We start from the raw sequence: 56,510 nt of genomic DNA on the forward strand, positions 1-56,510 counted from the left end.
GCGCGAGCACAAGAAGCTCGCTCTACGCCAAGCCGCATGACCAGCTTCATGATCGCCCATTTTGCAGAACTTGACGCACACAACCACGGAAGTCTCCCTCCCCCTTGTGGGGAGGGGTTAGGGGTGGGGGTCGGTGCCGGGCAGACATCTCAGGAATTCCATATGCGATTACCCTTCCCACAAGGGGCAGAGCAGGCTCAAGCCGCCAGCAGCGACTTCAGCTTCACATCCTGCGATCCCAGCGCTTCCGGCGCCGGCTTCGCCCGTTTGCCGATCAGCATTTCGGCCAGCCTGATGTCGCGGGCGACCGCATTGCCGGGGCCGACGCCGCTGGCCGCCACCAGCCTGCCGTCTTCAGCCAGATGGAAGAGGATGAAGGCGCCATCGCCGAGGTCGCGGCGCACGGTGCTGCGGCCTTCGTCGGACAGCCCGGCGATCTGCAGGCTCAGGCCGTATTGATCCGACCAGAACCACGGCACCGCCGTATGTGCCTCGCCGGCGCCGAGCATGTTCCTGGCCGCCAGCGCGCCCTGCTCCTGGGCGTTGCGCCAGGCTTCCAGCCGTACGCGGCGGCCGCCATAGACGGCGAGCGGAAACGAGCAGCAATCGCCGGCGGCAAAGATGTCGGGATCGTTGCTGCGCAGCTCGGCATCGACGGCAATGCCGTTGTCGATCGCCAGCCCAGCTTCGGCCGCAAGCCCGGTCACCGGCACGGCGCCGATGCCGATGATCGCGAGGTCGGCGACGATTTCCCGGCCGCCGGCAAGCGCTATGCGCACCTTGTTGCCGTCGTCGGCGATGGACGCGATGCCATCCCCGCACAGGATATCCACACCCTCGGCGACGTGCGCATCATGGATGATTTCTGCGATCTCCGCCGGCACGCCGCGCATCAGGATGCGCGGCTGCGCCTCGATGACGGTGACATCAGTGCCGAGCTTGCGGGCCGCGGCCGCGAGTTCGAGACCGATGAAACCGCCGCCGATGATGGCGATGCGGTTGCCGGCGGTGAGATGCGCACGAATGGCGAGCGCATCGGCAAAGGTGCGGAGATAGACGCAGCGCGGACCCAACCCCGGCATCGGCAGCTTGCGCGGCGTCGAACCGGTTGCCAGCAGGAGCTTGTCGTAGGGCAGGACCGATCCGTCCGACAGGCGCACCGCATGCGCCGCGCGATCGATCGCCACGGCCTGGACGGAATGTATATGCCGGATCGATTTCTCGGCCAGAATTGCGTCGCTGGCGATCGCCTTGATCTCGGGCGCATCGCTGGCCATCGCCTCCTTGGACAGAGGCGGGCGCTCGTAGGGCAGATGCGGCTCGTCGCCGACCAGCGTCACCGGCCCCCGATAATCGAGGTCGCGCAGCGCCAATGCCGCCCGCCCGCCGCATTCGCCGGCGCCGATGATGAGCATCCCCCCCGCCATGTCAGTCATCCGATCTGGATCAGGACTTTGCCGGCATCGACCTTGACCGGATAGGTCTTGAGATTGACGCAGACCGGGGCGCCGCGGGCGTCACCCGTCTTGTAGTTGAAGCGGCCATTGTGCTTGGGGCATTCGATGATGTCGTCCATCACCAGCCCATCGGCCAGGTGCACCTTTTCATGCGTGCAGAGGCCGTCGGTGGCGAAGAACTCGTCGTCGGGGCTGCGATAGATGGCGAAGGAGCGGCCGCCATGATCGAAGCGCATCACATCCTCCTCGTCTATGTCGCCGGTGGCGCAGGCCTCGACCCAGTCGCTCATTCAAGTCCTCCCAAAGCAAATCCAGGAAAAGTGCGCAGCGGCTTTCCGTCCGGAATTGCGTTAAATAAATATTCCAGATCGGATGGAAGCACGATCATTCCGCCGCGGCGGCGACAGTGTCGTTGTGGAATTCTTCGCGATATGGCCGTGCGGTCGGCGGCAGCTTGCGCTTGAGGAAATAGTCCTCATTGCGCAGCTGGCGCAGGAAGACCGGTATCATCTCGCGATAGCCGGCCAAGATCGACGGTGTCGGTTCCGGCAGATCGTGCTTGATCAGTTCGTGCAGCCTCGGCAGCGCATGGTACGGCACCATCGGGAACATGTGATGCTCGACATGGTAGTTCATGTTCCAGTAGATGAAGCGGCTGATCGGGTTCATGTAGACGGTGCGGCTGTTCAGCCTGTGGTCGGTGACGTTATCGGCCAGGCCGCCATGCTGCAGCAGCCCGACCATGACATGGTGCCAGGCGCCGTAGAGCCTGGGCAGGCCGACCAGCATCAGCGGCAGGAACGAACCGGTGTAGAGCGCCAGCCCGACGATGGCGGCATAGACCGCCGTCCAGATGCGGGCGACGCGGATCGCCTTGGGCTGTTCCTGTTCGGGAATGAAGGTCTTTTCGGCGGCGCTGATGTTGCCGGCGGCGTTGCGCAGCATGTCTGACATCGCACGCCAGGCGTCGAGCACGCCAACGAAGCCCAGCATGGCGCGAACCAGATCAGGCGGCCGCATGACCGAGATTTCCGGGTCGCGGCCGACGATGACGGTGTCGGTGTGGTGGCGCGTGTGGCTCCAGCGCCAGGTCACCGGATTGCGCATGATCATGAAGCAGGCGATCTGATAGACCGCATCGTTCATCCACTGCGTCCGGAAGGCGGTGCCATGACCGCATTCGTGCCAGCGCGAATCCGTCGAGGAGCCGTAGAGGACGCCATAGACGAAGAAGAACGGCACGCACCACCAACTGCCCCAGAACCAGGCGCCGCCGGCGCTGCTGACGATCAGGGCGGCGAACCAGATTGCGGTATCGCGGATCGCCGGCCCGTCGGAGCGCTGCATCAGCTCCTTCATCTGCTTGCGCGGTACGTCGGTGTGATACCACTCGGCCGCCGACAGGCCGGTCTCGACGGCGAGCCTGGCGTCGCGGCCGATCAGGCTGTAGTCACGCCGGGACGGCGCAGTGGACATGATTGCCTCCCTCGGCAAAGGCATCCGCCAGAGCGATGCCGTGAAATCCCTTGGTTTCGAGCATCAAAGTAACGCCGACCGATGATGGACTCAACATCACAAAGATAGTTTCTATCATTTCCCATCAGGATGATATACGAAGGCTCAAGCAAACCCGACGAGGCGAGCATGGTGAAGCGGCCGACAATATCAGATCTGGCGCGCATCTCGGGCGTCAGTGTCGCCACCGTCGACCGCGTGCTGAACAACCGGCTGCCGGTGCGCGAAGAGACAGCGCGCCGCGTCTACGAGACCGCTACCGATATCGGCTACCACGCCGCCGGCCTTATCAAGCAGCGCATGCGCCAGGAATTGCCGGAGTACCGGCTGGGCTTCCTGCTGCTGCGGGGCAATGATGCCTTTTACGGCGACTTCGCGCGGGAACTTGAACTGGCCATCTCGCAATCGCAGCGCTTCCGCGGCGTTGCGACCATCGATTTCGCCAGTTCCCTGGCTCCCGACGAGATCGCCTCCCAGATGCGCAGGCTGGCGGCGAAATCGAGGGCCATCGCCGTTGTCGGTCCGGACCATCCGACCCTGACAGCGGTCGTGGAAACCTTGAAGGCGAGAGGGCAGCCGGTTTTTTCGGTGCTGTCCGACTTTGCCGCCGGCATCCGGGAGGGCTATATCGGCCTCGACAACCGCAAGGTCGGGCGCACCGCCGCATGGATGATCTCCAAAGCAGCCAAGCGGCCCGGCAAGGTCGCCCTCTTCGTCGGCAGCCACCGCTTCCACGGCCATGAGCTGCGTGAGATCGGCTTTCGCTCCTTCTTCCGCGAGCACGCGCCGGAGTTCAGCGTGCTTGAGACGCTGGTCAATCTGGAAGCCAACCAGGTGACCCATGACGCGATGATCGATCTTCTGGCACGTTATCCGGATCTTGCCGGCTGCTACGTCGCGGGCGGCGGCATGGAAGGCGCAGTCTCGGCGCTGCGGGCAGCGAAGCCCGCGACCATGCCGGTGGTCGTCTGCAACGAGATCAACGCCGAGTCGCGCGCGGCACTCGCCGACAACATCCTCACCATGGTGATCTCGACCCCGCTCGCCGCTTTGTGCCGTGAGCTTGTCGACCTGATGGCGCATGCCATCGAAACCGGCGCCGCCAACGCTCCGGGCCAGACCTTCCTGCCCTTTGACATCTACCTGCCGGAAAACATCTAGCCCGCCGCCGCGCAAGGCCGCCGAGGCAAATGATAGAATCCATCAGAGCGATGCGTAAATCGGCCGGCAGGCCGCGGAATCGCCCTTGACGCCCCGATGTGAAATGGAATAAATATTTCATCATCTGTGTATTTTGGTTCTTTCGTTCCGGAACATCTGTTTCAAACAGAGGGTTTGACGTTCCAGCCAGGAGGCAAGCGTCATCCGGAATAGAAAAGATATCAGGGAGAGATTCCCCGGGGAGATCGGGGATTCCGGATAAATCGGTGAAACCGGACACCAATATGTGGAGGAGAAACACAATGAAGAAATTGATTTTGGGCGTCGCCTTCGCGGCGCTGATGAGCTCATCCGCCCTGGCCGCCAAGGTTGGCGTGTCGATGGCCAAGTTCGACGACAACTTCCTGACCGTGCTGCGCAACGGCATGATCGAGCAGGCCAAGGGCATGAGCGGCGTGGAGCTGCAGGTCGAGGACGCGCAGAACGACGTTGCCAAGCAGCTCGACCAGATCAAGAACTTCGCCGCCTCCGGCGTCGATGCCATCATCGTCAACCCGGTCGACACTTCGGCCACCCAGGCGATGTCGGACGCAGCCGCGGCAGCCAAGATCCCGCTGGTCTATGTCAACCGCGAGCCGGTCAATGTCGATACGCTGCCCGACAACCAGGCCTTCGTCGCCTCGAACGAAGCCGATTCCGGCACGCTCGAGACCAAGGAAGTCTGCCGCCTGTTCAAGGAAGCCGGCAAGAAGGAAGCCAATGTCTATGTGATCATGGGCGAGCTTTCCAACCAGGCCGCCGTGCAGCGCACCAAGGACATCGACGATGTGATCGCGACGCCGGATTGCAGCTTCATCAAGATCATCGACAAGCAGACGTCGAACTGGAACCGCGACGAGGCGCAGAACCTGATGACCAACTGGCTGTCGACCGGCAAGCCGTTCGACGGCGTCATCGCCAACAATGACGAAAGCGCCATCGGCGCCATCCAGGCGATGAAGGCCGGCAGCATCGACATGAAGGCGGTTGTCGTCGGCGGCGTCGATGCCACCCAGGACGCGCTGGCGGCAATGCAGGCGGGCGACCTCGACGTAACCGTGTTCCAGGACGCGGCCGGCCAGGGCGCCGGCGCTCTCGATGCGGCGCTCAAGCTCTCCAAGGGCGAGAAGATCGAGCACAAGGTCTACGTGCCCTTCCAGCTGGTGACGCCGGCCAACATCGACAAGTTCCTGAAGAAGAACTGAGCCGCCAACGGTTCGATACGGAGCGGCGCTCGACCAAGACAGCGCCGCTCCCCTCTCTCCCTCGGCGCCGGCACGGCGCGAGGGCGACCGCGGCTGATGGAGGACAGGATACGTGGCACAGACATCTCATGGCGTCGGCGGCGTCGGTTATGATGCGAGGAAGCGCACATGGCCGGCCGAGTTCAATGTTTTCCTGGCGCTGGTCATTCTCGTCGTCATCTTCGAACTGATCGGCCGCGTCTTTCTCGGCGACAGCTTCCTGTTCAACACCCGCAGCGACGTCGGCGGCATCTTCAACGAAGCGCGCCTGCAGATCATCATCCTGCAGGTGTCGATCGTCGGCATCATCGCCATCGGCGTGACGCAAGTGATCATCACCGGCGGCATCGACCTGTCCTCGGGCTCGATCGTCGGCGCGACCGCCATGATCGCCATGAGCTTCGCCCAGGTGGCGACGGTCAACGGCAACCCCAATCCCAAGGCGATGTTTTTGGCGCAAGGCTGGACGGACCTGCCTGTCATCGTGCCGCTGCTGGTGGCGATCGCCTGCGGCCTGTTTGCCGGCCTGGTCAATGGCGCGCTGATCGCCTACACGCGCATTCCGCCGTTCATCGCCACGCTCGGCATGATGGTGACCGCGCGCGGCATCGCCAAATGGTGGTCCAAGGGCCAGCCGATCTCGTTTCCCACCGAGAGTTTCGCCGGCATCGGCAAAGGCCTGATGCCCGTCGTCATCTTCCTGTCGCTGGCCATCCTGTTCCAGCTGATCATGACCTACACCAGGTACGGCAAGCACTGTTATGCGATCGGCTCCAACGAAGATGCCGCGCGCATGTCCGGCATCAAGATCGCCAACCACAAGATCCTGGTCTACGTCATCGCCGGCATTCTCGCCGCGCTCGCCGCCGTGGTGCTGAGCTCCAAGAACCTGACCGCGCAGTCCGGCATGGGCGTGATGTACGAGCTCGACGCCATCGCCATGGCGGTCATCGGCGGCGTCTCCCTGTCGGGCGGCCGCGGCTCGATCATCGGCACGGTGATCGGCTCGCTGATCTTCGGCGTCATCATCTCCGGCTTCACCTTCCTGCGCCTCGACGCCTACTACCAGGAGATGGTCAAGGGCGTGATCATCGTCGGTGCGGTGGTTCTCGACCAGTGGCGCCAACGCCTGCGGGCAATGAGGGCATGACCATGTCAGACATCGTCCTGAAGACCGAAAACCTGACCAAGCGCTATGGCGGCGTGCACGCGCTGGAAGGCGCGAATTTCGAGCTGCGCAAGGGCGAGCATGTCGCCATCATGGGCGACAACGGCGCCGGCAAGTCGACCTTCGTGCGCCAGATCACCGGCGTCGAGCAGCGCACCAGCGGCCAGATCTGGTTCGACGGCAAGGAAGTGAATTTTGCCGGGCCGATCGAGGCTCGCACGGCGGGCATCGAGACCGTGTTCCAGAACCTGGCGCTGGCCGACGATCTCGACGTGCCGTCGAACCTGTTCCTCGGCCGCGAGAAGGTGCTGTTCAACCTCGGCCCGTTCTCGATCCTCGACCGCAAATACATGCGCAAGGCGACCGAGGCGGCGCTCGTCCGCACGGCGGTGAAGATCCCCAATCTGTCCAACACCATCCGCCACATGTCGGGCGGCCAGCGCCAGTGCGTGGCGATCGCCCGGACGGCGACGTTCGCCTCCAAGCTGATCATCATGGACGAGCCTACCGCCGCCCTTGGCGTACAGGAGACCGCGCAGGTCGAAAACATCGTCCGCACGCTCAAGGACAATGGCGAGCCGCTGATCCTGATCAGCCACAATATGCGCCAGGTGTTCGATCTCTGCGACCGCATCGTCGTGTTCCGGCGCGGCCGCATCGTCGCCAATCTGCGCAAGGAGAACACCGACGGAAACGACATCGTCTCCTACATCACCGGCGCCAAGACCGGGGAGGCGGAACTCGCGGCCTAAACAGGATGGTCATCCTGTTTTGAGGACGATATGCGTGCTTGAAGCAATCTTGCCCCTTCCTCAGGGAAGGTGTGGACACAACTCTCTCTAACCCATCCCCCCAGAGGAAATATCATGACTGTTCGCTTCGCCCTCCTCGGTGCCGGCCGCATCGGCAAGGTCCATGCCCGCGCCGTCGGCTCCAATCCGCAGGCCAAACTGGTTGCTGTCGCCGATGCGTTCGAGAAGGCGGCAACTGAACTGGCGAGCGCCTATGGCGCCGAGGTGCGGACCATCGACGCCATCGAGAAATCCGGGGATATCGACGCCGTCGTCATCTGCACGCCTACCGACACCCATGCCGATCTGATCGAGCGCTTCGCCAGGGCCGGCAAGGCGATCTTCTGCGAGAAGCCGATCGACCTCAACGTCAAGCGCGTCGAGAAGTGCCTGGCCGTGGTCGAGAAGACCAAGGCGACGCTGATGGTCGGCTTCAACAGGCGCTTCGATCCGCATTTCGCCGCCGTGCGCAAGGCGATCGACGACGGCGCCATCGGCACCGTCGAGATGGTCACCATCACCTCGCGCGATCCCGGCGCGCCGCCGATCGACTACATCAAGCGCTCGGGCGGCATTTTTCGCGACATGACCATCCATGATTTCGACATGGCGCGCTTCCTGCTCGGCGAAGAGGTCGTGGCGGTCAGCGCCCATGCCTCGGTGCTGGTCGACAAGAAGATCGGTGCTGCCGGCGATTTCGATAGCGTCAGCGTCATCCTGGAAACCGCTTCCGGCAAGCAGGCCGTCATCTCCAACTCGCGCCGCGCCACCTATGGCTACGACCAGCGCATCGAGGTGCATGGTTCGAAGGGTATGATCGCGGCCGAGAACCAGCGGCCGGTGTCGATCGAACTGGCCAACGAGAAGGGCTATACGCGCCCGCCGCTGCACGACTTCTTCATGACCCGCTACCTCGACGCCTACGCCATTGAGATCGCCGCGTTCATCACAGCCGCGACCTCGGGCAAGAAAGCGTCGCCGAGCGGCGCGGATGGGCTGGTGGCGCTGAAGCTGGCCGATGCGGCGCTGAAATCAGCAACGACCGGCAAGACCGTCCGTCTCGACAAGTAAGAACCCTTGGAAAGAAACCACAGGAGCACAGCGATGAGCGTATCAGCCGATCGCAATTCACAGACGCGCGCCATCGTCACCGGTGGCGCCCAGGGCATCGGCTTTGCCGTCGCCGAGGCGCTGGCCGACGAGGGCTGCCGGGCGCTGGCGCTCATCGGCCGCTCGCAGGAAAAGGGCGACAAGGCAGTCGCCCATTTCAAGAAAGCGGGCGTCGACGCGATCTTCATCAGCGCCGACGTCTCTAAAGTGGCCGACTGCAAGCGCGCCGTTGCCAGCGCGATCTCGCATTTCGGCGCCATCAACGCGCTGGTCAACGCCGCCGCGACATCGGCGCGCGGTTCGCTGGTCGAAACCAGCGAAGAGCTGTTCGACACCATCTTCGACACCAATGTGCGCGGGCCGTTTTTCCTGATGCAAGGCGTGGTGGGGCATCTCCTGGAAAAGAAGGCACCAGGCTCGATCGTCAACGTGCTGTCGATGTCGGCGCATACCGGCCAGTCGTTCCTGACGCCCTATTCGACCAGCAAGGGGGCGCTGATGACGCTGACCAAGAACGTCGCCAATGCCTATCGCCACAACCGCATCCGCTGCAACGCGGTGCTGCCCGGCTGGATGGACACAGAGGGCGAGGACATCGTGCAGAAGAAATGGCACGATGCGCCGGACGACTGGCTGGCAAAGGCCGAAGCGGCGCAGCCGATGGGCCAGTTGGTGAAGCCGGACCAGCTAGCACGGTTGATCAGCTACATGGTCAGCCCGCAGTCGGGCGTCATGACCGGATCGCTGGTCGACTATGACCAGAGCATTGCGGGGGCTTCGCCGGAATAGGATCGGCGAGTCTAGCGGGAACGCCCATCACTTCGTCATCCACGGGCGGAGCAAGGAGCGTAGCGACGCGGCGCAGACCCGAGGATCCATGCCGCGACTCCAATGCGCCGCGACGGTGCAGAATTCTGTTCCGCTGCACTCTTGGTTGACGTCCCGGCATGGATCCCAGGGTCTCCGCGACGGAGCTTCGCTCCTGCTTTGCCCTGGGATGACGAAATCGCGAAGGTTCGGCCATCCTGAATTTGGCTGCCACCACCCACGTGACAAGCACCTCCGCTTCGACTATATGAGCCTCATGATCAACCTGACCGCCACATATTGGTACTTTAGGAGCTCGCTGGCGGCGGGAGGATTGCGCTCGATCTGAAGATTGCAGCAACAAGATCCGAACAGCCGCCATACCTGGCGGCTTTTTTGTTTTCAGCCGGCAGGTTCCCTCTAAATCAAAGAGGAGCATGATGTCGTCCGAAAACCGCTTCACACTTTTCGGCATCATGCTCTCGACAGGAGCAGAAAGCCGTGTTGACCACCACAGACGACCTTCGGGTCAAGGAAATCCGAGAACTGAGCACACCGGACGAGGTGATGCGGGAGATCCCGCGCACTTTGACCGCGACGCGCACCGTCAGCGCATCGCGCAACGCAACCCATGCCATCTTGAACGGCACCGACGACCGGCTGCTCGTCATTGTCGGCCCGTGTTCGATCCACGATCCGGTCGCGGCCGTCGACTATGCCAGCCGCCTGGCAGCGCTGCGCGAGAGCCTGTCGGACCGGCTGGAGATCGTGATGCGGGTCTATTTCGAGAAACCGCGCACGACGGTCGGCTGGAAAGGCCTGATCAACGATCCCGACCTCGACGGCAGCTTCAACATCGACAAGGGGCTGCGGATGGCACGCAACGTGCTGTCGGCCGTCAACAATCTCGGCCTGCCGGCGGCGACCGAATTCCTCGACATGACCACGCCGCAATACATTGCCGACCTGGTTGCCTGGGGCGCGATCGGCGCGCGCACGACCGAGAGCCAGATCCACCGCGAACTCGCCTCGGGCCTCTCCTGCCCGGTCGGCTTCAAGAACGGCACCGACGGCAATCTTCGCATAGCCGCCGAGGCGGTGAAATCGGCCGCCCAGCCGCATCATTTCATGGCGGTGACCAAGGGCGGGCGCAGCGGCATCGCCACGACCACGGGCAATGAGGACTGCCACGTCATCCTGCGCGGCGGCGTTCAGCCCAACCATGACGCGGCGAGCGTCGAAGCCGCCGCTGTGGAACTCGCCCGGATCGGCGTCGCGCCCAGGCTGATGATCGATGTCAGCCACGCCAATTCGGCCAAGAAGCCCGAGAACCAGCCCAAGGTCGCGGCCGATGTCGCCGGCCAGGTCGCGGCAGGCGACGAGCGCATCATCGGCCTCATGATCGAGAGCAACCTCGTCGCCGGCCGGCAGGAGGTGGTAGCAGGCAAGCCCTTGGTCTACGGCCAGAGCATCACCGATGGCTGCATCGACTGGGCGACCACCGAGACGGTGCTGCACGGCCTTGCGGGTGCTGTCGAATGGCGCCGCTCGACACGCCGCGCCATGATCGACAACCGGCAGGGAGCCGCTTGAGCCACTGATGCCGGCCTTTGCCCGGCACGACCCCCACCCTAACCCCTGCCCAAAAGAGGGAGGGCAATCGCATATGGATTCTTGCGAAGAAGGACCCCCACCCTAACCCTCCCCACAAGGGGGAGGGAACGCTGCCGCGCACTCCTACTCGAACCTTTGACGCCTGAAAAACGTCGGCAGTTTGCCGTTGTCAGCGCCGACTGGAGTCCCCCTCCCCCTTGTGGGGAGGGGTTAGGGGTGGGTGGGGGTCCTCTTCGCAAGAAATCCCTACGCCGCCCTTAACCCCTCCCATGCCGTGAACACCGACACGGCAAAGAGCAGCAGTCCGGCCGCCCGGCCGGCAAAAATCGTCGCCCGCGGATTGGCGATCAGAAGATTGCGGCTGCGGCCGGCCGTGATCGCCAGTCCGCCATAGATCGCAGCCTGGGTCGCCACGGTCAGCAGTCCCATGATCGTCGCCTGCATCCAGATCGGACCGTAGTCCGGTTTCAGGAACTGCGGATAGACGGCAAGCACGAACAGGTATGCCTTCGGGTTGATCAGGCAGGTCACAAAACCCTGGCGAAAGGCCTTCCATGCGGAACGGCTGCCGGCAGGCCCCTCCTGACCGACAGTGATGGAACTGCGCATCAGCGTGATGCCGATAAAGGCCATGTAGGCGGCGCCGGCAAGCAGAAGCGGCTTGAACAGGATCGGAACGAAATGCATCAGCAGGCCCACACCGCTCGCGCCATTCAGCGTGTGCACCATGCCGCCGACCATGATGCCGCCGGTCGCGGCGAGGCCCCGGTCGCGGCCGCCGGTCAACGCATTGGCAAGCACGAAGAGCATGTCCATGCCTGGAACGGCGATGATGCCGAACAGCAGGATAAAGAAAAGCCAGAGATTTTCCGCATAATCCATGTCAGTTGCCTGCCGCCTCGCTCCGCCAAACCGCAGCGGAACCTGTTGATTTTCAATTCGATAGGCGCTCCTATAGATCAGCCCAACTGACAATGCTGTGTCAGTTGGGCTCGCAGCCCGGGGGAAAAAATGCGCAAGGCGTCACGCCTGTTCGAGATCATCCAGATCGTGCGGCTGGCGCGGCAGCCGGTGACGGCGGCGACGATTGCCGAGCGGCTGGAAGTGACGGTGCGCTCGATCTATCGCGACATCGCAGCGCTGCAGGCGATGCGCGTGCCGATCGAGGGCGGACGCGGCATCGGCTACATCCTGCGCCCCGGCTTCGACCTGCCGCCGCTGATGTTCTCGATCGAGGAGATGGAGGCGATCGTCTTGTCGCTGGCGCTGTTGGAGCGCACGGGCGACAGCGAGCTCAAGCAAGCGGCCAAGCGCGTCAGCGCCAAGATCGCCGGCGCGGTGCCATCACCCTTGCGCCAGGTATTCGACGCCAATGCGCTGCATGCCTGGGGTTTCGCCGCGCCTTCTACCGGCGCGATCGACCTGGCGCTGGTGCGACGCGCCATCCGTGACGAGGAGAAGCTCTACCTCTCCTATCGAGACGAAATGGGCCGCGCCTCCGAGCGCCTCATCCGCCCGATCGCGCTCATCTACTACGCCGAAACCGCCAACATCGTCGCCTGGTGCGAGCTGCGCCAGGCGATCCGCAATTTCCGCAGCGACCGGATCGAGGATTGCCAGGCGACGGGGCTGCGGTTCAAGGGCGAAGGCGACCGCTTGCGGCAGGTCTGGGTCAACGGCTGGGAGACGAACGCTGCGGCCGTCTGAGGTGGCCGCAGATACTTGGCGTGGTGCTTACCTTGGCAGGTCGCACGCCTTGGGGATTGGTCGAAACGCCCGTTGCTTCGTCATCCTGGGGCGAAGCAAGGAGCGAAGCGACGCGGCGCAGACCCCGGGATCCATGCCGCGACCTTTGTCGAGGAATGCAGCGGAGCAGAATTCTGCACCGTTGTGATGCGTTGGAGTCGCGGCATGGATCCTATGGTCTGCGCCGCGTCGCTTCGCTCCTTGCTCCGCCATAGGATGACGAAGCGTCAGGGAGGCGTCGGCCAATCGCGAATGTCTGCGACGGGTCACCAAATGAATGGTGAAATCTTGTCTGCCGAGAGTCGGTAACCTTCCCCGTCTCGACGAACTACATGGCTCTATCGCACATCGACCCAGCGCTTCTCCTCGAACGAACGCGCCATCGCGTGAACCGTGCGCTCGATCTCCAGCCCTTCGGCAAACTCGATGAGCCGCGCCGGCCTGCCTTCAAGCCGCGTCAGCAATTCGTGGCATTCGATGATCTTGAGATCGTTGAAGCCGAGGCCATGGCCCGGCGCCGGCACGAAGAGGTCATAGGGCTTGTGGTGGGGCGCCACCAGGATGGTGCGGTAGCCCTGCTCGGTCGGTCGATCGGCGGTGACATAGAGCTGGATTTCATTCATCCGCTCCTGGTCGAACAAGATCGACCCCTTCGAGCCGAAGATCTGGATGGCGATGCGGCCCTTGCGGCCCCAGGCCGAGCGGTTGACCAGCAGCGTGCCGGCAATGCCATTTTCCAGATGCATCAGCACGCTGGCGATGTCGTAGGTTTCGACCACGCGACGGCCGCCGCTGGCCAGCTTGCGATCGGCATAGGGTTTGGCCATGTCGCAGATGACGCTGGCGACGCGGCCGAACAGGGCTGAGACCAGCGACAGCGGATGCACGGCGAAATCGTCGAGCGCGCCATAACCGGAGGCCGCCTCGTGCTTCCAGAAGAACAGCGCCTCGGGATCGGCCATGAAGTCCTCGTCCATCTCGATGCGCAGATGGTTGACCTCGCCGATGATCTTCTCTTCCAGCAAAGCGCCGATGTGGCGGATGGCCGGGCTCTGGATGTAGTTGTAGCCGAGCGCCGCGACCTTGCCGGACTTGCTCGCCGCCGCAGCCATCGCCTCGGCCTCGGCAAAGCTCGGCGCCATCGGCTTTTCGCACCACAGATGCTTGCCTGCTTCGAGGATGGCGATGGCCATTTCCGGATGGAACTGGTTGGGCGTGGTCAGCGAGACGATATCGACTTCGGGATCGTTGACTACGGCACGCCAGTCGCCGGACGCCTTGGCGAAACCGAACTCGCCCGCCTTGCGCCGGGCGAGCTCTTCATTGACCTCGCCGAGATGGACCAGCCGTGGCTTGGCAACGTCGGGAAAGACGGCGCTGACGGCACTCCATGCTATGGCGTGACACTTGCCCATGAAACCCGTACCGATGAGACCGACGCCGACCATTTTCCGTTTCTCCTCTGCTTGAAGCGTTGTGTGGATGAATTAGTCCATTTTCATCCGAAATGGAATGTCTGCCTCATTTTTTATGGCGTTCTTGCGCAGGCTCGCTATGATGATGCAGAGAGGGACGCTTCACGCATGAGCTTGGACACAGCGACGATGGACGAACGGGTACCTCGCGATTTCGAGACGCTGCGCACCACCATCCTGGAGCGGCGCGAAAGCCTGCCGAAGCGCATCGCCCAGATCGCCGCCCATGCGCTCGACAATCCCGACGATATCGCCTTCGGCACGGCCGCCAGCATCGCCGCTTCGGCCGGCGTGCAGCCTTCAACCCTGATCCGATTTGCCCAGCAGCTTGGCTTCGATGGTTTCACCAGCCTGCAGCAGGTGTTTCGCGAACGGCTGCGCGAGCGCAACTCATCCTATGACGAAAGGCTGCAGGCGTTGCGCGCCAAGGCAGAGGGCGGCGCCGGCCATCGGGCGATCTTCGACGGCTTCGTCGCCGCGGCCAGCACCTCGCTCAACGACATTTCGCGCACGCTGGACGAAGCGCATCTGGAAGATGCTATTTCCCTGCTGGCAAAGGCGGAAACCATCTACGTGCTGGCCAAGCGCCGCTCCTATCCGGTGGCGTCCTACATCGCCTATGCGCTGGGCAAGCTGAAGATCCGCAACCAGTTGATCGAATCGGCGGCCGGGCTGAATGCCGAGATGATCGGCTTCGCAACGCCGGCGGATGCCGTCATCGCCATCTCCTTCTCGCCCTATGCGCCTGCCACCATCGAGGAGGCGCGCAGTATTTCGGAACAGGGCGTGCCGATCGTCGCCATCACCGACAGCTCGTTTTCCCCGCTCGCCCAGTTCGCCAAGGTCTGGTTCGAGGTTGCCGAGGCCGATTTCGCCGGCTTCCGCTCGCTGTCGGCGACAATGGCGCTGGCCATGGCGCTGACCGTCGGCGTCGGCGAGAAGCGACGCGACACGGGTCGGAAGCGCAAGGCCTGATCCACCGCCGAAAGGTACTTTTCCCCGAAGGAACGCTCATTCCATATTGACTATGGATTGGAATTATTATTTCATATTCCCGGCGCCACGCTGCCGCTCGCGCGTGTACCCCAACACAACAAGGCCGACGGGAGGTTCCAATGAGCGAAGCCGTGGACGCTGAATACGCGCCGCTCGACGTCATCACCATCGGTCGCGCTTCCGTAGACCTTTATGGGCAGCAGATCGGCTCGCGGCTGGAGGACATCACCTCCTTCGCCAAGTCGGTCGGCGGTTGCCCGGCCAATATCTCTGTCGGCACCGCCAGGCTCGGCCTGCGCTCGGCGCTGCTCACCCGCGTCGGCGACGAGCAGATGGGCCGCTTCATCCGCGAGCAGCTGACGCGTGAAGGCGTCAATGTCGACGGCCTGAAGACCGACAAGGAGCGGCTGACCGCTTTGGTGCTGCTGTCGGTCGAGGACGAAGGCGTTTCGCCGATGATCTTCTACCGCTCCGATTGCGCCGACATGGCGCTGGCGCCGGAAGACATCGACGAGGCCTTCATCGCCTCGGCGCGCTCGATCGTCGTCACCGGCACGCATTTTTCCAGGCCCAACAGCGATGCCGCGCAGCGCAAGGCGATCCGCATCATGAAGGCCAAGGGCGGCAAGGTGGTGTTCGACATCGACTACCGGCCGAACCTGTGGGGCCTTGCCGGCCATGCCGAAGGGTTCGAGCGCTATGTGAAATCGGACCGAGTCTCGGCACAGTTGAAGACGGTGCTGCCCGACTGCGACCTCATCGTCGGTACCGAGGAAGAGATCATGATCGCGTCGGGCGCCGACGATTGCCTGAGCGCCCTGAAGACGATCCGCTCGCTGTCGTCCGCCACTATCGTCCTGAAGCGCGGCGCCATGGGCTGCATCGTCTATGACGGACCGATCAGCGACGATCTCGAGGACGGTGTCGTCGGCAAGGGATTTGCGATCGAGATATACAATGTGCTCGGCGCCGGCGACGCCTTCATGTCCGGTTTCCTGCGCGGCTGGCTGGGTGGCGAAGATCATGCGACAGCGGCGACCTGGGCCAACGCCTGCGGCGCTTTCGCCGTGTCGCGGCTGCTCTGCGCGCCGGAATATCCGACCTTCGAGGAACTGCGGTTCTTCCTCAAGAACGGCAGCAAGCATCTGGCGTTGCGCAAGGACGAGGCGATCAACCACATCCATTGGGCGACGACGCGCCGGCGCGACGTCGCCTCGCTGATGGCGCTCGCCTGCGACCATCGCGTGCAGCTGGAGGATGTGGCGGCGAAGGCCGGCGCCGATCCGGCGCGGATCGAAGAATTCAAGGTGCTGGCGGTCAAGGCCGCGGCGAAGGTCGCTGCCGGCCGCGACGGCTACGGCATGCTGATCGACGAGAAACATGGCCGCAAGGCGATGTTCGAATTCGCCAGGCATTCCTTCGCCTGGCTCGGGCGGCCGGTGGAGTTGCCGGGTTCGCGGCCGCTGCGCTTCGAATTCTCGCAGGACATCGGCTCGCAGCTGGTGGAGTGGCCGGTCGATCACTGCATCAAGTGCCTGTGCTTCTACCATCCCGACGATCCGGCGGCGCTGAAGGACGAACAGCAGCAGAAGCTGCGCGCGCTGTTCGAAGCCGCGCGCAAGGTCGGCCGCGAATTGCTGGTCGAGATCATTGCCGGCAAGCATGGCAAGCTCGACGACACGACGATCCCGCGCGCGCTGGAGGAGCTCTATGCGCTCGGCATCAAGCCGGACTGGTGGAAGCTCGAGCCGCAGGCGTCGGCCGGCGCCTGGGCCAAAATCGAAGCGGTGATCCTGAAGCACGATCCGTGGTGCCGAGGCGTCGTGCTGCTTGGCCTGGAGGCGCCGCAGGACGAGCTGGAAGCGGCTTTCGCCGCCACCGCCAAGGCACCCATCGTTAAGGGCTTTGCGGTCGGCCGCACCATCTTCGTCCATGCGGCCGAGCAATGGCTGGCCGGCAAGATGTCGGATGACGAGGCGATCGCCGATATGGCGCAGCGCTTCGAACAGCTGACCGAAGCGTGGCTTGCCGCGCGCGGCCGTAAGGCGGCATAAGAAAGCCCGGCACAAGGACTGCGGAGGAAACCACCATGAGCAAGACAATCCGCCTGACGATGGCGCAGGCGCTGACCCGCTTCCTGTCGCGCCAGATGACCGAGATCGACGGTAGCAAAGTCCCCATCTTCGGCGGCGTATGGGCGATCTTCGGCCACGGCAATGTCGCCGGCATCGGCGAGGCGCTCTATCAGCTGCGCGACGAATTGCCGACCTTCCGCGCCCACAATGAACAGGCGATGGCGCATGCGGCGATCGCCTACGCCAAGGCCAATTTCCGCCGCCGCTTCATGGCCGCGACCTCTTCGATCGGCCCTGGCGCGCTCAACATGGTGACGGCGGCGGCGCTCGCCCATGTAAACAGGTTGCCCGTCCTGTTTTTGCCGGGCGACGTCTTCGCGAACCGCATTCCCGACCCGGTGCTGCAGCAGGCTGAGGATTTCTCCGACGGCACGGCGACGGTCAACGACTGCTTCCGTCCGGTTTCGCGCTATTTCGACCGCATCACCCGGCCGGAGCAGATCATTCCTGCGCTCAGCCGCGCCATGCAAGTGCTGACCGATCCGGCCGAATGCGGGCCGGTGACGCTGTCGCTGTGCCAGGACGTCCAGGCCGAGGCCTGTGATTATCCCGAGAGTTTCTTTGCCGAGCGGGTCTGGCACCAGCGCCGGCCGCGCCCTGACCGCCATGAGCTTGCCGCTGCAGTCGGCGCGCTCAAGGGTGCGAAAAAACCGCTGGTGATCGCCGGCGGCGGCGTCCTCTATTCGCAGGCGTCGGACGAACTGGCGAAATTCGCCGAGAGCGCCGGCATCCCGGTCTGCGAGACGCAAGGCGGCAAATCCTCGCTGCCGGACGACCATCCGCTCAACATGGCGGCGGTCGGCGTCACCGGCACTTCTGCCGCCAACCGGCTGGCTGAGGAAGCCGATGTCGTGCTGGCCATCGGCACGCGCCTTCAGGATTTCACCACCGGCTCGTGGGCGCTGTTCAAGAATTCCGGCAAGACCATCATCGGGCTCAACGTGCAGCCCTTCGACGCCGGCAAGCACCGCGCGCTGCCATTGGTGGCCGATGCGGCCGAGGGCCTGGCCGAACTCAGTGCTGCGCTGAACGGCTGGAAGGCACCTTCCACCTGGACCGACAATGCGGCCACCGGCAAGAAGGCCTGGCAGGCCGAGGCGGCCAAGGTGACGGCGTCGACCAATGCCGCCTACCCGTCCGACGCGCAGGTGATCGGCGCCGTGCAGCGCGCCATGGGCTCCGGTGTGACGCTGCTGAATGCCTCCGGCGGCCTGCCGGGCGAATTGCACAAACTTTGGCAGGCGGGCGCGCCCGGATCGTATCATGGCGAATATGGCTTCTCGACCATGGGCTACGAGATTGCCGGCGGGCTCGGAGCCAAGATGGCGAAGCCCGGCGATGAGATCGTCGTCATGATCGGCGACGGCTCCTACCTGATGATGAATTCCGAAATCGCCACTTCGGTGATGCTCGGATTGAAGCTGACCATCGTGCTGCTCGACAATCGCGGCTACGGCTGCATCAACCGGCTGCAGATGGCGACCGGCGGCGCCAACTTCAACAATCTCCTGAAGGACTCGCGCCACGAGGTCCTGCCCGACATCGACTTTGCCGCGCATGCGGCGAGCATGGGGGCGATCGCCGAGAAGGTGCCGTCGATCGCCGGGCTGGAAAACGCGCTGGAGAAGGCAAAGAAGAACAACCGCACCACCGTGCTGGTCATCGACACCGACCCGCTGGTTTCCACCGATGCCGGGGGCCATTGGTGGGACGTGGCGGTGCCGGAAGTGTCTGTACGGCCGCAGGTCAACGCGGCGCGCAAGGCGTATGACGAGAAGCGGAAGATGCAGACCGTCGGCGATTGATATAGGCGCTGCCACCCCTACCTCCCCCTTGTGGGGAGGTCGGACCGAAGGTCCGGGTGGGGGTCCGGCGCCACCCCCACCCCGCTGCTTCGCAGCGACCCTGCCCACAAGGGGGAGGGTGAACAAGAACCGGAGTGACTACTTGAAAGCCAAACTGGGCATGTCCCCCATTGCGTGGTGGAACGACGATCTTGCGGAACTCAGCGATGACGTGTCGCTGGAAGAATGCCTGCGCCAATCACGGTCGGCCGGCTTCACCGGCATGGAGATGGGCCGGCGTTTTCCCAATGACCCCGAAATCATGCTGCCGATCCTGAAGGCCGCCGACGTCACGCTGTGCGGCGGCTGGTTCTCGGGCACGCTGGTCGATGGGGAGATGGCCGACAACAAGGATCGCATCCAGCCGATGATCGACCTGTTCAAGGCGGTGAATGCGCCTTGCATCGTCTATGGCGAGGTCGGCCGCTCGATCCAGGGCGACCGCTCAAAGCCGCTGGCCACCAAGCCGAAGCTGTCGGATGACGAGATGAAGGCTTATGCCAGGCGGCTCGCCGAATTTGGCGAATGGTGCGCCGAGCAAGGCATGCCGCTCTCCTACCACCACCATATGGCGGCAGTGGTCGAGACCGAGCCGGAACTCGATGCCTTCATGCGCTATTCCGGAGCCGGCATTCCCCTGCTGCTCGATGCTGGACATCTGGCATTCGCCGGCGGCAACGTGCTGCGCGCTATCGACAACCATCATACCCGGATCAGCCATGTGCATGTGAAGGACGTTCGCATGGGGGTGATCGAAAAGCTCGATCGCACCAAACAATCCTTCCTCGACGCGGTGGCGCTGGGCGCCTTCACCGTGCCGGGCGATGGTTCGCTGGATTTCGGCGCCATCGTGCAGCGCTTCGCCGACCATGGCTATGAGGGCTGGTTCGTGGTCGAGGCGGAGCAGGACCCGAAGAAGAACCCGCCACTCAGGATGGCGCAGGTTGGCTACAAGGAATTGATGCGCGTCATGACCGCCGCCGGCTATACGGTCGAGACGCAAGGCTTTCCAAATGTCTAGTTTTCCAATGGCTGGTGCGACGGGTTCCCGGCGAGGCCGATTGCTGTAGATTGGCCCGATGAAAGATTCCGAACACCCCTTCTTCCGGCCTTTGTGGCGGCGCGTCGCCATCGTCGCGGTCTGCGTCATCTGGTCGATCATCGAGTTCGCCACCGGCACGCCGTTCTGGGGCATGATCGCGCTCGGCTTCGCCGGCTACGCCGTCTGGCAGTTTTTTTATCTCTATAAACCGGCCGACGAGGCGAAGGCCGAGGCCGAACCGAAGGAGTGACTGATCGCATGCGTTGGCGATTGGCTTGCAGTGCTTCTAACTTCGTCATCCTAGGGCGGAGCAAGGAGCGCAGCGACGCGGCGCAGACCCTAGGATGACGAAGTTGGAAGGGCGCCGGCCAATTTCCGAACGTTTGCGATGGTCCTTTCAAACAAACGACTTGGCTTTACAGGCCTGCAACCGTCAGGCCACTGGAATAGGAGACAAGAAATGTCGAAGCTGCTCGTCAAAGCCGACAAAGGCCTTGGCCGCGTCGCCCATGTGACGCCGAAAAGCGCCGGCTGGACCTATGTCGGTTTCGACCTGCATCGGCTGAAGCCGGGCGAGAGCGTCTCCGGCAAGACGGAGGATCGCGAAGTCTGCCTGGTGTTCGTCACCGGCAAGGGCAAGGCCAAGGCCGGCGGCAAGGAGCTCGGTCTGCTCGGCGGGCGCATGTCGCCCTTCGAGGGCAAGCCGTGGTCGGTCTACATTCCGCAAGGCTCCGACTGGTCGGTGACGGCGGATACCGAGCTGGAACTTGCCGTCTGCTCGGCGCCGGGCCTTGGCGGCGGCCTGCCGGCGCGGGTGATCGCACCGGACGATCTCGGCCAGGAGGTGCGCGGCAAGGGCACCAACACGCGCTACGTCACCAACATATTGCCGGAGGGCAAGCCGGCCGATTCGCTGCTGGTGGTCGAGGTCATCACGCCTGGCGGCCACACGTCGAGCTACCCGCCGCACAAGCACGACCAGGACAATCTGCCCGCTGAATCCTATCTTGAGGAAACCTACTATCACCGTCTCAACCCGCCGCAGGGCTTTGCCTTCCAGCGCGTCTACACCGATGCCGACAAGAACGGCCATCGCGCGCTCGACGAAGCCATGGCGATCGAGGATGGCGATGTCGTGCTGGTGCCCGGGGGTTATCACCCCTGCGCCGCCTGCCACGGCTATGACCTCTATTATCTCAACGTCATGGCCGGACCGAAGCGGACGTGGAAATTCCACAATGCGCCTGAGCATGAATGGCTGATGAAGGCCTGACCGGTCGCTGCGTGAGCACTCGCTCCCTGGTCCAGCACGAAAAAATCGTCGGCTAATGACCCCGCCGCAGCGTTTTGTTACCTGAAAGCCAGCAAGGCTTCGTCAATTCGTCATGGAAATCACCTATGGCAGCGAAGCTGACAAGGACTTTCCATGCGCTACGCCCTCTATTTCACCCCCCGGCAGGACGAGCCACTGGCGCGGATCGCCGCCGACTGGCTCGGCCGCGACCCGTTTGGCGCCGCGACGAGGCCGGTCGAAGCGGTGGCAGACCTGTCGGCGGCGGAAGTCGCTTTCCACACCGCTTCGGCGCGCCGTTATGGCTTTCACGCAACGCTGAAAGCCCCCTTCCGCCTGGCTGCCACCGAGACGGAAGCCTCGCTGCGCGCCGCACTCGACCAATTCGCCGAGGCGACGCCGGCGGTGACCATCCCGCGTCTCGTCGTGAGCCAGATCGACGGCTTCTTCGCACTGGTGCCGGAAGGGCCAGTGCCTGCGCTCAACCGGTTCGCCGATGACGTGGTGCGCGATTTCGACCGGTTTCGCGCACCGCTGAGCGAGGCGGAAATCGAGCGGCGCAGCCCGGATTCGCTGAAGCCGGCCGAGTTCCGCAATCTCTGCCAATGGGGTTACCCCTATGTCTTCGAAACCTTTCGCTTCCACATGACGCTGTCCGGCCGGGCGGGGTCACAGGAAAGCCCTCGTTTGCGCGCAGCGATCGACAGCCTGTTCGCGGAAGTGCTGCAACAGAAGGTGCTGGTGGATGCGCTGACCTTGTTTGTCGAAACCGAACCGGGTGCACCGTTCATGGTGCTCTCGCATCACGCGCTCGGGCGCCGCCCGGCCAGAAAAACCGCCTGAAGGACTGCCTGAAATGACCGCCGAGACTGTTCTCCACAATGCCCGCATCGTGCTTGCCGACGAGATCGTCGAGGGTTCGCTGGTGCTGCGCGACGGCTTTATCGCCGGCATCGAATCCGGCATCAGCCGCATCGGCGAGGATATGGGCGGCGACTATGTCATTCCCGGGCTGGTCGAATTGCACACCGACCATCTCGAAGGCCACTACGCGCCGCGGCCCAAGGTGCGCTGGAATCCGATCGCCGCCGTGCTCGCCCATGACGCGCAGGTGGCGACCGCCGGCATCACCACCGTGCTCGACGCCTTGCGCGTCGGCATGGACGAAGACGCCGACCTGACATCGGCCGACATCCGCAAGCTGGCCGACGCGATCGAGGACAGTGTGAAGCAGGACCGTCTGCGCGCCGACCATTTCATCCACCTGCGCTGCGAGGTTTCGGCACCGGACTGCCTCAGGGCTTTCGCCAATTTCGATGGCGACGAGCGGGTCAGACTGGCATCGCTGATGGACCATGCGCCAGGCCAGCGCCAGTTCGTCAATCTCGAGACCTATGCCTACTATTACCAGCGCAAGCTGAAGCTGACCGATCGCGACTTCAAGCTGTTCTGCGAAAAGCGGATGGCCGAATCGGCGCGCAATTCGGCGCCGAACCGGGCGGTGATATCAGCCGCCTGCCAGGAGCGCGGCATCGTGCTGGCCAGCCACGACGACGCCACATCAGGCCATGTCGACGAGGCGATCGAGCAGGGCGTGCGCGTCGCCGAATTCCCGACCACGGAAGAGGCCGCCAGGGCCTCGAAAGAGGCCGGGATGGGCGTGCTGATGGGCGCGCCCAACGTCATGCGCGGCGCCTCGCATTCGGGCAATGTCTCCGCCCGCACGCTGGCCGGCGACGGCCTGCTCGACATCTTGTCATCCGACTATATTCCCTTCAGCCTGATCCAGTCGGCGTTCTTCCTCGGCGATGTCGTCGAAGGCATTTCCCTGCCGCAGGCCGTCGCCATGGTCTCGAAGAACCCGGCCGATGCGGTTGGCCTGACCGATCGCGGCGTCATCGAACAGGGCCGCCGCGCCGATCTGGTGCGCGTGCGCGTCGACGACCATGTCCCGGTGGTGCGCACCGTGTGGCGGCAGGGAAGCCGGGTCGCATGATGGTGTCGGCATCGATCGAGCGGGAATTGTCGGCCGAGACGTTTCCGATCCGCGATGGCGTTTTCGTCGCCGTCGTCGGCCCAAGCGGCGCCGGCAAGGACACGGTGATCGGCTACGCCCGCGCCCGCTTTGCCGATGAGACAAGGCTGGAGTTCGTCCGCCGCGTCATCACCAGGCCGAGCGATGTCGCCAGCGAGGACCACGACACGCTGGCCGATGCCGCCTTCGTCGAGGCCGAAACCGATGGCGCCTTCGCCATCTCCTGGGAAGCGCACGGCTTGCGCTACGGCATCCCCGTCGATGTCGACTGGTCCGTCGCCAATGGCCGTGTCGCTGTCGCCAATGTGTCGCGCGCGATCATCCCCTCCTTGCGCGAACGCTATGCCAATCTGGCCATCGTCGAGATCACCGCCTCGCCGGAGGTGCTGGCAGAGCGGCTGGCAATGCGCGGCCGCGAGTCACGCGGCGAGGTGCTGGCGCGACTGGCGCGCAGCGCCAATGTGAGCCTGTCGGGACCTGGCGTCACCTCGATCGACAACAGCGGCCCGCGCGAGGCGGCCGGCGACCGTTTTGCCGAGGTGCTGCGCAAGGCGATGGCCTTTTCCGACATATCGGGCCTGATCTAGGCTAGCCTTCAAGCGCAAAAGGCATGAACAAGACGGTGCCGGCAGCACTTTCGCCAGGGGCCAGCACGATCACGCCTTCCTCCGGATCGTCCCACCGGCCCCGGTTGAAAGCACCGGAGGCATTCGTTTGCGGCTCGACGCAGAAATACGGTTTTGTCGGATCGGCGTAGAGCATCAGATGCTTGAAGACCGGGTCGGCCTTGATCCGCAAGCCGGCACCGCGGGTTGGAAAACGAATGATCGCCTCGCCCCTCCAGCCGCCGTAATCACTGTTGCGCCAGCCGTTTGGTAAAGGCCGGTCCTCGGCAAAGTCGAGTTCGGGCGGAAGTGTGATCGGATCACCGGAAATGCCATCCGGCTCTTCGAGGTAGAAGCGCTTCGCCTCGAATTGCAATGTCACGTCCGGATCGCGATCGAACCAGGGATGCAGGCCAAAACCGAACGGCAAGGTAACCGGTCCGGTGTTGGTGAGCGTAATGGTGACGCTCAGCCCCTCTTCGGTGACCGCGAAAGCCTGCGTCGCTCGATAGGAATAGGGCTCGGCTCCGGCGGCAATGTCCAGCGTCAGCGTCGCGTTCGCGGCTGCTGTCTCGGTGACAGTCCAGGCGTGTTGCCAGCCGCTGCCGTGCACGTTGAATTTCTCCGGCGGATTGTTGGGCAGGACCTGCCAGCGCTGCGCCCCGAAGTCGAAAGCGTTCCCAGTGATGCGATTGGCGTAGGGCGTCATTGGAAACATGGCCACGCCAAGCACATTGCCGGTATCGCGATCCCCGTCCGAAAGCCGGCGCAGGAGATCGATGCCGCGCCAGCGCAGCGCGCTCACGCTGCCGCCGATTTGCGGCGCCAGTTCGGCTTCAAGCGCCCCTGCCCTCAACATCAACAGTTCAGGTTTCGCTCTCATGGCTTGCCACTCGTCCGCCACCGACATCCGGCATGATGTGGAGACGTCCCGCAATCGCAGAAGGGCGGCAAGGCCGCAACCATTTCATTCATGCCGCCAGGCGCCGACAAACGCGCGGCGCGTCTTGGCAGGGCGATTATTCCGCGGCCGCGCCGGAAGCGCTTTTGCGGGTGGCGTCGACCATCAGCCGCCGTTCCCGGAACACGCCCCATTGCTGGTCGACCAGCACACCGATGAGGATGACGCCGCCCATCACCGCGAAGTTGAGCGAGGACGGGATGCCGAGCAGATTGACGAGGTTCTGCAACTCCTGCAGCAGCACCGTGCCGAGGATGACGCCGATCAGCGAGCCTTCACCGCCGCGCAGCGAGAAGCCGCCGAGCACGGCTGCGGCGATGGCGTAGAGTTCGTAGAACTGGCCGTGGCTGGCCGGCGAGATCGAGCGCGTGTACATGGCGAAATAGATCGCCGAAAGCGCCGTCAGCACGCCGCAGATGACATAGGCGGCGATGACGACACGGCCGGTGCGGATGCCCGAATATTTCGCCGCCTCCTCGTTCTTGCCGATGGCGTAGAGATAGCGGCCGAACACCGAGCGGTGCAGCACCACCCACATGACGATCGAAATAACGATCAGCGCGATGAAGCTGTTCGGCACGCCATAAGAGCGCCCGGCGGTGAGGAATTCGAGGTCGGGGAAATTCTGGCCGAACGCAAAACCCGCCGTGCCGTCGCCAGTGTAGAAGCGGGCGACGCCGCGGTAGATCAAAAGGCCGCACAGGGTGACGACGAAGGGCTGCAGCTTGAGCCTTGTGATCAGCCAGCCATGTGCCAGGCCGATGATGGCGCCAAGCACCAGGATGAGCACGAAGGCAACCGGCCATCCCATGCCACGCACGGCGATAAAGTCGATGAATAGCGTTCCGAGCAGCGCGACCACCGAGCCGACCGACAATTCGATGCCGCCGGTGATGATGACGAAGGCCTGGCCGATCGACAGGATGCCGAACAGGCCGATCAGGTTCGAGGTGTTGGCGAGGTTGATCGGAAGCAGGAAGCGCGGATTGATGATCGCAACGATCGCCCCGACCACCAGGATCAGGATCAGCAGGCCGAGATCTTTCTTGCTCATCGTCTTCTCCCCAATGCCCGCCCTGGAAGGTTCCGGACCGGAACCCGTGGCAAACAAGAAACTATTTCGGCTGCTTGCCCACTGCCAGCAGCAGCACGTTTTCCTGGCTGAACCGGTCCTTGTCGAGAATGCCGGAGATCTGGCCCTCATGCATGACGGCGATGCGGTCGGACACGCCGATCACCTCTTCCATGTCGGAGGAGATCATCAGCACGGCGACGCCGGCATCGGCGAGCGCCCGCATCAGCCCGTAGATTTCCGCCTTGGCGCCGATGTCGATGCCGCGCGTAGGCTCGTCGAGAATCATCACCTTCGGATTCATGGCCAGCCACTTGCCGAGCACGACCTTCTGCTGGTTGCCGCCCGACAGCGTGCCGGTGCGCGTCTGCACCGAAGGCGCCTTGATGCCGAGATCTTTCTTCTGTTTCTCGGCGGTGGCGGTCTCGGCGCTTGAGGACACCAGGGAGCGGCGCGCATGCGCCGGCAGATTGGGCAGCGAAATGTTCTGCGCGATCGACAGGTCGAGCAGGATGCCGGTCAGCTTGCGGTCTTCCGGGACCAGGAAGATGCCTTGCGCGACGGCATCCGCCGCGGAAGCCAGCGCAAGCGGCTTGCCGTCGAGTTCCAGCGCGCCGCCGAGCTTCGAGTCAATGCCGAAGAACACCCGCGCCAGTTCGGTGCGGCCGGAGCCGACAAGGCCGGCAAGGCCGAGGATTTCGCCGCGCCTGACGTCGAGATCGACCGGCCGGCCGGGATAGGCAGGCGTACGGATGGCCTTGGCCGCAAGCGCCGTGGCGCCGGGCGCACGCGCCGCCTCCGAAGCTTTCTCGCGCTCCTTCAGCATGCGGCCGATCATCAGCTTGACCATCTGGTCGTGGCCGATGTCGCTCTTCGGCAAGGTGCCGGCAAGCATGCCGTCGCGCAGCACCACGACGCGGTCGGCGACGCGCTCGACCTCGTGCAGGCGGTGCGAAATGAAGATGACGCTGATGCCGTCGGCCTTCAGCGCCTTGATGACGTCGAGCAATTTGTCGGTCTCAGCGAGCGGCAGGCTCGACGTCGGCTCGTCGAGGATGACCAGCCTTGCCTCGATCGACAGCGCCTTGGCGATCTCGACCATCTGCTGCTGGGCCAGAGACAGGGTCGCGACCGGCGTGTCGGCGGAAAAATTGGCGCCGACGCGCTTCAAAAGCGGCGCCACCATGGTGCGCAGCTTGGCGCGGTCGACGAGCCTGAGCGGCCCGGCGCGCAACGGCTCGCGGCCGAAAAAGATGTTGGCGGCGACATCGAGATTGTCGAACAGGTTGAGTTCCTGGTGGACGAAGGCGATGCCCGAACCCAGGCTGCCTTCGACGGAGAGCCTGTCATGCGCGGTGCCGTCGACGGTGATCGTGCCGCTGTCCGGCTTGGTGACGCCGCCGAGAATCTTCATCAAGGTCGATTTGCCGGCGCCGTTTTCACCGACGAGGCCGATGACCTCGCCCGGCCTGACCTCCATGGAGAAGCCGTCGAGCGCGACGACGCCCGGATAGGTCTTGCGCACGTTCTCGAGGCTGAGGAACGGCGTCGTTGCTGCGATGGATGTGTCGGAATAATTCATCATGCCTGACAGCGATTGGCGGGCCGACTTTTTGGCAGACTGACGATCCGCGTGCGGTTCGTCAATGCGAGCAGCCGGCCCAAGCGACGTTGAGCCGGCTGAACTGCTTCAAGTCTTATTTTCCGGCCATCGCCTTCAGGTTGGCGGCGTAGGCGTCGACGTCATCCTTGCCGATGATCTTGGTCGGGATGATGATGAGGTTGCCTTCCGGGATGCCCGACTTGTCGCCCTTGAGATAGGCAGCCATCAGCTTCATGCCCTGATAGGCCCATTCGAAGGGCTGCTGCACGACGGTGGCGGCAATGGTGCCTTCCTTGACGCCGCCCAGCGTGATCGGATCGTCATCGAAGCCGACGACGGTGATCGAGCCGAGCTTGCCGGCGTCGCGCAGCGCTTCATAGATGCGCGGCGTGTTGTAGGAGTAGAAGCCGACCATGCAGGTGACGTCGGGGCTGGCAACCAGCGCGTCCTCGACGTTCTTCTTGGCGCGCGCCTGGTCGATGTCGTCGCCGCGCACGTCGATCAGCTCGATCTTGGTTCCGGCGAGGCCGTCCTTCATGCCCTGGATGCGCTCCTTGGCATTGTCGGCGCCGAGCAGGCCAACGAAGCCGAGGCATTTTCCGCCATCGGGCATCGCCTTCTTGGCGATTTCGGCCGCCTGCTTGCCGGCATCGACATTGGACGAGCCGATATAGGCGACGCGCTTGGTCTGCGGGGCGTCCGAGTCGGTGGTGAACAGCGCCGTTTCCGAAGCGATCTTGTTGAGGCCGTCGGTCGAGGTCTTGGGATCGACGGCCGAGACCATGATGCCCTTGACGCCGGCGGTGACCAGATCGTCCATCAGCCGCTGCTGGATGGCGACCGAGGACTGCTCGGGATATTTGAGCTCGAGCGTATAGTCGGGCAGTTCGCCCTGCGCCTTCTTGACGCCGGCTTCGGCGGCCTTCCAGAAATCGGAAGCGCCGTTGACGACGAAGGCCAGCGTCGGCTTGTCTTGGGCGCGCGCGATTGCCGTGGCCGACAGGCCAAGCAGCAGCGCGGCCGCGGCTACGGATGCATTGCGTATCAAGGATTTCATGTTCAACCTCCCGTTTGGCTCAGTCGTTGGACCGGCCGATCTTGCACTGACCTGATTTGCCGTTTGCAGCGTGGACGCCCTCCTCCTCAAAGGGGTTCCCGGCACCGAAAGAATGGCGTCGTTCCAGCCACGATCATGGACCTTAGAGACTCATCCTTCGTTCGTAAATAGTCCGATTTGTCTGACATATCACATATCCGAGACAAGGCTCGCGGAGGTAGTATCCGCTCGCCACCGGGCCATTTTCGTACTCTCCCGCCGCCCCGGACGTGACCGGCCGGACGCGACGGATTGACGGTACAGCGCATTTTTGTATTAGTAAACAGTATTAGTTCCGAGCCAATGCCGGGGTTTCGCAGTGTGCCCGCCGCCGAGCCGTGGTCACCGCTGAGCCGCAGCCCAAGCCTTTCACCCTTTGAGTTTTGGCTTGTATGGAGATCCACGGCGGATGGACCTCCGGCGTACTAATAGTTATAAACGGCGTTGACGTTATCTCTATGCATCGATGGCGTCACGCCATCTTGCCGGCCTGACCGGCCTGCCAGACTGGGATTTGCCATGAGCGAGACGACGGATCGGGCCAGCGACACGGCGAGGCGGCGCAAAGCGCCGGCCAAGGGCGCCAAGGGCCGCGTCACCATGATCGATATCGCCAGGGCGGCCGGCTGCTCGCAGGCGACCGTTTCCTTCGTGCTCAACAATTCGCCGGGGATCAAGCTGTCGCAGCAGACCCGCGAACGGGTGATCGAAGCCGCGCGGACGCTTGGCTATTCGGCGCCCGCCTTCTCGGCACTTCACCCGCCGCTTCCCGCCTTCGAAGGGCTGGACGGGGTGATCGGCTTTGCCGTCGACCAGCTCGCCACCAGCCCGGAAGCCGTCGTCGCCATCGAGGGCGCGCGCCAGGCCTCTTGGAACGCCGGCAACGTGCTTTTGGTGGCGCAGACGCTGGGCGATTCCGTCATGGAGCCGCGCGCCATCGCCGCGCTCACCAAGCGGGGCATTTCGGCGCTGATCTACATGACCATCTTCACCCGCGAGATATCAGCGCCCGATTACCTCTACGGCTTGGACATTCCCGTCATCCTGCTCAACTGCTACACGGCGGACTATGCCTTCCCGGCCGTGGTGCCGAGCGAGATCGCCGGCGGCCAGAGCTCGACCCGCCACTTGATCAGCCACGGCCACCGCCGCATCGCCACCATCACCGGCGAGCCGTGGATGCAGGCGGCACAAGACCGGCTGAAGGGCTACCGCCGCGCGCTCGCCACCGCCGACATTCCGTTCGACGGCGAATTGGTGGTCGAGGGCGACTGGTCGGCCAGCGCCGGCTATGCCGCGACCGTCAAGCTGCTGGCGCTCAGGGATAAGCCCACCGCCATCTTCTGCCAGAACGACCGCACCGCGATCGGCTGCTACGAAGCCCTGAAGGAAGCCGGCCTGCACATTCCGCAGGACATCTCCGTCGTCGGCTACGACGACGAGGAAATCGCCCGGCATCTGTTCCCGCCGCTGACCACCTCGATCCTGCCGCACATGGCGATGGGCCAATGGGCGATCGAGCAGCTGGAGGCGCCGGCGGCTCCGGGAAGGGGAAGGTATCCGATCACGAAGCTGGAGTGCCCGCTGGTGGAGCGGGAGAGTGTGAGGGAGGTGAAGGCCGGCTGACGCAATCCGGCTGGGCATGCAGAGAACAGAAGCAAGCTCCGAATCGGATGCTCTCCATCTGGACGAAAGCCCACAGTCAGCGTGCCTCGGATGGGCGAAGTGGCTGTGCCGCAATGATTCAATTGGCAGGCTCCACAGGCTGCCCCCTTCAGGCATTATCTGAAGTTAAGATAACTGAAAATCAGATATAGATGAGAATCCATCTGAGATCAGGTGGGGCGCTTCGTGGTCAAAACGCTTGGAACAGAGCGGCATAAGGCCTTGATCGCGCTGCTAATCGAAAAGCGCGAGGCGGCTGGACTGACGCAAAGCGACTTGGCTGCGAAGCTGGGGGAGTACCAGTCGTTTGTTGCTCGCCTCGAAAGCGGGCAGCGGCGAGTGGATGTGGTGGAATTTATCGAGCTTGCCGAGCTGCTTGGATTTGACGCTTCAGCGGCAATCAAGAAACTTGTGGCCGAAAAGAGCGAATAGCAGGATCGGGGATTGTAGTATGGCGGGCGCACGCAACGGCAACGGCGACTTGAGCTTTGAGGCAGACCTGTTCCGGGCTGCAGACAAGCTGCGGGGCAATCTGGAGCCATCGGAATACAAGCACGTCGTGCTCGGCCTTATTTTTCTGAAGTACATTTCGGAAGCATTCGAAGCGCAGCGCGCCAAGCTGGAGCAGGAGGAGTTCGCCGATCCGGAAGACCCGGAGGAGTACCTCGCTGCCCGTGTCTTCTGGGTGCCGGATATCGCGCGCTGGTCTTACCTCAAGGACAATGCCCGCGCCCGCGATCTCGACATCATCGATCCCGTCACTGGCAATAAGAAGCGAGTGGATATCGGCGGCCTGATCGATGCCGCCATGGAGGCAATCGAGAAAGCCAACAGCACTACGCTGAAAGGTGTACTGCCCAAAGACTATGGCCGTCCCGCGCTCGACAAGGAGATGATCGGCGACCTGGTTGAGCTTTTCTCCGACATCACCATGCACACCGAGGGAGAGAAGTCCCGCGACCTCCTGGGGCGCGCTTATGAGTATTTCCTATCAGGCTTCGCAGGCGCGGAAGGCCGGCGCGGGGGTGAGTTCTTCACGCCGCGTTCGGTGGTCCGTGTCATGGTCGAGATGCTGGAGCCATTCAAGGGACGCGTATATGACCCGTGCTGCGGCTCGGGCGGCATGTTCGTGCAATCGGAAAAGTTCATCGAGGATCACTCCGACCAGCGCAATGTCGATGAGGCCAAGCGGCAAATCTCGATCTACGGGCAGGAACGCAATCACACGACTTGGCGCTTGTGCAAGATGAACCTTGCCGTGCGCGGCATCGATGCGGACATCCGCTGGAACAATGAAGGCTCCTTCATCCGTGATGAATTTTCGAATGTGAAGTTCGACTTCATCCTCGCCAATCCACCTTTCAATGTATCGGATTGGTGGCGTGAGAGCCTTTCCGAAGACATCCGCTGGACCGCTTTCGGTGCCCCGCCTCAGGGCAATGCCAATTATGCCTGGCTTAGCCACATCTACCACCACCTTGCACCGCGCGGCACGGCGGGCGTGGTGCTGGCTAACGGTTCGATGTCCTCGCAACAATCAGGCGAGGGCGAAATCCGCAGGAAGATGATCGAGACCGACGCCGTTGACTGCATGGTGGCGTTGCCCGGCCAGCTCTTCTATTCCACGCAGATCCCGGCCTGCTTATGGTTTCTAGCGCGCGACAAGAGCGCCAATGGCCATCGCGCCCGACGCGGCGAGATCCTCTTTATCGACGCTCGCAAGCTCGGCGTGATGGCGGATAGGACCCGGAGGGAACTGTCCGACGACGATATCGCCCTGATCGCGAGCACCTATCATCGATGGCGGGACAAGGACGGTGACTACAGCGACGTGCCCGGCTTTTGCAAAGTGGCGCGAGCAGATGACATTGAAAAGCATCGGTATTCTCTGACCCCCGGCCTCTACGTGGGAACTCAAGCTTCAGATCAAGATGAGTCGGAATTCGAAGAAAAGGTTTCCGAATTGACCGCCTCATTGCAAGGGATGTTCGAGGCATCACGAGATACGGATGTGACGGTTCTAAAGGCGCTGGCCAGGGTTAGTGCGAATGGCTGACTTGAGACGTGTTCGCCTGGGTGAGGTCGCCTTCGAGTACAAAGAGCGCATCGGGCAGCAAGCACCGGACAGGCCGGTATATGGTGTCGACAAGAGCGTGGGGTTGACGGCAGAGCCGCGTTACCAGTCTAACGATCTATCTAGATACAAGCGCATCGAGAATGGCATGTTCGCCTACAATCCGATGCGCCTGAACATTGGTTCAATCGGATTCTGCCATGACACCCTCGCTCCTGGCATCGTAAGCCCGGACTATGTGGTGTTCGCGTGCCGAGCGAACGGGCTTTTGCCCAGGTTCATGGACTACCATATCCGTTCGACCCCTTGGGCGGATTGGCTGAGCCTCGCTGGGGAAGGTTCGGTTCGAGAGCGCATCTACTTCCGAAAACTGCAAACTTATCAGCTGATACTCCCTGACATTTCCTATCAAGCGGCAGCCGTAGAAATCCTTTCAGCTCTCGATGAGAAAATCGAGCTGAACCGACGAGTGAACGAGACTCTGGAGGCTTTGGCGCAGGCGATTTTCAAGGACTGGTTTGTCGATTTCGGCCCCGTCCGCCGTAAGCAGGACGGCGCGACCGACGCGCAAGCTATTCTCGGCGGCCTTATCCCCGACCGCGCACGCGCCGCTCTGATCGCCGAGCTCTTTCCTGGCCGCTTTGGCGATGACGGCCTACCGGAGGGTTGGGGCAGAGCTGTAGTCAGCGACCTAATTGAGGTGAACCCTAGGGAGCCGCTAACGCGAGGCGCAATTGCGCCTTACTCAGAAATGGCTTCTCTGCCTACGAAGGGCAGCACCGCTTCGCTGCCGATTAGTAAAGAGTACACGTCGGGTATGCGGTTTCGAAACGGCGATGCTCTGCTCGCTCGAATCACGCCATGTCTCGAAAACGGAAAAGCAGCGTTTGTCGATTTCTTGACAGATGACCACGCTATAGGCTGGGGGTCGACGGAGTTTATTGTCTTTCGTGCTAAATTCCCGATTCCAGAACCATTCACCTATCTATTGATTAGGCATCCACAATTCTTTGAAGCCGCCATAAGAAGCATGACAGGTACCTCTGGAAGGCAGCGGGCGCAAACAGATATTCTGAAGAGTTATCCGATTCCAAATGCTGGAGCGGCTATCTACCGAAATTTTGGTGTTCTGATTTCTCCAATTTTTGCGGCTATAACTGCGCGAGCATCACAAAATCGAGTTCTCGCCGAAACCCACGGCTACCTTTTGCCCAAGCTGATGTTCGGCGAGGTGAACGTGCGCGATGCAGAAGCCATGGCGGGATGACACATGGAATATTTCCGCCAGCGCTACCATGACTTTTTAAATGAGAATGGCCCTGTGGAAATTGCGGGGTTCACTTATGAAAGCGCCGAGGTCTTCAAAACAATGGCACGGCATGACTATGACTCGACTTTCACCGGGTTCGTGCAAGATGAAGTCCAGGCTGCCAAGAATCGTACAACAGACTTTCTGCGCGAGACACAATGCCTTGCGCGCTTCCGAGCCCTCACTGCCCGCAAGCGGAACGGGCAGGTCGTGCCCTTCATCGGCGCGGGCATGTCCATCTCCAGCGGCTATAGTCCTTGGGCCACATTCCTTCTTTCGCTTCTAGGCGACGCCCCACAGTTTCGCGCTGATGTCGAGGCGCACCTTGCACGTGGCGACTACGAGGAAGCGGCGCAAATGGTGCACAACACGCTCGGCGCGGGCGTCTTCGCTGAAGAGATCGCCAACCAGCTCGGCCGCCATCGCCCGAACACGTCTGGCCCGGTCTGCCTCCTTCCGCGTTTGTTCGACGGCGAGGTGCTGACAACCAATTTCGACTACGTCTTGACCCACGTCTACAACGGCGCGCAACAGCCTTTCACGAATGAGTTTTGCGGCGTCAGACTACGCGAGGCTCGCCAGCGTATAGGTAATGATCCGCATTGCCTTCTGCGGCTGCACGGTGAGGCGGATGCGCAGGAGGGCCGTGTACTAACTCGCGCAGAATATGACGCTGCCTATAATGGCGGCGTCACACTCACCAACATACTTGGCGCGCTGATCGGAACCCGGAGCCTGCTGTTCATGGGATCCAGCCTCCAATCGGACCGGACATTTATTGCCCTTAGGGATATTCGCGCCCAGAACGGGGATGCCCCCGTGCGCCATTATGCGCTTCTTCCCTTGCCCAACGAAAACGAACGTCCAGCCCGTCGCGCATTTCTCGCAGAAGCCGAAATCCATCCGATTTACTATCCCGCCGACGATCATGATTCCTACATTGAAGACCTTTTGATTACACTAATGGAGGGCGGGCTGGGTGACTGAACAGAGCATCATTTCGGATGACATGACGCTGAAGCGTATGTTTCAGGACTTCTACCGCGTCCCCGACTATCAGCGCGAGTACGTATGGGGCGAAACAGACCCGAAGGGCGAAGGCGGTGAGGAAGTCGATCAGTTCCTCTCAGATATCTATGCCGAGTATGAGGGCGCGACGAAGGATTTCGCCCCGGAATATTTCATTGGAACGATTGTCGTTTGCAAAGACGACAAGGACGTTTTCGAACTCGTCGACGGGCAGCAGAGGACGACGACCGCGTATCTCACCCTTTGCGCCCTCCGTGACGCCCTGACAGAGCTTGGTCAGGACATACCGGAAGAACTGAAAAGCCAGATTGCGTCGAGCACCATAGATTGGCAGGGGGAAAGCGTCGCGCGCTTTCGACTGGAACTCCAATATGAGGATTCTGGCGGCATACTCGTTCAGTATGCCGAGGGCGACGGCAAGAACGCGGACCGGGAGCGTACGAGATCGATCCGGAACATCGGTAGTGCCTATCGGACCATTCGCGAGTTCATCGCCACAACGCTTGAGAATGATCCAGCGGCCATTCGGAAATTCCACGGATATCTGACGAATAAGGTCAAGATCATCCGCATCCAGACCCCCACGATAGCCAAGGCTCTCAAGATATTTGAGACAATCAACGACCGAGGCGTCGGCCTCGACGCTATGGACCTCCTCAAGAACCTCCTGTTCATGAACGCAAAGGAAAGCGAATACGCCAAGCTCAAGGATATTTGGAAGGCGCTTACCGACGAGATTTATAAGGCTCGGGAAAAGCCCCTTCGCTTCCTGAGATATTATCTCTTGGCCAGCTTTGATGTGGACAGCAAGCTGCGGGAAGAAATCATCTACGACTGGTTCCTCAGGAACGAGGCACTAACGGGTCACAAAAGTGCACCCCTGAAGTTCGCGCAGAGGCTTTTGGAAGCTGCAAAGGCCTACAGCAATTTCGCGTCCAATCGGAACGCTGCGGGGCGCGTGGAACGGGGCATGGTCAACACGCGCCTGCTTGGCGGAAAATCGATCAAGCAGCACTTCATTGTGTTGATGTCCGGCCGACATCTCTCGTCGGCCAATTTCTCCAGGCTGTGCGACGAGATTGAGAAGACGATGTTCGTCTGGCTTATCACCGGCACGCCCGGCAAAGAGTACGAGCGCCGGATTGTCGATGCGGCGCACACTTTGCGCGGTACGACCGATCAGGATTTTGAGGAGTTTGTCCGCTCAAACTTCCGCAAGGAACGATCCAATCTCGTATCGGACTTCAATGCTCGCCTCCTGAGCCTCAAACTGGGTGATACGCGGCAATTCCGGATTCGCTACCTACTTGCGAAGCTTACGCAACACGTTGACCTACTGGCATATGGCCCCAGCCAGGGCCGAGACGATCTGCAAGAGTACGTTGCGGGCGGCAACGATATTGAGCACATCCTTCCAGACAACGGCGATGCTGAAGCCATTGCCGAATTTGGCGAGGGCGGCGACGATCAGGCCATCATCCAACGGCTTGGAAACTTGCTGTTGATCGAGAAGTCGATCAACCGCGCCATCCAAAATGGGCGATACTTTTCGAAGATCAGCGTGTATCCGCAATCGAAATACCTGCTCACCCGTTGTCAGGCGAGCAATCAGAGTGGACAGGTTGGAGTCGCCGACAAGATTACGACAGCGACAAAATCTCTGGAGGTGTTTCCCTATTGGAACGTGGAGGCCGTTCAGAAACGACAAGCATTCCTTGCAAAATTGGCAACGACCGTATGGGACGTTGAGCCAAAGGGAGGCGCTGCGTCGGCATGAGTGGCTTCTATGAGGACATCGTTGAGCATGCCAGCATCGAGACGCTGAAGGCGCTTGGCTGGCTGCATCTGCATGGCAGCGTCATCGCGCCAGACGGCGCGTCCCCTCAACGTCCGTCCTATTCGGAGGCCATGCTGCTCAAGCGTCTGGAAGCGTGGGTTGCCCAGATCAACCCTTCCGTTCCGGAGGAAGCGAGAGCCGAAGCTATAAGGCAGGTCCTAACAAGTCAGTCTCCCGATTCGGTGGAGGAGAACCGACGAATCCACACGCTCATTACAGAGGGCGTGACCGTAGAGTACCGCGCGAACGACCGTATTGTAGGAGCCAAAGTCTGGCTGATCGACTTCGACAATCCGGCCGCGAATGATTGGCTGGTGGTCAACCAGTTCACACTTATTGAAGGGCGCAAGAACCGGCGGCCCGATCTCGTGCTCTTTGTCAACGGCCTTCCATTGGCGGTGCTGGAACTTAAGAACCCCGGTGATGAGAACGCGACGCTCACCGCTGCATTCAACCAGATCGAGACCTACAAGCGCGACATCCCGTCGCTTTTCCGGACGAATGCCGCGCTCGTCACATCTGACGGGATCAAGGCGCGAATCGGTTCGCTAACCGCTCAGGATGAGCGCTACATGCCTTGGCGTACTGTGGAAGGAACGGATTACGCGCCACCCGGCACGCCGGAATTGGATACGCTCTTGCGTGGAGTGTTCGCGCGCAGCCACTTCCTGCAACTCATCAGGGATTTTACCGTTTTCGCCGACCGAGGCGAGGGTCCCTTCAAGATCATTGCTGGTTACCACCAATTCCACGGCGCACGGAAGGCGATTCAGGAAGCGATCGATGCATCCGCTCCTGATGGGGATCGCAAGATCGGGGTGATTTGGCACACGCAGGGTTCGGGCAAGAGCTTCCTCATGGCCTTCTTCGCAGGTCTGGCGGTTCGCTCTCCTCAGCTTCAGAATCCGACCTTGGTCATTTTGACCGACAGGAATGATCTGGACGATCAGCTCTTCGGCACATTCAGCCTGTGTCGCGACCTGATCCGCCAGAAACCCGAACAGGCTGAAAACCGAGAAGATTTGAAGCGCCTTCTGGAGCGCTCGGCAGGTGGTGTGATCTTCACAACCGTGCAGAAATTTCTTCCGGTTGGCACGGAAGAAAGCTTTCCCGAACTCACGAACCGCCGGAATGTCATTGTCATCGCCGATGAGGCGCATCGCACCCAATACGGACTGGACGCACGGCTGGACACAAAGACGGGCGTTCGACGGTATGGGTATGCGCATTACATCCGGCAGGCGCTGCCAAACGCCTCCTTCATTGGCTTCACTGGAACACCGGTCGAGGGCGAAGACCGGAACACCCCAGCGATCTTTGGGGACTACATTGACATCTATGATATTTCTCGCGCGGTCGAAGACGGGGCGACCGTGCCCATCTACTACGAGAGTCGCTTGGCCCGTATCGAGCTTGACCAGAACGAGAAGCCCAATATCGACGCCGAGATCGAGGCGCTGGTTGAAGACGACACCCTAACCGAAGCGGAGAAGTTCAAGGCGAAGTGGGCAACTGTCGAGGCCCTGGTTGGCGCCAAGAAACGCCTCTCGCTCATCGCCGCCGATTTGGTTCAGCACTTGGAAGCTAGGCTAGTCGCACTCGACGGAAAGGCAATGGCTGTCTGCATGAGCAGGCGCATTTGCGTTGACCTCTACAATGAGATCATAAAATTGCGTCCGGATTGGCACTCTGACGATGATGCCGACGGCGCGATCAAGGTTGTAATGACGGGTGCTGCTTCCGACCCGCTCATTTGGCAGCAGCATATCGGCAATAAGCGACGGCGCGACCTCTTAGCGAAACGGGCGCGTGACCCCAACGATCAGTTGAAACTCGTGATTGTCAGGGACATGTGGCTTACTGGCTTTGACGCACCTTGCATGAATACGATGTACGTCGACAAGCCCATGCGCGGTCACGGACTGATGCAGGCGATTGCCCGAGTTAACCGCGTGTTTCGGGACAAGCCCGGTGGCCTGATTGTCGACTACATCGGAATACTTCAAAATCTGAAGAATGCGCTGATGGATTATAGCCCGTCCGACCAGAGCAAGACCGGCATCGACGAGGACGAGGCAGTTGCCGCGATGCTCGAAGCCTTCGAACGGCTGAGGGAAGTTTTTCACAGGCACGACTATTCCGCCGGACTTGTGGGCGCACCACGGCAGAGACTGGGCGCACTTGCTGGCGCGATTGATTGGGTCCTGAAATGGCAGGAGACCCAAGCTGGCAAAGCAGCTGGTGATGAAGACCGCAAGCGAGCTCACCGTGCCTTTCAAGACCTCGTCCTCAATCTGACGAAGGCTTATGCCTTAGCCTCAGCCAGTGATGCGGCTTCGAAAATTCGAGACGAGGTAGGCTTCTTTCAGGCCGTTCGTGCAGCCATCGCCAAATCGACTGCTACGGGTGCCATCTCCCAAGCAAATCGAGCTTTTGCTGTTCAGCAGCTCATAGACCGTGCGGTCGCCTCGACCGAGATCATCGACGTGTTGCGCGCAGCAGGAATGGAAAGCCCGGACATCTCGATTTTGTCCGACGAATTCCTTGCAGAACTTCAGGGAATGGAGCGGAAGAACCTCGCACTGGAAGCGTTGCGGAAGCTCCTCAACGGCGAAATTCAGAGCCGCTCGCAAACGAACGTCATCGAAAGCCGCGCATTCTCGAAAAGGCTGGAAGAGGCCGTAGCGCGCTATCATGCCAACGCCATATCAGCAGTCGAGATGATCGATGAGTTGATTGCCCTCGCGAAGGACCTGCGAGCGGCAAGAAGGCGCGGCGAAGAGCAAGGGCTATCGAATGAGGAAGTCGCCTTCTACGATGCCTTGGCACAAAATGAGAGCGCTATCGAGGTTCTGGGCAATGATACGCTACGCGTCATAGCCCATGAGCTCCTGGAGCAACTTCGGCAGAACGCGACAGTGGACTGGCACAAGCGGGAGAGTGCCCGTGCGAGAATGCGCGTACTGGTAAAGCGCATCCTGAAAAAATACGGCTACCCGCCCGACCTGGCTGATGACGCCGTGAAATTGGTTCTCGAACAGGCCGAGGCCCTTTTGCGGCAAATTGGATAGAACTTGCTCCTGAAATCATTGGCGCACCCGACAGGATTCGAACCTGTGACCTCTGCCTTCGGAGGGCAGCGCTCTATCCAGCTGAGCTACGGGTGCTTCCCGGAATCCGGAAAACGAACCAGCCGGTGAACCGGCAAGTCACGGCTTCTTAGCGGAAGCAGGCGCAGGCTTCAACGGGCAATTGGAGATTGGCGCAGCGACTTGGCTCGGCGCGCCCAGCCTACGGCCTATGAGGTTCGCGCCTCGCTCTTCACCGTCCGCCGCCGCCGCACCGCCCGCTTCGGCTTCTTGGCACCCGTCAGCTCATGCATCGCATCCAGCTGCATCTGCTGCATTTCGGCCAGGCGCGTCCATTGGCGCGAGATGAGGTAGTCGAGCTTTTCGTGCAGATGGCGCACTTCGAGCTCGGCCTTGAGGTTGACGCGGTAGTCGTTGAAGGAGCGCAGGCGGTCCTTGGACTCCTGCCGCCTCTGGCTCATCATGATGATCGGCGCCTGGATGGCGGCGATGCAGGAGAGCAGCAGGTTGAGCAGGATGAAGGGGTAGGGATCGAAGGCGGCGCTCATGCCGGCAATCAGGTTGATGCCGATCCACACCAGAAGCACGCTGCCAAACGAGATCAGGAACCACCAGCTGCCGCCGAAGGCCGCCATGTTGTCGGAGACGCGGTCGGCAAAGGTGCGGTGCTCCTCGAACTCTTCTTCCGAGTTTTCGGAAATCGTGTCCTGCCTGGCGATCGATTCGACCACCTGGCGGTCGAGCTCGGAGAATTCGCCGTGCTCCTGCTGCAGCAGCTCCTCCATGTAGCGCATGCGGTAGCGGCCGAGCTCGGCGCGGCTGATGCGGGCGCCGGCCGGCAGGTCGGGATGGTCCGACCGGATGCGGTCGGCGAGGCTCGGGCGCAGCGTGTCGATGCGCACCAGATCGCGCTTGCGGAATTTGCGGCCTGAGATCGCCGACGGTTTTTTCTTCGGTTTGCCGCGTTGGGCGCCTGGGCCTGCGGGTTCGGAGTCCGGCACTTCGGGCGTCTCGAAGTGCTCGTCCGACACCGGATCGGCCTCAAGCTCACCGATGATCGGCGCCTCGAAATATTCGCCGCCGCTGTCGTGCTGGTTGTCTGCCGGTTGCTCGGGCGTTTTGGGGACGGTGCTCATGGTGCGGGCTCCTGGTGGTGCTGGGCGACGTATGCCGCAACATCGCCAGCATCGCGACGGATTTCGTGGGACTACAAGTGTTTTTGATCGCTTCCCGACTTCGTCATCCACGGGCGGAGCGGGAGCGAAGCGGACGCGCAGACCCGAGGATCCATGCCGCGACCTGCGAGTGTCGCTTGCGGTGAAGAACTTGCCCGATGTTAGCGCCAATCACCCCCCTCTGTCCTGCCGGACATCTCCCCCGCAAGGAGGGAGATTGGCTGTCATCCCGGCTTTCGCCAATTTCCACCGTCACATGAGTGAGCGTAGCGCCGAAGCCGCTGATCTCCCCCCTTGCGGGGGTTGAGGAGCGGTCCGCGCAGCGGGCGGAAAGCCAATTGCTTGGCTTTCCGAGCGACGAACATCCGGCAGGACAGAGGGGGGTGCTGTCCCGCCAACGTGCACAAGGTTCTGCAGGGCTGCGGGCAATAAAAAACCCGCCTTGCGGGCGGGTCACGTTTCCAGTGGGTCAATTGGCGCGACTCGGCACCATACCCAAAACAGTAGCGTAGCTGCCCTCACCGAGTCAAGAAAAAATTCCTATCCGTCACCGGGCGCCCAGACGCGAACCGCGCCGCGGCCACTACTGCTCGGCGAACATCAGCCTGGTCTTGGCGCCGTCCATGGTCGGCGACAGGCTCCGCTGGATCAGCGCTTCGACATGGTCGTTGCGCTGGCGGGCTGAGTCGGCGCCCATCACCACGACGATCAAATTGCGGCCGTCGGCGTTGTAGGAGGTAACGATGTTGAAGCCCGAGGCCCTGATGTAGCCGGTCTTGATGCCGTCGACGCCGCGCACGCGGCCGAGCATGTCGTTGTGGCCGCGCACCAGCCGGCCGCGGAACATGAAGTCGCTTTCGGAGAAATAGTGGAACTGCTGGGGAAAGCGCTGACGCAGCGCCATGCCGAGCACCGCCATGTCGCGCGCGGTCGTCATCTGGCCATCGTCGGGCAGGCCCGACGCATTGCGGAAAATGGTGCTGGTCATGCCGAGCTGGCGGGCTTTGGATGTCATCGTGGCGGCGAACTGGACCTCCGAGCCGCCGAGATATTCGCCGACCGCCACGGCCACGTCGTTGGCCGATTTGACGACGATGGCGCGGATCGCCGAATCGACGTCGATGCTTTCGCCGCGCCGGAAGCGCAGCTTGGTTGGCGGCTGCGAGGCGGCGTTGTCCGACACCGGGATCTGCGTCTGCTTGCTGACGCGGCCGGACTCCAGCGCCTCGAACAAAAGATACAGCGTCATCATCTTGGTCAGCGAGGCCGGGTAGCGCTGCGCCGTCGAGCTGACCTCGAACAGCTGCTTGCCGGTCCTGGCGTCGACGACGATAGCGGCATATTTCTGCGCCGGCGCCGGCACGGCCAGCACGCTGTCGGGCGGCGTCGTGGCGCAGCCGGCAAGCAGCACCAGCAGGGCGAGTGCCGCAAAAACTCTCTGGATGAGCGGAAGGGTATTGGACAAGGGCTGGACTGTTCTGGGGTCGGCTGTTGCGGAGATAAGACGAAGCTAACGTAACGCAAGTGATGCGTCCATTTGGTTAATGGCCGACAGTCCCAGGATTGTCGAGCCTCGCAAGCTTGCCGGCCGCCCCGAAAACGCCGGTTTTCCCGTGTCTTTCCTTGCCAGGGCCGCGTTTCCCGTGGGAAGGGGCGTGGTATCTCAGGGCTTGGGGGCTTGGCATGACGAATATCGGGGCCGGGGGCGCTGCGCCCTCGCTTATCAGGGCATCGCTCAGCCGCACCGGCAAATGGGCCGGCAGCGTCGCCTTTATCGGGGGTGCCGTATCCGACATCCTCAATCCGCTGGCGCCGTTCGCCGCCTATATCGCGCTGATCGCCGCGGTGGCCGCAATCATCATCGCCATTGCCATCGTGCTCAGGCTGGTGCTGGCGGCCAGAGCGCTGCCGGCCTTGATCTTCGCCACAACAGCGGCGGCCGTCGCCGGCGGCGTCTACGGCCTGCAGCAGCAGACCAACGCCCAGAACGGGGTGATCGCAAGCCTGGTGCCGGCCATTGCCGGGCTGCAGCAGTCGATAGGAATCGTGTCCGAAAAAGTGGCCAAGATCGAGCAGACCGTCACGCAGACGCAGAAGACGGTCGAACAGCTCAAGCAGTCGACCGACACGGTGGCGAAGAAGACCGATGAGATCGCCTCAGCACAGCAGCAGCAGACGCAGCAGACGGCGGAAGTGCAAAAGACCACCGACGAGGTGAAGAAGCAGAACGAGACGCTGGCCGCCGGCCAGGCGCAGCAGCAGGCCCAGACCGAGAAGCTGCAAGCGACGACGCAGCAGATCGCCGCCTCGATCGACACCATTGCCAAGGGCTTTGCCGCCTTGGCCGTACAAGGCGGGGCGATCGCCGAGCCGAAGCGGCCGGACGAGTTCTACCACAATGCCCGCGTATACGAGCTGTCCGGCGACATGCTCAACGCGCGGCGCTCCTACCTTGCCTTTGCCGGCTTCGATGTCGACGCCATCGATCCCTACACGCGCTTTGCCACGCTGCTTCGGGTGCAGGACGGCAAGGCCGGCGCCCGCGAAGTGTTCGGCGCGCTTGCCGACAAGGGCAAGGCGCTGTCGATCAAGCTGGTGCATATCCAGCAGTTCGACGACGCCCAGCGTCTCGACAAGCTCAACGCCTTCATCGCCGCCAACGCGGATTTCGCGCCGGCCTATTTCCTTTTGGCGCAGGAGTTTTCGGAAGACCGGCTCGGCGCCCAGACGCTGGCCGACAAGCGCAACGAGGCCAAGGCGCTGACCAAGTTCACGTCCTACGAGAAGGATGGCGGGCTGCTCACATATTTCGTCGACCAGACGCAGCTGGCCGACTGGCTGGACCGCAGCCGCAGCCGGCTGGCAGCGCTTGCCGACGTGCTCGATCCCGCCCGCTTCGTGCCTTCGCTGACGCCGATGCGCTCCAACCAGGGCTGGTCGATGACCATCTCGCTGCCCGAGCCGGCGACCGCCATCTCCTGGCGCATGGGCAACAGCGGTCCGTTCACCGACACCGGTTTTCTGGCCATGAACGACCAGACGACCGGCAAGCCGATGGCCAATCCGAGCTTCGAGATGCCCGACAGCACCGTGGCCGGCATCATCGCCATCAAATATCTCGACATCAGGGGCCGCGAGACCGGCCCGTTCGACATCCGCTTCGACCCGGAGGCGGCACTCCAGCAGGGCAACAAGCAGATCCTCGACCAGTTCTGGACCTCGTGGATCGCCTTCGATGCCAGCGGCAATCACGGGCTGGTCTATTTCACCCAGATGCTGTCCTACCGCTGCGCCATCAAACAGGTGCACTACAGCCTGAACGGCGCGGCGCTCGACAAGGAGATCAAGATGCCGCGTTGCGACAAGAAGGACCCTTACGCCATCCCCTACGACTACCAGCCCTATTTCAAGGTCGCCGACAGCGTGAAATCGATGTCGGTGCAGGTCACCTACACCGACGGCACCAAGTCGCCGGTGCGGGAATACAAGCGGCAGTAGGAGGCGGCAGCGCCATTCCCCTCTCCGTCTCGGCTTCGCCGAGCCACCTCTCCCCACTTTCGTGGGGCGAGGAACCGCCAACTTCGACGGCCAGCCTTGCAGAATTTGGGTTCCTCGCCCCCGCAAAGCGGGGGAGAGGTGCCTCGCGTAGCGAGGCGGAGCGGGGGCAGCGCCGACGTTCGGCGGTTAGTCGCCACCCTCATTCTGATGCAAAAATGCCGATTGCGGTGCTTGCGCAGCCACCGCCGAACAGGCCAGTTTGCGCCTGCAGAATCGGTGAGAGCGCAATGACCATCCAGACCATCAAGGCCCGAGGAATTTCGGTTTCGCTCGACCTCACGGTCGGCCACATCGCCGACATGGTCGTCGAGGGTGGTGGGCGGCAGCTGAAGCCGCTGCACCGCGCGCCCTGGGTCGATGCGAATGAGACGCTGCCGGACAATTTGCCGGAAGGTACGGTTCGGCTGTCCGGCGATTTTCTCTGCGCGCCGTTTTCGCGCAGCGATGTCGAGGAAGCGCCGCTGCATGGCTGGCCGGCCAACAGCGCCTGGGACATCGCCGAAAGTGCCGCGACGGATGATGGCTGGCGCGCGGTCTACCGCCTGCGGCACAAGGTGATGGGTGCCAGCGTCGACAAGATCCTGACGCTGCGCGACGGCCATCCCTTCCTCTACCAGGAGCATGCGTTTTCCGGCGGCCATGGTGCCATCTCGGTCGCGCATCACCCGATGACGGCGATGACGGGCGGCGGCAGGCTGGCCTTTTCGCCGAAGCGGTTTGCGGCGACGCTGGACGACCCGCTGGAGCCGGATCCCGCGCGCGGCCGCTTCCTGCTGGCCTATCCGGCACGATCCGCCGATCTCAGCCAATTCCCCGCCGCCGGCGGCGGTACGCTCGACCTGACGGAATACCGCATGGACGACCGCCGCGAGGATTTCCTCACGCTGGTCGAGGCGGATCATGGCGGGCCGGGCTGGACCGCGCTTGCACGAGAGGCCGAAGACGATCTGGTGCTGGTGCTGAAGAACCCGGCCGAACTGCCGATCACCATGCTGTGGCTCAGTAATGGCGGGCGCGACTACGCGCCCTGGAGCGGTCGCCACCTGGGCGTGCTCGGCATCGAGGATGGCCGCGCCGCCGTCGGCCATGCCGCCTCGATCGGCGACAACTGGCTGAAGCGCGAAGGGGTCGCGACCGCCTTTGCACTGGGCGAAGGCCAAAGCGTGTCCTTTCGCCATGTCATCGGCGCCATTCCGCTGGCCGGCGGCGAGCCGCCACAGGCGATCACGACGGCGGATGGCCGCATACGACTGGTGACGGGTGGCGCGACGCGGGAGGTTCCCTTCGACAGCGATTTCCTGCGCATTGGCCAGCCTGCGCCCGCTTGATGGGATTGCGCGGCCGCAGGGTTTGAAATTTCCGTGAACTGCCGCCAAGATGTGGCCGAAATCATCATGCGGAACATGGTGGATTTGAAGCTCCTGCCAGAGAGGCTCTCATGTCCGAAATCGCCCATCTCGCCGCCACCATCTTCAAGCGTGCCGGCAAGGCAAACCGCTTCATCGTGGCCATTGCCGGGCCACCAGGCTCCGGCAAGTCGACGCTGTCGGCGCGGCTGCATGAACTGCTGCCCGAAGGTGCTTCGGAAGTCGTGCCGATGGATGGCTTCCACTATGACGACGCCGTGCTCGAGCGGCGCGGCTTGCGCACCCGAAAGGGTGCGCCGGAAACCTTTGACTTTGCCGGTTTCGAAACCTTGCTGAAGCGTATCCGGGCCGGCGAAGCCGATATCGCCATCCCGGTCTTCGACCGCAGCATGGAGCTGTCGCGCGCCGCCGCCTCGATCGTCGCCACGGAAACCAAGTTCATCCTGGTCGAGGGCAATTACCTGCTGCTCGACGAAGAGCCGTGGTCGCGGCTGGCGCCGCTGTTCGATTTCTCGATCTTCGTCGACGTGCCGCGCAACGAACTCGAGCGCCGCCTGATGGAGCGCTGGCACGGACATGGCCGCTCCGACGAAGATGCGCGCGCCTGGATCGCGTCCAACGACCTGCCCAACATCGAACGCGTGCTCGCGCGGCGCCGGGCTGCCGATCTGGTGATCGGCCTTTCCGCTTGATTCGACGGATTGCGCAAGGGGAACCTTAAGACTTTCAGGCCGTTATCCCGACACGGCAATTATGCCAAAAGAGGGATTCGGTCCAATGGCAATCAAGGCAAGAAAGCCCGCGCCCGCCAAGGGCAAGGCGACCCAATCCAAGGCCGGCGCCGGCCCGGCGATGACAGCCCGTTCGAAGGACGCCAAGCCGGCCTTCGGCAAGGCAGCGCCGAAGAAAGTGGTGCCGACCGCAGCGAAAGCCGCGCCGAAAGCCGCAAAGCCGAAGAAGCCCGCAAGCTCCAGCGACTCCGTGAGCGGCAGCGCGATGCGCACGGCCAAGGCGACGGCCAACGTCGCTGCTGGCGCGGTCATGGTCGCCGCCCGAGGTGCTGCGTCGCTCGCTGCTTCCGTCATGGGCAAAGGCGGTTCGAAAGCCAAAGCGAAGGCAAAATAGCCGCGCTTCGGAGGCTGGTTCGTCTATCCCTTGGCGGGGATGGTCAGGCCTTTCTGCACCGCCGGCCGCGCCAGGCCGCGCTCCAGCCATGTCGAGACATTGACGAAATCGTCAAAGCCGACGAGTTCGCGGGCTTCGTAGAAGCCGATCAGGTTGCGCACCCAGCCGAGCAGCGAGATGTCGGCGATGGTGTAGTCATTGCCCATGATCCACTTGCGCCCCTTCAGCCGGCCGTCGAGCACGCCGAGCAGTCGCTTTGACTCGTCACGATAGCGCTCCAGAGGGCGTTTGTCGGCGATCTCGCGACCGGCGAATTTGTGGAAGAAGCCGACCTGGCCGAACATCGGCCCGACCGAGGCCATCTGGAAGAACACCCACTGGATGGTCTCGTAGCGGCGCGCAGCATCGATGGGCATGAGAAGGCCGGTCTTTTCAGCGAGGTAGAGCAGGATGGCGCCGGATTCGAACAGGCCGATCGGCTTGCCGTCCGGACCGTTCGGATCGATGATCGCCGGTATCTTGCCGTTGGGGTTGAGCGACAGGAATTCCGGTGTCCAGCTTTCGTTCTGGCCGATGTTGACCCAATGCGGCTCGTAAGGCAGGCCGAGTTCCTCCAGGGCGATCGAAATCTTCACGCCGTTCGGCGTTGTCGCCGAATAGAGCTGGAGCTGATCCGGACGCTTGGCCGGCCAACGCGTTGCGATCGGAAAGGCGGACAGGTCGGCCATGGAAACTCCTGAATGAGGATTCGCGCCAAGCGGCGCGGTTTTGGCGGGTCGGCCAAGGATTAGACGCGGCGCACGGCACGATCAATGGCGTGCAAGGGTTTCGTTGCGCGCGAACAGTCAACGGAACGGCCTGCTTGGGGCAGATCGCGCGCCCGGCCTTTGCGTTCAGACGGCCTTGAAGGCCAGCACGGCATTGGTGCCGCCGAACGCGAAGCCGTTGCTGATCGCGGCGCGCACCTTGCGCTCGCGCGGCACATTCGGCGTGACGTCGAGGTCGCAATCGGGATCGGCCTCACGAAAATTGGCCGTCGGCGGCACGATGCCTTCGCGGATCGCCATCACGCAGGCGATCATCTCCAGCGCACCCGATGCGCCCAGGCAATGGGCGTGCATCGACTTGGTCGACGACACCGAAAGCTTGTAGGCATGGTCGCCGAAGACGCGCTTGATCGCTGCCGTCTCGATCTGGTCGTTGGCCTTGGTGCCGGTGCCATGGGCATTGAGGTAGTCGACATCCTCGGGATTGAAGCCGGCATCGGCCAGGCAGGCGCGCATGGCCGCCGTCGGCCCTTCGACGGTCGGAGCGACAATGTCGGAGGCGTCGGCGGAGAGGCCGGCGCCGGCGACCTCGGCAAGGATGGTGGCGCCGCGCGCCATGGCATGCTCATACGTCTCCAGGACCGCCATGCCGGCGCCCTCGCCGAGCGACAGTCCCTGGCGGTCGGCCGAGAATGGCCGGCAGGTGTCGGGCGCCAGCACGCGCAATGCTTCCCAGCCCTTCAGGATGCCCCAGACCAGCGGCGCATCGGTGCCGCCGGCGACCATCACGTCGGCGCGGCCAAGCCTGATCTGGTCGACGGCCGAGGCGATGGCGTGGTTGGATGAGGAGCAGGCCGAGGTGACACCGAAGACCGGGCCGCGCAGGCCCAGACTCATGCTGACGTGGCCGGAGGCCGCGCTTGGCATAACCTTTGGCACGGTGAAGATACCGGCGCGGTTCTTGCCCTCGACCAGGATGGCACGATAGCTCTCTTCGATCGCCTCCCAGCCGCAGACGCCGACGCCGACGACGGTGCCCATCCGATAGGTGGTGGCTTCATTCGAAACCAGGCCGGCCTGCTGCATGGCTTCCCTGGCTGCGATCGTCGCCAGCAGGCTGAAGCGGTCCATCGACACGGTCTGCTTGCGGTCGATGCCGTGATCGGGAAGCGCCTTGATTTCGCAGCCGACCTTGACCTTCAAATCATGCAGTTGGGGACTTGTGATCTGGCCGATGGCCGAGCGGCCGGCGCGCATCTCGTTCCAGATCGCGGGCGCGCTGGTGCCGAGCCCGCAAATGCCGCCCATGCCGGTGATGACAACGCGCTGCCGCATTCAGTTCAGGCTTTTTTCGCGATCAGCGCGCGCACAGCTTCGACCATGTCGCCGACATTCTTCAGATTGCTCCAGGCGTCGACCGTGTTCATCTCGATCTCGATGCCATACTCTTCCTCAAGATCGAAGATAATCTCCGTCAGCTCGAGCGAATGGATGCCAAGCGAGGTCAATTCGGTGGTGGTGGTGATTTCTTCGCCGCCCGGCTCGGCATGAGCCTTGATCTTCGCGATGATATCCGTTGCCAGCTGGTCGGCCATTCGGTTCCTTCCCCACTATCTCGACGTTTCCCGACGCCAACTGAGCAGCGCCCCTTTTTCTCCTGGTATCAAGCCGCCGTCGTCGTTTAATACCCCCGCCAAGCGCAGCATGACCGTACCAAGGTGGTTCCCTCTATAGAAACCGAAACGTTGTCAAGCAACAAGCTATATCGAACTCCATATCGACAAAGCCGCCGGAGTGCTTAACGTGCAGGCATGGATATGGGCGAACATGGCGGGATTTCGACGCAGCGCGTTGCGGGCGTCGCGCGGCTTTCCTGCGCGCTCCGTGAGGGCCGCACGCGCCTGCGGCGCCTCTATCAGGACGGCGCCGCCAAGATAAGAATGCCGGCCGTCTCGGCCGATCCGCTCGAAGCGGTGCTGATCAACACCGCCGGCGGGATGACCGGCGGCGACCGTATCGCCTGGGACGTGGATGTCGGCGCGGCCGCTTCGGCATCGATCACCACGCAGGCCTGCGAGAAGATCTACCGGGCGGCATCCGACCGTGCCGAAGTGCGGGTCAATTTGTCGGTCGGGGAAAACGGCCGCATCGCCTGGCTGCCGCAGGAAACCATCGTCTTCGACCGGGCGGCCTTTGCCCGCACGCTCGACGTCGAGCTTGCCGTCGGCGCCGAGGCGCTGGTGCTGGAAGCCGCCGTCTTCGGTCGCCTGGCTATGGGCGAGCGCGCCACGCAGGGCAACTTCCATGACCGCTGGCGCGTGCGCCAGGATGGCGCCCTCATTCATGCCGAGGATTTCCGCATCGGACCCGATATCGCCGCCAGGCTCGACCGCCCGGCCGTTGCCGGCGGCGCGATCGCGGTGGCGACGCTGCTTCTGGTGTCGCCGCGCGCCGAGGCCCTGCTCGACCAGGTTCTGGAGATCGTCGGCGACCAAGGCAGCGCCAGCGCCTGGTGCGTGAAGAAATCTGGCAAGCTTCTTGCGAGGCTCTACGCCGGGGACGGCTACCGGCTGCGCCAGCGGCTGGTTCCACTCGTCGAATTGCTCAACGGAAGGGCGGGGTTGCCCAAATTATGGTCACTATAGGCCTGTCTCTACCAATCCAGGGAAACGCATGAACCTGACGCCGAGGGAAAAGGACAAGCTGCTGATCGCCATGGCGGCGATCGTGGCGCGCAAGCGGCTCGAACGCGGCGTCAAGCTCAACCATCCAGAAGCGATCGCGCTGATCACCGACTTCGTCGTCGAAGGCGCCCGCGACGGCCGTCCGGTCGCCGAACTGATGGAAGCCGGCGCTCATGTCGTCAGCCGCGCGCAAGTCATGGAAGGCATCGCCGAGATGATCCATGACGTGCAGGTCGAGGCGACTTTTCCCGACGGCACCAAGCTGGTGACCGTGCACGAACCGATCCGTTGAGGAGGACAGGATGCTGGAGCTGCGTCCCAACTGCGAATGCTGCGACAAGGACCTGCCGCCCGAGGCGACGGATGCGCTGATCTGCACCTTCGAGTGCACCTTTTGCGCCGGATGCGTGGAACAGGTGTTGGGCGGCATCTGCCCCAATTGCGGCGGTGGTTTTTCGGCGCGGCCGATCCGCCCGGCAGCGATGCTGAAGAAATACCCGGCGTCGAGTAAACGCGTTCTCAAGGCCGAAGGCTGCGGCCCCCGCAAGGCGGCGTAAACACCAGACCGAGCAAAACGAAAGGCAATAGAATGATCCCTGCCAAACGCCTCTCCCTGTCGGCGATCCTGCTGCTGGCCGCTGCCATGCCGGCCTATGCCCATGTCGGCATCGGCACGGCCTCCTCCTTCACGGCCGGCTTCATGCACCCGCTTTCCGGGCTCGATCACATGACGGTGATGATCGCGGTCGGACTGTGGGCAGCGATCAAGGGCGGCAAGGCGGTTCTTGCCTGGCCGGCGGCCTTTGTCGGTGTCATGCTGGTCGGCGGCGCGCTGGGCATTTTGCATATGCCGCTGCCCTTCGTCGAACCCGGCATACTGGCCTCAATCGTGGCGCTCGGGCTGCTGGTGGCGCTGGCGGTCGATCTGCCGGTCTCGGCCGGCGTCGCCATCATCGGCCTGTTCGCGCTGTTCCACGGCCACGCGCATGGCACCGAGGTGCCGGAGAATGCCGGCGGGCTTGAATACATGGCCGGCTTTGCCATCGCCACGCTGTTGCTGCATGCCACCGGCATCGCCGCCGGTCTCGGTCTCGGCATCCGGTTCCGCGGCTTGGCCCGTACTGCCGGTGCCGCCTGCGCGGCGATCGGCATCGGCCTCGCCTTCGGCATCGTGTGAGGGTGACCATGATCCCCGGTGAGATCATCACGGTGGACGGCGACATCGAGCTCAACAAGGGCCTGCCGACCGTCACCCTGAAAGTCGCCAACAGCGGCGACCGGCCGATCCAGGTCGGCAGCCACTACCATTTCTTCGAGACCAATGAGGGGCTGAAATTCGACCGCGAGCGTGCCAGGGGCATGCGTCTCGACATTGCCGCGGGCACGGCCATGCGTTTCGAGCCGGGCCAGGAGCGCGACGTCACGCTGGTGCCGCTCGGCGGCAAGCGCGAGGTCTACGGATTTCAGCAGAAGGTGATGGGCAAGCTGTGAGATCTCCCGGCGCGCTCAGCTCAGTTCGATGGCTTGGCCGCGGCGTAGATGACGATCTTTCCGGGATTGTCGAATTCGACGGCGAGGACATCCTGCGCCTGCACGCGCCGCGATTCGATGGCGTTGAACAGCAGCGCGTTGGCCTCGATCTCCTTGCGCAGCTCCGTGATGTCGTCTTGATGCTGCTTGACCTTGCTTTCGATCTCCGGCGGCGGGCCGCCTTCGCTGCGCGCGGCGTCGGTGAGGAACACGATGTCGACCTTGTCGAGCTTGGACGTCTTGCGCACCGTACCGATGTTTTCACGCGTGCGGTCGATCGCCGTGTTGACGCTGCGGGCTTCGGCGGTGGCCTTGGCCTCTTCCTGCTTGACCTGCGAGCCGACGATGCGGTTGACGGTCTCCGTGCTTTCCAGCCCTTGCGCTTTCAATCCGGCAACAGACCCTGCCGCCGCCAAGAACGCCGTGGCGGCGACTGCCTGCATTCTGGTCAAGAAAGAAGTGATCGCCATCGCTCGCTCCTGAGAGAAGTCGTTTCGGGGCGCGGGTTAGCGCGAAAAGAACAAAACGAATCCCGCCCGGCGAAAGTTCCTTTCCCGATGCGGCCGGCAGGCCGGATGCCGGCCCGCCGTGCCGTCTCGTCAGCTCGCCTTCTTGGTGATCAGGGTCAGTGCGCCATTGGGTTCCATGCTGGCGGCGACGACTTGCGCCGAACTGAGCCCCTTGGCTTCCAGCGCCGACTTCACCTTGGGCGTGGCGTCGATCGAGCTGCGCAGTTTCTTCAGGCCGTCATCGCCACGCTGGGCGATCACCTGGTTGACCTGCGTCTGGGTGTCCTTCGGCAGCTCGGTGATGTCGACGATGTTGACGCTCTGGATCGTCGGCACCGCAGGCTGAGCCTGGGGCGTGGCTGGAGCAGGCGTTGCCGGCGCCGGAGCGGGCTGTGGCGCGGGTTGCTGCTGGGCACCCGCGGCGCCCGCCAGCATCAGGCTGGCAGCAGCGGCAAGAATTATTGTTTTGCGCATGGATTTTCCTTTCCATCGATTGGCAAACGGTCGGTCTGGGGTGACCCCCTAACCTCAACCGCCAAATGGGATCAGAAGGTGTCGTCCAGCGGGTCATTGCGTGACCATAGGATGGCAGCAATGTGCAGCCGCGCTTCAATCCCACCGCATTTCGGCAAACCGCATTTCAGGAGCAATCGCTGATGGCCAGAATTACCCGCGCCGCCTATGCGCAGATGTATGGCCCGACGGTCGGCGACAGAGTGCGCCTTGCCGACACCGAACTGTTCATCGAGGTCGAGAAGGATCTCACCATCCATGGCGAAGAGGTGAAATTCGGCGGCGGCAAGGTGATCCGCGACGGCATGGGCCAGAGCCAGGTTTCCAGGGCGCAAGGCGCCGTCGATACCGTCATCACCAACGCGCTGGTGATCGATGCTAGCGCAGGCATCTTCAAGGCCGACGTCGGCCTCAGGGACGGGCGCATCACGGCCATCGGCAAGGCCGGCAATCCGGACACGCAGGATGGCGTCACCATCATCATTGGTCCCGGCACCGAGATCATCGCCGGCGAGGGCAAGATCCTGACCGCGGGCGGCTTCGATGCGCATATCCACTTCATCTGCCCGCAGCAGATCGAAGAGGCGCTGATGTCAGGCATCACCACCATGCTCGGCGGCGGCACCGGTCCGGCGCACGGCACGCTGGCCACCACCTGTACGCCGGGGCCATGGCACATGGCCCGCATGATCCAGTCCTTCGATGCCTTCCCGATGAACATCGGCCTGTCGGGCAAGGGCAATGCCTCGCTGCCCGCAGCCCTCGAGGAAATGGTGCTGGGCGGCGCCTGCTCGCTGAAGCTGCACGAGGACTGGGGCACGACGCCGGCGGCGATAGACTGCTGCCTGTCGGTCGCCGACGACTATGACGTGCAGGTGATGATCCACACCGACACGCTGAACGAATCCGGCTTTGTCGAGAACACCGTCGCGGCGATCAAGGGCCGCACCATCCACGCCTTCCACACCGAGGGCGCCGGCGGCGGCCACGCGCCCGACATCATCAAGGTCTGCGGCCTGCCCAACGTCATCCCGTCCTCGACCAACCCGACGCGGCCCTACACGGTCAACACGCTGGCCGAGCATCTCGACATGCTGATGGTCTGCCATCATTTGTCGCCGTCGATCCCCGAAGACATCGCCTTTGCCGAAAGCCGCATCCGCAAGGAAACCATCGCGGCGGAAGACATTTTGCACGACATCGGTGCCTTCTCGATCATCTCATCGGACAGCCAAGCCATGGGCCGCGTCGGCGAAGTGGCGATCCGTACCTGGCAGACCGCCGACAAGATGAAGCGCCAGCGCGGCTCGCTGCCGCAGGAGACCGGCAACAACGACAATTTCCGCGTCCGCCGCTACATCGCCAAATACACGATCAACCCGGCCATCGCGCATGGACTGTCGAAAGACATCGGCTCGATCGCGGCGGGCAAACGCGCCGACCTGGTGCTGTGGAACCCGGCCTTCTTCGGCGTCAAGCCGGACATGGTGCTGATCGGCGGCATGATCGCCGCCGCCCCGATGGGCGACCCCAACGCCTCGATCCCGACGCCGCAGCCGATGCACTACCGGCCGATGTTCGGCGCCTATGGCAAGGCAAGGACCAACTCGTCGGTGACCTTTGTTTCGAAAGCCGCGCTCGAATCAGGCCTGCACGGCAGGCTTGGCGTCGACAAGCAGTTCGTCGCCGTTGAAAACACCCGCGGCGGCATCGGCAAGCATTCGATGGTGCTCAACGACGCCACGCCGCATGTCGAAGTCGACCCGGAAACCTATGAGGTCCGTGCCGACGGTGAATTGCTCACCTGCGAACCGGCGACGGTGCTGCCGATGGCGCAGAGGTATTTTCTGTTTTGAAGCGGCGATTCGACCGGGCGAGCCTTATCCGTTGCAGCCCTTGGTGGGAGGCAGCAATATGCGGCCGACCACCAGTTGCATTGTGATCGAGCATGGCCACCGAAATCGCTTCCGCCCACGACATCTTCCCGCATATCCGCATCGTCATGGGCATGGTGATCGGGCTTGGCGTCGCCCGCCTGCTGTCGGGGGTGGCGCGGATCGTCCAGCATCCCGGCCAATACAAGCTCTATCCCGTGCATCTGGCCTGGGTCGTCTCGGTGCTCCTGATGCTGGTGCATTTCTGGTGGTGGGAGTTCGGCCTCTACGCCATCGAAACCTGGACCTTCGGCAAGTATCTGTTCATCATCTTCTACGCGATCACGCTGTTCCTGCTGTGCGCGCTTTTGTTTCCCGATTCGATGCTGGACTACACCAGCTACGAGGATTTCTTCTATTCGCGCCGGGCGTGGTTCTTCGGCCTGCTGGCGGCGACCTATATGCTCGACGTGGTCGACACGCTGCTGAAGGGGCCGGAGCATTTCGCCCGCTTCGGCAGCGAGTACCTGTTCCGCACGCCGGTCTTCGTCGCGCTTTGCATCATTGCGATCCTGGTGCGCGACCGCCGCTTCCATATCGCCTTCGTGACGGCGGCGCTCATCTATCAGATATCGTTCATCCTGCGGCTCTTCGACACCATCGTCTGAACGAACGCGATGGTCTAGCTTGTTGGGGAAAGGCAGGGTTCGACATGTACAAGGCCGTTGGATCGCGCGGATCCCGGGTCAGCCGCGTTCTCTGGATGCTCGAGGAGCTCGGGCAGCCTTATGAATTCGTCGAGGTCAGGCTGCGCTCACCGGAAGCCTATGCGCTCAACCCATCGGGCAAGGTGCCGATCCTCATCGATGGCGAACTGACGGTGACGGATTCGGCGGCGATTTGCGTCTATCTCGCCGACAAGCACGCGGACATGGGCATGAGCGCCAACCCAGGCCTAGCCGGTCGCGCCGAAATGGATTCCTGGATGCATTTTGCGCAGAGCGAGCTTGAAGCGCCGCTGTGGAACAAATTGCGCCATCGCTTCCTGCTGCCGAAGGACGTACGCGTCGATGTCGGTCCTGCGGCGGCTTACGATTTTGCCTCGGAGCTGAAGGCGCTGGAGCGGCGGCTGGGCGACAAACCGTTTGCGCTGGGCGCTCGGTTTTCCGCCGTCGACGTGCTGCTCGGCGACATGGGCGGCTGGGCGCGTGCCGGCCGGTTTGAGATCGAGTCCGAACGCGTCAACGCCTATTTCGACCGCGTGCTGGCGCGGCCTGCGCGTGTGCGGGCACAAGCAAATGGAGGATCCATGAAATGAAGCTCAACCTCAACACCGACTTCACCAAATTCCCGCGCGCCGTCTCCGTGCTGTCCGCCGGCAATGCCGGAACCACCCTACCGTCCGGCCGGGCCATTCTCGCCCATGACGAACGCCATCTGCGCCGCCGCGCCATCGAGCTTGCCGACGGCAGCAAGGTGCTGGTCGACCTGCCCGAGCCCGTCGCCTTGAACGATGGCGACCGTCTGGTGCTGGAGGATGGCGGCCATATCGAGATCATCGCGGCGCCGGAAGAGGCCTACGACATCCGCGCCCGCGA

The 56,510-nt window shown here is 62.8% G+C and carries 53 protein-coding genes and 1 tRNA gene (1 of these 54 running past the window's edge); 37 read left to right on the forward strand and 17 right to left on the reverse strand.

Features of this window, described 5'->3' with window-relative positions; translation table 11 throughout:
- Window positions 1-197: 197 nt before the first annotated feature.
- From NKI69_RS07290 to NKI69_RS07300, 3 genes are all read right to left on the reverse strand, one after another.
- Window positions 198-1,436 (reverse strand): NAD(P)/FAD-dependent oxidoreductase, encoded by a 1,239-nt coding sequence (locus NKI69_RS07290; RefSeq protein WP_031213034.1) that lies wholly within the window; start codon window positions 1,434-1,436, stop codon window positions 198-200.
- Window positions 1,433-1,747, reverse strand: a complete 315-nt coding sequence (locus tag NKI69_RS07295) for a Rieske (2Fe-2S) protein (RefSeq protein WP_352672863.1) — start codon at window positions 1,745-1,747, stop codon at window positions 1,433-1,435. The genes NKI69_RS07290 and NKI69_RS07295 overlap by 4 nt, the downstream gene beginning before the upstream one ends.
- A gap of 94 nt (window positions 1,748-1,841) precedes the next feature.
- Window positions 1,842-2,933, reverse strand: a complete 1,092-nt coding sequence (locus NKI69_RS07300; protein ID WP_352720768.1) for a fatty acid desaturase family protein — start codon at window positions 2,931-2,933, stop codon at window positions 1,842-1,844.
- Window positions 2,934-3,101: 168 nt separating this feature from the next.
- Here NKI69_RS07300 and NKI69_RS07305 point away from each other — a divergent pair, with 168 nt between their 5' ends.
- From NKI69_RS07305 to NKI69_RS07335, 7 genes are all read left to right on the forward strand, one after another.
- The gene (locus tag NKI69_RS07305; protein WP_023810652.1) at window positions 3,102-4,133 is read left to right on the forward strand and encodes a LacI family DNA-binding transcriptional regulator; all 1,032 of its coding nucleotides are present in this window, start codon (window positions 3,102-3,104) and stop codon (window positions 4,131-4,133) included.
- Between the two features lie 302 nt (window positions 4,134-4,435).
- A complete protein-coding gene (locus NKI69_RS07310) occupies window positions 4,436-5,377 on the forward strand; it encodes a sugar ABC transporter substrate-binding protein (protein ID WP_023810653.1) in 942 nt (313 codons plus the stop codon).
- Between the two features lie 112 nt (window positions 5,378-5,489).
- Window positions 5,490-6,566: an ABC transporter permease gene (locus NKI69_RS07315; RefSeq protein ID WP_023810654.1), complete on the forward strand. Its 1,077-nt coding sequence runs from the start codon at window positions 5,490-5,492 to the stop codon at window positions 6,564-6,566.
- 2 nt (window positions 6,567-6,568) lie between these two features.
- Window positions 6,569-7,336, forward strand: coding sequence for an ATP-binding cassette domain-containing protein (locus tag NKI69_RS07320; protein WP_023810655.1), 768 nt, complete (start codon window positions 6,569-6,571; stop codon window positions 7,334-7,336).
- A 114-nt stretch (window positions 7,337-7,450) separates the two neighbouring features.
- Complete coding sequence (iolG, locus tag NKI69_RS07325) at window positions 7,451-8,446, forward strand: inositol 2-dehydrogenase (RefSeq protein WP_352720771.1); 996 nt, start codon at window positions 7,451-7,453, stop codon at window positions 8,444-8,446.
- Window positions 8,447-8,479: 33 nt separating this feature from the next.
- The gene (locus NKI69_RS07330; RefSeq protein ID WP_352440530.1) at window positions 8,480-9,274 is read left to right on the forward strand and encodes an SDR family oxidoreductase; all 795 of its coding nucleotides are present in this window, start codon (window positions 8,480-8,482) and stop codon (window positions 9,272-9,274) included.
- A 519-nt stretch (window positions 9,275-9,793) separates the two neighbouring features.
- Window positions 9,794-10,885, forward strand: a complete 1,092-nt coding sequence (locus NKI69_RS07335) for a 3-deoxy-7-phosphoheptulonate synthase (protein WP_352440531.1) — start codon at window positions 9,794-9,796, stop codon at window positions 10,883-10,885.
- Between the two features lie 267 nt (window positions 10,886-11,152).
- Here the strand turns inward: NKI69_RS07335 and NKI69_RS07340 are convergent, their stop codons facing one another.
- Window positions 11,153-11,788: a LysE family translocator gene (locus NKI69_RS07340; protein ID WP_352720773.1), complete on the reverse strand. Its 636-nt coding sequence runs from the start codon at window positions 11,786-11,788 to the stop codon at window positions 11,153-11,155.
- Window positions 11,789-11,917: 129 nt separating this feature from the next.
- Here NKI69_RS07340 and NKI69_RS07345 point away from each other — a divergent pair, with 129 nt between their 5' ends.
- A complete protein-coding gene (locus tag NKI69_RS07345) occupies window positions 11,918-12,613 on the forward strand; it encodes a helix-turn-helix transcriptional regulator (RefSeq protein ID WP_352440532.1) in 696 nt (231 codons plus the stop codon).
- 377 nt (window positions 12,614-12,990) lie between these two features.
- Here the strand turns inward: NKI69_RS07345 and NKI69_RS07350 are convergent, their stop codons facing one another.
- Window positions 12,991-14,100, reverse strand: a complete 1,110-nt coding sequence (locus NKI69_RS07350; RefSeq protein WP_352440533.1) for a Gfo/Idh/MocA family protein — start codon at window positions 14,098-14,100, stop codon at window positions 12,991-12,993.
- 156 nt (window positions 14,101-14,256) lie between these two features.
- Here NKI69_RS07350 and NKI69_RS07355 point away from each other — a divergent pair, with 156 nt between their 5' ends.
- The 9 genes from NKI69_RS07355 (at window position 14,257) to phnN (ending at window position 24,057) form a co-directional block, all read left to right on the forward strand.
- Entirely contained in the window at window positions 14,257-15,102 is an 846-nt protein-coding gene (locus NKI69_RS07355; protein WP_032909097.1) for a MurR/RpiR family transcriptional regulator, read from the forward strand.
- A 140-nt stretch (window positions 15,103-15,242) separates the two neighbouring features.
- Window positions 15,243-17,177: a bifunctional 5-dehydro-2-deoxygluconokinase/5-dehydro-2-deoxyphosphogluconate aldolase gene (locus tag NKI69_RS07360; RefSeq protein ID WP_352720776.1), complete on the forward strand. Its 1,935-nt coding sequence runs from the start codon at window positions 15,243-15,245 to the stop codon at window positions 17,175-17,177.
- Window positions 17,178-17,212: 35 nt separating this feature from the next.
- Window positions 17,213-19,063, forward strand: a complete 1,851-nt coding sequence (gene iolD, locus NKI69_RS07365; protein ID WP_352440535.1) for a 3D-(3,5/4)-trihydroxycyclohexane-1,2-dione acylhydrolase (decyclizing) — start codon at window positions 17,213-17,215, stop codon at window positions 19,061-19,063.
- 142 nt (window positions 19,064-19,205) lie between these two features.
- A complete protein-coding gene (gene iolE / locus NKI69_RS07370; RefSeq protein ID WP_023810666.1) occupies window positions 19,206-20,123 on the forward strand; it encodes a myo-inosose-2 dehydratase in 918 nt (305 codons plus the stop codon).
- Window positions 20,124-20,181: 58 nt separating this feature from the next.
- Window positions 20,182-20,394 carry a DUF3329 domain-containing protein gene (locus tag NKI69_RS07375; RefSeq protein WP_023810667.1) on the forward strand — a complete coding sequence of 71 codons (213 nt, stop codon included), beginning with the start codon at window positions 20,182-20,184 and terminating at the stop codon, window positions 20,392-20,394.
- Between the two features lie 210 nt (window positions 20,395-20,604).
- Window positions 20,605-21,417 (forward strand): 5-deoxy-glucuronate isomerase, encoded by an 813-nt coding sequence (gene iolB / locus NKI69_RS07380; RefSeq protein WP_352440536.1) that lies wholly within the window; start codon window positions 20,605-20,607, stop codon window positions 21,415-21,417.
- A 153-nt stretch (window positions 21,418-21,570) separates the two neighbouring features.
- The gene (locus tag NKI69_RS07385) at window positions 21,571-22,278 is read left to right on the forward strand and encodes a DUF1045 domain-containing protein (RefSeq protein WP_352440537.1); all 708 of its coding nucleotides are present in this window, start codon (window positions 21,571-21,573) and stop codon (window positions 22,276-22,278) included.
- 13 nt (window positions 22,279-22,291) lie between these two features.
- On the forward strand, window positions 22,292-23,431 hold the full coding sequence (locus NKI69_RS07390; RefSeq protein WP_352720779.1) for an alpha-D-ribose 1-methylphosphonate 5-triphosphate diphosphatase: 1,140 nt from the start codon (window positions 22,292-22,294) through the stop codon (window positions 23,429-23,431).
- The gene (gene phnN, locus NKI69_RS07395; RefSeq protein ID WP_352720781.1) at window positions 23,428-24,057 is read left to right on the forward strand and encodes a phosphonate metabolism protein/1,5-bisphosphokinase (PRPP-forming) PhnN; all 630 of its coding nucleotides are present in this window, start codon (window positions 23,428-23,430) and stop codon (window positions 24,055-24,057) included. Before NKI69_RS07390 ends, phnN begins: the two co-directional genes overlap by 4 nt.
- Window position 24,058: 1 nt before the next feature.
- Here the strand turns inward: phnN and NKI69_RS07400 are convergent, their stop codons facing one another.
- The 4 genes from NKI69_RS07400 to NKI69_RS07415 all read right to left on the reverse strand — a co-directional run bounded on the left by NKI69_RS07400 (window position 24,059) and on the right by NKI69_RS07415 (window position 28,768).
- A complete protein-coding gene (locus tag NKI69_RS07400; protein ID WP_031213037.1) occupies window positions 24,059-24,958 on the reverse strand; it encodes an aldose 1-epimerase in 900 nt (299 codons plus the stop codon).
- A gap of 136 nt (window positions 24,959-25,094) precedes the next feature.
- Complete coding sequence (locus tag NKI69_RS07405) at window positions 25,095-26,090, reverse strand: ABC transporter permease (protein WP_023810673.1); 996 nt, start codon at window positions 26,088-26,090, stop codon at window positions 25,095-25,097.
- A gap of 61 nt (window positions 26,091-26,151) precedes the next feature.
- Window positions 26,152-27,690: a sugar ABC transporter ATP-binding protein gene (locus tag NKI69_RS07410; RefSeq protein ID WP_023810674.1), complete on the reverse strand. Its 1,539-nt coding sequence runs from the start codon at window positions 27,688-27,690 to the stop codon at window positions 26,152-26,154.
- Between the two features lie 115 nt (window positions 27,691-27,805).
- Window positions 27,806-28,768, reverse strand: a complete 963-nt coding sequence (locus NKI69_RS07415) for a sugar-binding protein (RefSeq protein ID WP_023810675.1) — start codon at window positions 28,766-28,768, stop codon at window positions 27,806-27,808.
- 558 nt (window positions 28,769-29,326) lie between these two features.
- Between NKI69_RS07415 and NKI69_RS07420 the strand changes: the two genes are divergently transcribed.
- The 7 genes from NKI69_RS07420 to NKI69_RS07450 all read left to right on the forward strand — a co-directional run bounded on the left by NKI69_RS07420 (window position 29,327) and on the right by NKI69_RS07450 (window position 39,792).
- Entirely contained in the window at window positions 29,327-30,433 is a 1,107-nt protein-coding gene (locus tag NKI69_RS07420) for a LacI family DNA-binding transcriptional regulator (protein ID WP_352720783.1), read from the forward strand.
- Window positions 30,434-30,658: 225 nt separating this feature from the next.
- A complete protein-coding gene (locus NKI69_RS07425) occupies window positions 30,659-30,904 on the forward strand; it encodes a helix-turn-helix domain-containing protein (protein ID WP_352720785.1) in 246 nt (81 codons plus the stop codon).
- 19 nt (window positions 30,905-30,923) lie between these two features.
- Window positions 30,924-32,528 carry a type I restriction-modification system subunit M gene (locus NKI69_RS07430; RefSeq protein ID WP_352720787.1) on the forward strand — a complete coding sequence of 535 codons (1,605 nt, stop codon included), beginning with the start codon at window positions 30,924-30,926 and terminating at the stop codon, window positions 32,526-32,528.
- Window positions 32,521-33,813: a restriction endonuclease subunit S gene (locus tag NKI69_RS07435; RefSeq protein ID WP_352720789.1), complete on the forward strand. Its 1,293-nt coding sequence runs from the start codon at window positions 32,521-32,523 to the stop codon at window positions 33,811-33,813. Before NKI69_RS07430 ends, NKI69_RS07435 begins: the two co-directional genes overlap by 8 nt.
- Window positions 33,814-33,816: 3 nt before the next feature.
- Window positions 33,817-34,842 carry an SIR2 family protein gene (locus tag NKI69_RS07440; protein WP_352720791.1) on the forward strand — a complete coding sequence of 342 codons (1,026 nt, stop codon included), beginning with the start codon at window positions 33,817-33,819 and terminating at the stop codon, window positions 34,840-34,842.
- Window positions 34,835-36,661, forward strand: coding sequence for a DUF262 domain-containing protein (locus NKI69_RS07445; RefSeq protein WP_352720793.1), 1,827 nt, complete (start codon window positions 34,835-34,837; stop codon window positions 36,659-36,661). Before NKI69_RS07440 ends, NKI69_RS07445 begins: the two co-directional genes overlap by 8 nt.
- On the forward strand, window positions 36,658-39,792 hold the full coding sequence (locus NKI69_RS07450; protein WP_352720796.1) for a type I restriction endonuclease subunit R: 3,135 nt from the start codon (window positions 36,658-36,660) through the stop codon (window positions 39,790-39,792). The genes NKI69_RS07445 and NKI69_RS07450 overlap by 4 nt, the downstream gene beginning before the upstream one ends.
- 19 nt (window positions 39,793-39,811) lie before the next feature.
- On the opposite strand, the gene NKI69_RS07455 is transcribed toward NKI69_RS07450, so the two are convergent.
- From NKI69_RS07455 to NKI69_RS07465, 3 genes are all read right to left on the reverse strand, one after another.
- A tRNA-Arg gene (locus NKI69_RS07455) sits at window positions 39,812-39,888 on the reverse strand.
- Window positions 39,889-40,019: 131 nt separating this feature from the next.
- Complete coding sequence (locus tag NKI69_RS07460; protein ID WP_352720798.1) at window positions 40,020-40,946, reverse strand: DUF1003 domain-containing protein; 927 nt, start codon at window positions 40,944-40,946, stop codon at window positions 40,020-40,022.
- Between the two features lie 622 nt (window positions 40,947-41,568).
- Entirely contained in the window at window positions 41,569-42,450 is an 882-nt protein-coding gene (locus NKI69_RS07465) for a D-alanyl-D-alanine carboxypeptidase family protein (RefSeq protein WP_352720800.1), read from the reverse strand.
- A 218-nt stretch (window positions 42,451-42,668) separates the two neighbouring features.
- Here NKI69_RS07465 and NKI69_RS07470 point away from each other — a divergent pair, with 218 nt between their 5' ends.
- The 4 genes from NKI69_RS07470 (at window position 42,669) to NKI69_RS07485 (ending at window position 47,035) form a co-directional block, all read left to right on the forward strand.
- Window positions 42,669-44,483, forward strand: a complete 1,815-nt coding sequence (locus NKI69_RS07470) for a methyl-accepting chemotaxis protein (protein WP_352720802.1) — start codon at window positions 42,669-42,671, stop codon at window positions 44,481-44,483.
- Window positions 44,484-44,770: 287 nt separating this feature from the next.
- Window positions 44,771-45,871: a hypothetical protein gene (locus NKI69_RS07475; protein ID WP_352610987.1), complete on the forward strand. Its 1,101-nt coding sequence runs from the start codon at window positions 44,771-44,773 to the stop codon at window positions 45,869-45,871.
- A 110-nt stretch (window positions 45,872-45,981) separates the two neighbouring features.
- Window positions 45,982-46,602 carry a nucleoside triphosphate hydrolase gene (locus NKI69_RS07480; RefSeq protein ID WP_352720804.1) on the forward strand — a complete coding sequence of 207 codons (621 nt, stop codon included), beginning with the start codon at window positions 45,982-45,984 and terminating at the stop codon, window positions 46,600-46,602.
- An 85-nt stretch (window positions 46,603-46,687) separates the two neighbouring features.
- Window positions 46,688-47,035, forward strand: a complete 348-nt coding sequence (locus NKI69_RS07485) for a hypothetical protein (protein ID WP_352553299.1) — start codon at window positions 46,688-46,690, stop codon at window positions 47,033-47,035.
- Window positions 47,036-47,058: 23 nt separating this feature from the next.
- On the opposite strand, the gene NKI69_RS07490 is transcribed toward NKI69_RS07485, so the two are convergent.
- The 3 genes from NKI69_RS07490 to NKI69_RS07500 all read right to left on the reverse strand — a co-directional run bounded on the left by NKI69_RS07490 (window position 47,059) and on the right by NKI69_RS07500 (window position 49,397).
- On the reverse strand, window positions 47,059-47,763 hold the full coding sequence (locus NKI69_RS07490) for a glutathione S-transferase family protein (protein ID WP_128304231.1): 705 nt from the start codon (window positions 47,761-47,763) through the stop codon (window positions 47,059-47,061).
- 165 nt (window positions 47,764-47,928) lie between these two features.
- The gene (locus tag NKI69_RS07495; RefSeq protein ID WP_352672923.1) at window positions 47,929-49,137 is read right to left on the reverse strand and encodes a beta-ketoacyl-[acyl-carrier-protein] synthase family protein; all 1,209 of its coding nucleotides are present in this window, start codon (window positions 49,135-49,137) and stop codon (window positions 47,929-47,931) included.
- A 5-nt stretch (window positions 49,138-49,142) separates the two neighbouring features.
- The gene (locus NKI69_RS07500) at window positions 49,143-49,397 is read right to left on the reverse strand and encodes an acyl carrier protein (RefSeq protein WP_013528393.1); all 255 of its coding nucleotides are present in this window, start codon (window positions 49,395-49,397) and stop codon (window positions 49,143-49,145) included.
- A gap of 216 nt (window positions 49,398-49,613) precedes the next feature.
- Between NKI69_RS07500 and NKI69_RS07505 the strand changes: the two genes are divergently transcribed.
- Genes NKI69_RS07505 through NKI69_RS07525 form a run of 5 tightly spaced genes read left to right on the forward strand, consistent with a single transcriptional unit; the run spans window position 49,614 to window position 51,977 of the window.
- Complete coding sequence (locus NKI69_RS07505) at window positions 49,614-50,447, forward strand: urease accessory protein UreD (RefSeq protein ID WP_502897880.1); 834 nt, start codon at window positions 49,614-49,616, stop codon at window positions 50,445-50,447.
- Between the two features lie 28 nt (window positions 50,448-50,475).
- On the forward strand, window positions 50,476-50,778 hold the full coding sequence (locus tag NKI69_RS07510) for an urease subunit gamma (RefSeq protein ID WP_015314510.1): 303 nt from the start codon (window positions 50,476-50,478) through the stop codon (window positions 50,776-50,778).
- A 10-nt stretch (window positions 50,779-50,788) separates the two neighbouring features.
- The gene (locus tag NKI69_RS07515; RefSeq protein WP_027161066.1) at window positions 50,789-51,043 is read left to right on the forward strand and encodes a DUF1272 domain-containing protein; all 255 of its coding nucleotides are present in this window, start codon (window positions 50,789-50,791) and stop codon (window positions 51,041-51,043) included.
- Window positions 51,044-51,075: 32 nt separating this feature from the next.
- Entirely contained in the window at window positions 51,076-51,663 is a 588-nt protein-coding gene (locus NKI69_RS07520) for a HupE/UreJ family protein (RefSeq protein ID WP_128304229.1), read from the forward strand.
- Window positions 51,664-51,671: 8 nt separating this feature from the next.
- Window positions 51,672-51,977: an urease subunit beta gene (locus NKI69_RS07525; protein WP_352440554.1), complete on the forward strand. Its 306-nt coding sequence runs from the start codon at window positions 51,672-51,674 to the stop codon at window positions 51,975-51,977.
- 20 nt (window positions 51,978-51,997) lie between these two features.
- On the opposite strand, the gene NKI69_RS07530 is transcribed toward NKI69_RS07525, so the two are convergent.
- Together NKI69_RS07530 and NKI69_RS07535 are read right to left on the reverse strand one after the other, a co-directional pair.
- Complete coding sequence (locus tag NKI69_RS07530; RefSeq protein WP_352610984.1) at window positions 51,998-52,486, reverse strand: hypothetical protein; 489 nt, start codon at window positions 52,484-52,486, stop codon at window positions 51,998-52,000.
- A gap of 129 nt (window positions 52,487-52,615) precedes the next feature.
- Entirely contained in the window at window positions 52,616-52,999 is a 384-nt protein-coding gene (locus NKI69_RS07535) for a hypothetical protein (RefSeq protein ID WP_352440556.1), read from the reverse strand.
- A 182-nt stretch (window positions 53,000-53,181) separates the two neighbouring features.
- Here NKI69_RS07535 and ureC point away from each other — a divergent pair, with 182 nt between their 5' ends.
- The 4 genes from ureC to ureE form a co-directional block, all read left to right on the forward strand.
- The gene (gene ureC / locus NKI69_RS07540) at window positions 53,182-54,894 is read left to right on the forward strand and encodes an urease subunit alpha (RefSeq protein WP_502896737.1); all 1,713 of its coding nucleotides are present in this window, start codon (window positions 53,182-53,184) and stop codon (window positions 54,892-54,894) included.
- A 92-nt stretch (window positions 54,895-54,986) separates the two neighbouring features.
- A complete protein-coding gene (locus NKI69_RS07545) occupies window positions 54,987-55,580 on the forward strand; it encodes a hypothetical protein (protein ID WP_023810694.1) in 594 nt (197 codons plus the stop codon).
- A 44-nt stretch (window positions 55,581-55,624) separates the two neighbouring features.
- On the forward strand, window positions 55,625-56,230 hold the full coding sequence (locus tag NKI69_RS07550) for a glutathione S-transferase family protein (protein ID WP_023810695.1): 606 nt from the start codon (window positions 55,625-55,627) through the stop codon (window positions 56,228-56,230).
- Window positions 56,227-56,510: the start of an urease accessory protein UreE gene (gene ureE / locus NKI69_RS07555; RefSeq protein WP_352720807.1), read on the forward strand. It continues 310 nt past the right edge of the window; only the first 284 of its 594 coding nucleotides appear in the window; it begins with the start codon at window positions 56,227-56,229; the stop codon falls past the right edge of the window. Before NKI69_RS07550 ends, ureE begins: the two co-directional genes overlap by 4 nt.

The organism is Mesorhizobium sp. M0491, assembly GCF_040321265.1.
Classification (GTDB): Bacteria; Pseudomonadota; Alphaproteobacteria; order Rhizobiales; family Rhizobiaceae; genus Mesorhizobium.

Excerpts from the sequence above, each read along its gene's own strand:
- NKI69_RS07390 (WP_352720779.1), top strand. The coding sequence starts at position 22,292 with ATGACCGCCGAGACTGTTCTCCACAATGCCCGCATCGTGCTTGCCGAC.
- NKI69_RS07405 (WP_023810673.1), bottom strand. The coding sequence starts at position 26,090 with ATGAGCAAGAAAGATCTCGGCCTGCTGATCCTGATCCTGGTGGTCGGG.
- NKI69_RS07545 (WP_023810694.1), top strand. The coding sequence starts at position 54,987 with ATGGCCACCGAAATCGCTTCCGCCCACGACATCTTCCCGCATATCCGC.
- NKI69_RS07480 (WP_352720804.1), top strand. The coding sequence starts at position 45,982 with ATGTCCGAAATCGCCCATCTCGCCGCCACCATCTTCAAGCGTGCCGGC.
- NKI69_RS07375 (WP_023810667.1), top strand. The coding sequence starts at position 20,182 with ATGAAAGATTCCGAACACCCCTTCTTCCGGCCTTTGTGGCGGCGCGTC.
- ureC (WP_502896737.1), top strand. The coding sequence starts at position 53,182 with ATGGCCAGAATTACCCGCGCCGCCTATGCGCAGATGTATGGCCCGACG.
- NKI69_RS07305 (WP_023810652.1), top strand. The coding sequence starts at position 3,102 with ATGGTGAAGCGGCCGACAATATCAGATCTGGCGCGCATCTCGGGCGTC.
- NKI69_RS07420 (WP_352720783.1), top strand. The coding sequence starts at position 29,327 with ATGAGCGAGACGACGGATCGGGCCAGCGACACGGCGAGGCGGCGCAAA.
- NKI69_RS07290 (WP_031213034.1), bottom strand. The coding sequence starts at position 1,436 with ATGACTGACATGGCGGGGGGGATGCTCATCATCGGCGCCGGCGAATGC.
- NKI69_RS07500 (WP_013528393.1), bottom strand. The coding sequence starts at position 49,397 with ATGGCCGACCAGCTGGCAACGGATATCATCGCGAAGATCAAGGCTCAT.
- NKI69_RS07475 (WP_352610987.1), top strand. The coding sequence starts at position 44,771 with ATGACCATCCAGACCATCAAGGCCCGAGGAATTTCGGTTTCGCTCGAC.
- NKI69_RS07435 (WP_352720789.1), top strand. The coding sequence starts at position 32,521 with ATGGCTGACTTGAGACGTGTTCGCCTGGGTGAGGTCGCCTTCGAGTAC.
- NKI69_RS07460 (WP_352720798.1), bottom strand. The coding sequence starts at position 40,946 with ATGAGCACCGTCCCCAAAACGCCCGAGCAACCGGCAGACAACCAGCAC.
- NKI69_RS07320 (WP_023810655.1), top strand. The coding sequence starts at position 6,569 with ATGTCAGACATCGTCCTGAAGACCGAAAACCTGACCAAGCGCTATGGC.
- NKI69_RS07520 (WP_128304229.1), top strand. The coding sequence starts at position 51,076 with ATGATCCCTGCCAAACGCCTCTCCCTGTCGGCGATCCTGCTGCTGGCC.
- NKI69_RS07430 (WP_352720787.1), top strand. The coding sequence starts at position 30,924 with ATGGCGGGCGCACGCAACGGCAACGGCGACTTGAGCTTTGAGGCAGAC.
- iolB (WP_352440536.1), top strand. The coding sequence starts at position 20,605 with ATGTCGAAGCTGCTCGTCAAAGCCGACAAAGGCCTTGGCCGCGTCGCC.
- NKI69_RS07470 (WP_352720802.1), top strand. The coding sequence starts at position 42,669 with ATGACGAATATCGGGGCCGGGGGCGCTGCGCCCTCGCTTATCAGGGCA.
- NKI69_RS07330 (WP_352440530.1), top strand. The coding sequence starts at position 8,480 with ATGAGCGTATCAGCCGATCGCAATTCACAGACGCGCGCCATCGTCACC.
- NKI69_RS07385 (WP_352440537.1), top strand. The coding sequence starts at position 21,571 with ATGCGCTACGCCCTCTATTTCACCCCCCGGCAGGACGAGCCACTGGCG.
- NKI69_RS07310 (WP_023810653.1), top strand. The coding sequence starts at position 4,436 with ATGAAGAAATTGATTTTGGGCGTCGCCTTCGCGGCGCTGATGAGCTCA.
- NKI69_RS07485 (WP_352553299.1), top strand. The coding sequence starts at position 46,688 with ATGGCAATCAAGGCAAGAAAGCCCGCGCCCGCCAAGGGCAAGGCGACC.
- NKI69_RS07515 (WP_027161066.1), top strand. The coding sequence starts at position 50,789 with ATGCTGGAGCTGCGTCCCAACTGCGAATGCTGCGACAAGGACCTGCCG.
- NKI69_RS07440 (WP_352720791.1), top strand. The coding sequence starts at position 33,817 with ATGGAATATTTCCGCCAGCGCTACCATGACTTTTTAAATGAGAATGGC.
- NKI69_RS07550 (WP_023810695.1), top strand. The coding sequence starts at position 55,625 with ATGTACAAGGCCGTTGGATCGCGCGGATCCCGGGTCAGCCGCGTTCTC.
- NKI69_RS07505 (WP_502897880.1), top strand. The coding sequence starts at position 49,614 with ATGGATATGGGCGAACATGGCGGGATTTCGACGCAGCGCGTTGCGGGC.
- NKI69_RS07300 (WP_352720768.1), bottom strand. The coding sequence starts at position 2,933 with ATGTCCACTGCGCCGTCCCGGCGTGACTACAGCCTGATCGGCCGCGAC.
- NKI69_RS07525 (WP_352440554.1), top strand. The coding sequence starts at position 51,672 with ATGATCCCCGGTGAGATCATCACGGTGGACGGCGACATCGAGCTCAAC.
- NKI69_RS07415 (WP_023810675.1), bottom strand. The coding sequence starts at position 28,768 with ATGAAATCCTTGATACGCAATGCATCCGTAGCCGCGGCCGCGCTGCTG.
- iolG (WP_352720771.1), top strand. The coding sequence starts at position 7,451 with ATGACTGTTCGCTTCGCCCTCCTCGGTGCCGGCCGCATCGGCAAGGTC.
- NKI69_RS07490 (WP_128304231.1), bottom strand. The coding sequence starts at position 47,763 with ATGGCCGACCTGTCCGCCTTTCCGATCGCAACGCGTTGGCCGGCCAAG.
- NKI69_RS07510 (WP_015314510.1), top strand. The coding sequence starts at position 50,476 with ATGAACCTGACGCCGAGGGAAAAGGACAAGCTGCTGATCGCCATGGCG.
- NKI69_RS07295 (WP_352672863.1), bottom strand. The coding sequence starts at position 1,747 with ATGAGCGACTGGGTCGAGGCCTGCGCCACCGGCGACATAGACGAGGAG.
- NKI69_RS07355 (WP_032909097.1), top strand. The coding sequence starts at position 14,257 with ATGGACGAACGGGTACCTCGCGATTTCGAGACGCTGCGCACCACCATC.
- phnN (WP_352720781.1), top strand. The coding sequence starts at position 23,428 with ATGATGGTGTCGGCATCGATCGAGCGGGAATTGTCGGCCGAGACGTTT.
- NKI69_RS07450 (WP_352720796.1), top strand. The coding sequence starts at position 36,658 with ATGAGTGGCTTCTATGAGGACATCGTTGAGCATGCCAGCATCGAGACG.
- NKI69_RS07340 (WP_352720773.1), bottom strand. The coding sequence starts at position 11,788 with ATGGATTATGCGGAAAATCTCTGGCTTTTCTTTATCCTGCTGTTCGGC.
- NKI69_RS07495 (WP_352672923.1), bottom strand. The coding sequence starts at position 49,137 with ATGCGGCAGCGCGTTGTCATCACCGGCATGGGCGGCATTTGCGGGCTC.
- NKI69_RS07400 (WP_031213037.1), bottom strand. The coding sequence starts at position 24,958 with ATGAGAGCGAAACCTGAACTGTTGATGTTGAGGGCAGGGGCGCTTGAA.
- NKI69_RS07345 (WP_352440532.1), top strand. The coding sequence starts at position 11,918 with ATGCGCAAGGCGTCACGCCTGTTCGAGATCATCCAGATCGTGCGGCTG.
- NKI69_RS07535 (WP_352440556.1), bottom strand. The coding sequence starts at position 52,999 with ATGCGCAAAACAATAATTCTTGCCGCTGCTGCCAGCCTGATGCTGGCG.
- NKI69_RS07530 (WP_352610984.1), bottom strand. The coding sequence starts at position 52,486 with ATGGCGATCACTTCTTTCTTGACCAGAATGCAGGCAGTCGCCGCCACG.
- iolD (WP_352440535.1), top strand. The coding sequence starts at position 17,213 with ATGAGCAAGACAATCCGCCTGACGATGGCGCAGGCGCTGACCCGCTTC.
- NKI69_RS07350 (WP_352440533.1), bottom strand. The coding sequence starts at position 14,100 with ATGGTCGGCGTCGGTCTCATCGGTACGGGTTTCATGGGCAAGTGTCAC.
- NKI69_RS07410 (WP_023810674.1), bottom strand. The coding sequence starts at position 27,690 with ATGAATTATTCCGACACATCCATCGCAGCAACGACGCCGTTCCTCAGC.
- NKI69_RS07360 (WP_352720776.1), top strand. The coding sequence starts at position 15,243 with ATGAGCGAAGCCGTGGACGCTGAATACGCGCCGCTCGACGTCATCACC.